At 59.8% G+C, this 56718-nt stretch carries 55 protein-coding genes (2 of these 55 cut by a window edge); 35 read left to right on the top strand and 20 right to left on the bottom strand.

The window, feature by feature from the left end; genetic code table 11:
• Positions 1-248, bottom strand: the 5' portion of a protein-coding gene (locus tag OKC42_RS07125) for a BPSS1780 family membrane protein (protein ID WP_042054576.1). Its footprint begins 532 nt before the window's first position; the window shows 248 of its 780 coding nt (coding positions 1-248); it begins with the start codon at positions 246-248; its stop codon lies off the left edge, out of view.
• A 302-nt stretch (positions 249-550) separates the two neighbouring features.
• On the opposite strand from OKC42_RS07125, the gene OKC42_RS07120 reads away from it, so the two are divergent.
• The gene (locus tag OKC42_RS07120) at positions 551-1372 is read left to right on the top strand and encodes a peptidoglycan DD-metalloendopeptidase family protein (protein ID WP_182963390.1); all 822 of its coding nucleotides are present in this window, start codon (positions 551-553) and stop codon (positions 1370-1372) included.
• An 88-nt stretch (positions 1373-1460) separates the two neighbouring features.
• Here the strand turns inward: OKC42_RS07120 and OKC42_RS07115 are convergent, their stop codons facing one another.
• On the bottom strand, positions 1461-2798 hold the full coding sequence (locus tag OKC42_RS07115; protein ID WP_216949096.1) for an MATE family efflux transporter: 1338 nt from the start codon (positions 2796-2798) through the stop codon (positions 1461-1463).
• 155 nt (positions 2799-2953) lie between these two features.
• On the opposite strand from OKC42_RS07115, the gene mscM reads away from it, so the two are divergent.
• From mscM to OKC42_RS07065, 10 genes are all read left to right on the top strand, one after another.
• A complete protein-coding gene (mscM, locus tag OKC42_RS07110) occupies positions 2954-6235 on the top strand; it encodes a miniconductance mechanosensitive channel MscM (RefSeq protein ID WP_270819332.1) in 3282 nt (1093 codons plus the stop codon).
• Positions 6236-6259: 24 nt separating this feature from the next.
• Positions 6260-6943 carry a glycerophosphodiester phosphodiesterase gene (locus OKC42_RS07105; RefSeq protein ID WP_270819330.1) on the top strand — a complete coding sequence of 228 codons (684 nt, stop codon included), beginning with the start codon at positions 6260-6262 and terminating at the stop codon, positions 6941-6943.
• A 155-nt stretch (positions 6944-7098) separates the two neighbouring features.
• Positions 7099-8976 (top strand): methyl-accepting chemotaxis protein, encoded by a 1878-nt coding sequence (locus OKC42_RS07100; protein WP_270819329.1) that lies wholly within the window; start codon positions 7099-7101, stop codon positions 8974-8976.
• Positions 8977-9485: 509 nt separating this feature from the next.
• Positions 9486-11270, top strand: coding sequence for a fumarate reductase (quinol) flavoprotein subunit (gene frdA, locus OKC42_RS07095; RefSeq protein ID WP_270819328.1), 1785 nt, complete (start codon positions 9486-9488; stop codon positions 11268-11270).
• Positions 11263-11997, top strand: coding sequence for a succinate dehydrogenase/fumarate reductase iron-sulfur subunit (locus OKC42_RS07090; protein WP_005335057.1), 735 nt, complete (start codon positions 11263-11265; stop codon positions 11995-11997). Before frdA ends, OKC42_RS07090 begins: the two co-directional genes overlap by 8 nt.
• A gap of 16 nt (positions 11998-12013) precedes the next feature.
• Positions 12014-12412, top strand: coding sequence for a hypothetical protein (locus tag OKC42_RS07085; RefSeq protein ID WP_005335058.1), 399 nt, complete (start codon positions 12014-12016; stop codon positions 12410-12412).
• A 10-nt stretch (positions 12413-12422) separates the two neighbouring features.
• On the top strand, positions 12423-12779 hold the full coding sequence (gene frdD, locus OKC42_RS07080; RefSeq protein ID WP_040066869.1) for a fumarate reductase subunit FrdD: 357 nt from the start codon (positions 12423-12425) through the stop codon (positions 12777-12779).
• Between the two features lie 252 nt (positions 12780-13031).
• Positions 13032-13760: a nucleoside recognition domain-containing protein gene (locus OKC42_RS07075; protein WP_139494132.1), complete on the top strand. Its 729-nt coding sequence runs from the start codon at positions 13032-13034 to the stop codon at positions 13758-13760.
• The gene (locus tag OKC42_RS07070; protein WP_005335063.1) at positions 13757-14224 is read left to right on the top strand and encodes a YjiG family protein; all 468 of its coding nucleotides are present in this window, start codon (positions 13757-13759) and stop codon (positions 14222-14224) included. The genes OKC42_RS07075 and OKC42_RS07070 overlap by 4 nt, the downstream gene beginning before the upstream one ends.
• Positions 14225-14249: 25 nt before the next feature.
• Positions 14250-15374: a M20 family metallopeptidase gene (locus OKC42_RS07065; RefSeq protein WP_270819326.1), complete on the top strand. Its 1125-nt coding sequence runs from the start codon at positions 14250-14252 to the stop codon at positions 15372-15374.
• Between the two features lie 89 nt (positions 15375-15463).
• On the opposite strand, the gene OKC42_RS07060 is transcribed toward OKC42_RS07065, so the two are convergent.
• From OKC42_RS07060 to OKC42_RS07050, 3 genes are all read right to left on the bottom strand, one after another.
• Positions 15464-16213, bottom strand: coding sequence for a substrate-binding periplasmic protein (locus tag OKC42_RS07060; protein ID WP_103250772.1), 750 nt, complete (start codon positions 16211-16213; stop codon positions 15464-15466).
• A 91-nt stretch (positions 16214-16304) separates the two neighbouring features.
• On the bottom strand, positions 16305-17531 hold the full coding sequence (locus OKC42_RS07055) for a winged helix-turn-helix domain-containing protein (RefSeq protein ID WP_270819325.1): 1227 nt from the start codon (positions 17529-17531) through the stop codon (positions 16305-16307).
• Positions 17532-17636: 105 nt separating this feature from the next.
• Positions 17637-18230, bottom strand: coding sequence for a TetR/AcrR family transcriptional regulator (locus OKC42_RS07050; RefSeq protein ID WP_236354447.1), 594 nt, complete (start codon positions 18228-18230; stop codon positions 17637-17639).
• Between the two features lie 107 nt (positions 18231-18337).
• On the opposite strand from OKC42_RS07050, the gene OKC42_RS07045 reads away from it, so the two are divergent.
• On the top strand, positions 18338-19261 hold the full coding sequence (locus OKC42_RS07045) for an ABC transporter six-transmembrane domain-containing protein (protein WP_270819324.1): 924 nt from the start codon (positions 18338-18340) through the stop codon (positions 19259-19261).
• Positions 19262-19289: 28 nt separating this feature from the next.
• Entirely contained in the window at positions 19290-20678 is a 1389-nt protein-coding gene (locus tag OKC42_RS07040; protein WP_270819323.1) for an NAD(P)/FAD-dependent oxidoreductase, read from the top strand.
• Between the two features lie 41 nt (positions 20679-20719).
• Here the strand turns inward: OKC42_RS07040 and OKC42_RS07035 are convergent, their stop codons facing one another.
• Positions 20720-21367 (bottom strand): class I SAM-dependent methyltransferase, encoded by a 648-nt coding sequence (locus OKC42_RS07035; RefSeq protein WP_270819322.1) that lies wholly within the window; start codon positions 21365-21367, stop codon positions 20720-20722.
• A 144-nt stretch (positions 21368-21511) separates the two neighbouring features.
• Between OKC42_RS07035 and OKC42_RS07030 the strand changes: the two genes are divergently transcribed.
• The 7 genes from OKC42_RS07030 to OKC42_RS07000 all read left to right on the top strand — a co-directional run bounded on the left by OKC42_RS07030 (position 21512) and on the right by OKC42_RS07000 (position 28095).
• On the top strand, positions 21512-22186 hold the full coding sequence (locus OKC42_RS07030; RefSeq protein ID WP_270819320.1) for a thermostable hemolysin: 675 nt from the start codon (positions 21512-21514) through the stop codon (positions 22184-22186).
• On the top strand, positions 22183-23649 hold the full coding sequence (locus OKC42_RS07025) for an AMP-dependent synthetase/ligase (protein ID WP_270819319.1): 1467 nt from the start codon (positions 22183-22185) through the stop codon (positions 23647-23649). Before OKC42_RS07030 ends, OKC42_RS07025 begins: the two co-directional genes overlap by 4 nt.
• Complete coding sequence (locus tag OKC42_RS07020) at positions 23646-24299, top strand: TenA family transcriptional regulator (protein ID WP_047437991.1); 654 nt, start codon at positions 23646-23648, stop codon at positions 24297-24299. The genes OKC42_RS07025 and OKC42_RS07020 overlap by 4 nt, the downstream gene beginning before the upstream one ends.
• Positions 24300-24341: 42 nt before the next feature.
• Positions 24342-25211 (top strand): SDR family oxidoreductase, encoded by an 870-nt coding sequence (locus tag OKC42_RS07015; RefSeq protein WP_270819318.1) that lies wholly within the window; start codon positions 24342-24344, stop codon positions 25209-25211.
• 1 nt (position 25212) lies between these two features.
• Positions 25213-25845: a tetratricopeptide repeat protein gene (locus tag OKC42_RS07010; RefSeq protein WP_404974311.1), complete on the top strand. Its 633-nt coding sequence runs from the start codon at positions 25213-25215 to the stop codon at positions 25843-25845.
• Between the two features lie 130 nt (positions 25846-25975).
• Entirely contained in the window at positions 25976-26662 is a 687-nt protein-coding gene (locus tag OKC42_RS07005; protein ID WP_005335091.1) for a response regulator, read from the top strand.
• Positions 26659-28095, top strand: coding sequence for an ATP-binding protein (locus OKC42_RS07000; RefSeq protein WP_270819316.1), 1437 nt, complete (start codon positions 26659-26661; stop codon positions 28093-28095). Before OKC42_RS07005 ends, OKC42_RS07000 begins: the two co-directional genes overlap by 4 nt.
• Before the next feature lie 38 nt (positions 28096-28133).
• On the opposite strand, the gene rloA3 is transcribed toward OKC42_RS07000, so the two are convergent.
• Positions 28134-28628 carry a retropepsin-like aspartic peptidase RloA3 gene (gene rloA3, locus OKC42_RS06995; protein WP_270819315.1) on the bottom strand — a complete coding sequence of 165 codons (495 nt, stop codon included), beginning with the start codon at positions 28626-28628 and terminating at the stop codon, positions 28134-28136.
• Between the two features lie 381 nt (positions 28629-29009).
• On the opposite strand from rloA3, the gene OKC42_RS06990 reads away from it, so the two are divergent.
• From OKC42_RS06990 to OKC42_RS06970, 5 genes are all read left to right on the top strand, one after another.
• Positions 29010-30053, top strand: a complete 1044-nt coding sequence (locus OKC42_RS06990; RefSeq protein ID WP_005348017.1) for a GMP reductase — start codon at positions 29010-29012, stop codon at positions 30051-30053.
• A 96-nt stretch (positions 30054-30149) separates the two neighbouring features.
• On the top strand, positions 30150-31358 hold the full coding sequence (gene earP / locus OKC42_RS06985; protein WP_270819314.1) for an elongation factor P maturation arginine rhamnosyltransferase EarP: 1209 nt from the start codon (positions 30150-30152) through the stop codon (positions 31356-31358).
• A gap of 45 nt (positions 31359-31403) precedes the next feature.
• Positions 31404-31970 (top strand): elongation factor P, encoded by a 567-nt coding sequence (efp, locus tag OKC42_RS06980; protein WP_005335100.1) that lies wholly within the window; start codon positions 31404-31406, stop codon positions 31968-31970.
• A 134-nt stretch (positions 31971-32104) separates the two neighbouring features.
• Entirely contained in the window at positions 32105-32869 is a 765-nt protein-coding gene (locus OKC42_RS06975; RefSeq protein WP_270819313.1) for a DUF3530 family protein, read from the top strand.
• A 146-nt stretch (positions 32870-33015) separates the two neighbouring features.
• Positions 33016-33972 carry a D-2-hydroxyacid dehydrogenase gene (locus OKC42_RS06970; protein ID WP_270819312.1) on the top strand — a complete coding sequence of 319 codons (957 nt, stop codon included), beginning with the start codon at positions 33016-33018 and terminating at the stop codon, positions 33970-33972.
• A gap of 96 nt (positions 33973-34068) precedes the next feature.
• On the opposite strand, the gene OKC42_RS06965 is transcribed toward OKC42_RS06970, so the two are convergent.
• On the bottom strand, positions 34069-34551 hold the full coding sequence (locus OKC42_RS06965; RefSeq protein ID WP_021229759.1) for a YMGG-like glycine zipper-containing protein: 483 nt from the start codon (positions 34549-34551) through the stop codon (positions 34069-34071).
• A 247-nt stretch (positions 34552-34798) separates the two neighbouring features.
• Positions 34799-36349 (bottom strand): sensor domain-containing diguanylate cyclase, encoded by a 1551-nt coding sequence (locus tag OKC42_RS06960; protein WP_270819311.1) that lies wholly within the window; start codon positions 36347-36349, stop codon positions 34799-34801.
• Positions 36350-36597: 248 nt separating this feature from the next.
• On the opposite strand from OKC42_RS06960, the gene OKC42_RS06955 reads away from it, so the two are divergent.
• Positions 36598-37200, top strand: a complete 603-nt coding sequence (locus tag OKC42_RS06955) for a nitroreductase family protein (protein WP_270819310.1) — start codon at positions 36598-36600, stop codon at positions 37198-37200.
• A 114-nt stretch (positions 37201-37314) separates the two neighbouring features.
• Here OKC42_RS06955 and OKC42_RS06950 read toward each other — a convergent pair whose 3' ends face one another.
• Together OKC42_RS06950 and OKC42_RS06945 are read right to left on the bottom strand one after the other, a co-directional pair.
• Entirely contained in the window at positions 37315-37974 is a 660-nt protein-coding gene (locus OKC42_RS06950; RefSeq protein WP_270819309.1) for an HAD-IA family hydrolase, read from the bottom strand.
• Positions 37971-38216: a hypothetical protein gene (locus tag OKC42_RS06945; protein WP_088868650.1), complete on the bottom strand. Its 246-nt coding sequence runs from the start codon at positions 38214-38216 to the stop codon at positions 37971-37973. Before OKC42_RS06945 ends, OKC42_RS06950 begins: the two co-directional genes overlap by 4 nt.
• A 116-nt stretch (positions 38217-38332) precedes the next feature.
• On the opposite strand from OKC42_RS06945, the gene OKC42_RS06940 reads away from it, so the two are divergent.
• Positions 38333-39241 carry a LysR family transcriptional regulator gene (locus OKC42_RS06940; RefSeq protein ID WP_270819308.1) on the top strand — a complete coding sequence of 303 codons (909 nt, stop codon included), beginning with the start codon at positions 38333-38335 and terminating at the stop codon, positions 39239-39241.
• A gap of 92 nt (positions 39242-39333) precedes the next feature.
• Here the strand turns inward: OKC42_RS06940 and OKC42_RS06935 are convergent, their stop codons facing one another.
• The 4 genes from OKC42_RS06935 to OKC42_RS06920 form a co-directional block, all read right to left on the bottom strand.
• Positions 39334-40272: a sensor domain-containing diguanylate cyclase gene (locus OKC42_RS06935; protein ID WP_005335125.1), complete on the bottom strand. Its 939-nt coding sequence runs from the start codon at positions 40270-40272 to the stop codon at positions 39334-39336.
• Positions 40273-40471: 199 nt separating this feature from the next.
• On the bottom strand, positions 40472-41128 hold the full coding sequence (locus OKC42_RS06930; protein WP_150390550.1) for an excalibur calcium-binding domain-containing protein: 657 nt from the start codon (positions 41126-41128) through the stop codon (positions 40472-40474).
• Between the two features lie 132 nt (positions 41129-41260).
• A complete protein-coding gene (locus tag OKC42_RS06925) occupies positions 41261-41827 on the bottom strand; it encodes a cysteine hydrolase family protein (protein WP_270819307.1) in 567 nt (188 codons plus the stop codon).
• Between the two features lie 49 nt (positions 41828-41876).
• On the bottom strand, positions 41877-43040 hold the full coding sequence (locus OKC42_RS06920) for an FAD-dependent oxidoreductase (RefSeq protein WP_270819306.1): 1164 nt from the start codon (positions 43038-43040) through the stop codon (positions 41877-41879).
• A 265-nt stretch (positions 43041-43305) separates the two neighbouring features.
• On the opposite strand from OKC42_RS06920, the gene miaB reads away from it, so the two are divergent.
• The 5 genes from miaB to lnt all read left to right on the top strand — a co-directional run bounded on the left by miaB (position 43306) and on the right by lnt (position 48977).
• The gene (gene miaB, locus OKC42_RS06915) at positions 43306-44739 is read left to right on the top strand and encodes a tRNA (N6-isopentenyl adenosine(37)-C2)-methylthiotransferase MiaB (protein ID WP_005335132.1); all 1434 of its coding nucleotides are present in this window, start codon (positions 43306-43308) and stop codon (positions 44737-44739) included.
• Positions 44740-44793: 54 nt separating this feature from the next.
• Positions 44794-45843 (top strand): PhoH family protein, encoded by a 1050-nt coding sequence (locus OKC42_RS06910; RefSeq protein WP_270819305.1) that lies wholly within the window; start codon positions 44794-44796, stop codon positions 45841-45843.
• Positions 45840-46304 (top strand): rRNA maturation RNase YbeY, encoded by a 465-nt coding sequence (ybeY, locus tag OKC42_RS06905; RefSeq protein WP_005354089.1) that lies wholly within the window; start codon positions 45840-45842, stop codon positions 46302-46304. The genes OKC42_RS06910 and ybeY overlap by 4 nt, the downstream gene beginning before the upstream one ends.
• A gap of 95 nt (positions 46305-46399) precedes the next feature.
• Positions 46400-47284, top strand: a complete 885-nt coding sequence (gene corC, locus OKC42_RS06900; protein ID WP_005354092.1) for a CNNM family magnesium/cobalt transport protein CorC — start codon at positions 46400-46402, stop codon at positions 47282-47284.
• Positions 47285-47432: 148 nt separating this feature from the next.
• Positions 47433-48977, top strand: coding sequence for an apolipoprotein N-acyltransferase (lnt, locus tag OKC42_RS06895; RefSeq protein ID WP_270819304.1), 1545 nt, complete (start codon positions 47433-47435; stop codon positions 48975-48977).
• Positions 48978-49042: 65 nt separating this feature from the next.
• Here lnt and nqrE read toward each other — a convergent pair whose 3' ends face one another.
• The 4 genes from nqrE to OKC42_RS06875 form a co-directional block, all read right to left on the bottom strand.
• Positions 49043-49642 carry an NADH:ubiquinone reductase (Na(+)-transporting) subunit E gene (gene nqrE, locus OKC42_RS06890; protein WP_257691309.1) on the bottom strand — a complete coding sequence of 200 codons (600 nt, stop codon included), beginning with the start codon at positions 49640-49642 and terminating at the stop codon, positions 49043-49045.
• Positions 49643-49840: 198 nt separating this feature from the next.
• Entirely contained in the window at positions 49841-50233 is a 393-nt protein-coding gene (locus tag OKC42_RS06885; protein ID WP_254204248.1) for a hypothetical protein, read from the bottom strand.
• Positions 50234-50511: 278 nt separating this feature from the next.
• Entirely contained in the window at positions 50512-52242 is a 1731-nt protein-coding gene (gene recJ / locus OKC42_RS06880) for a single-stranded-DNA-specific exonuclease RecJ (RefSeq protein ID WP_270819303.1), read from the bottom strand.
• The gene (locus OKC42_RS06875; RefSeq protein ID WP_270819302.1) at positions 52208-52855 is read right to left on the bottom strand and encodes a disulfide isomerase DsbC N-terminal domain-containing protein; all 648 of its coding nucleotides are present in this window, start codon (positions 52853-52855) and stop codon (positions 52208-52210) included. Before OKC42_RS06875 ends, recJ begins: the two co-directional genes overlap by 35 nt.
• A 316-nt stretch (positions 52856-53171) precedes the next feature.
• Here OKC42_RS06875 and mscL point away from each other — a divergent pair, with 316 nt between their 5' ends.
• Both mscL and OKC42_RS06865 read left to right on the top strand, forming a co-directional pair.
• On the top strand, positions 53172-53582 hold the full coding sequence (gene mscL / locus OKC42_RS06870; protein ID WP_005354103.1) for a large-conductance mechanosensitive channel protein MscL: 411 nt from the start codon (positions 53172-53174) through the stop codon (positions 53580-53582).
• A gap of 86 nt (positions 53583-53668) precedes the next feature.
• Positions 53669-55204, top strand: a complete 1536-nt coding sequence (locus OKC42_RS06865; protein WP_270819301.1) for a sensor domain-containing diguanylate cyclase — start codon at positions 53669-53671, stop codon at positions 55202-55204.
• Here OKC42_RS06865 and xerD read toward each other — a convergent pair.
• On the bottom strand, positions 55201-56100 hold the full coding sequence (gene xerD, locus OKC42_RS06860) for a site-specific tyrosine recombinase XerD (protein ID WP_069526490.1): 900 nt from the start codon (positions 56098-56100) through the stop codon (positions 55201-55203). The two genes, OKC42_RS06865 and xerD, sit on opposite strands and share 4 nt — an antisense overlap.
• 250 nt (positions 56101-56350) lie before the next feature.
• Here xerD and fldB point away from each other — a divergent pair, with 250 nt between their 5' ends.
• Positions 56351-56718, top strand: the 5' portion of a protein-coding gene (gene fldB, locus OKC42_RS06855) for a flavodoxin FldB (protein ID WP_005335151.1). Its footprint extends 151 nt past the window's final position; only the first 368 of its 519 coding nucleotides appear in the window; it begins with the start codon at positions 56351-56353; the stop codon falls past the right edge of the window.

Here is a 56718-nt window from a genome sequence, read left to right as displayed (position 1 = left end):
TCCCCCCGATAACCCCGAGCGGCGACCGCCACCCAACCCGCGCCCCACACCATGTAGAGCAGCTGGGAGATAAGGCCCCCTGCCGGCAGTTGCTCCAGCAGCATGCCCACCATAAACCAGACCAGCACCATGGCTACGCTGATCCCCATCCCCTTGTTGAAGATATCGAACCCGCTGCGAACCCAGAGCCAGCCACGACCTGTCGTGTACCGGGCCGGAGTGGTGCGCAAAGGGGGTAATCCGTTCATATCGTCTCCTCGGAGTGTCGGTGGCATCAGTGCCGGAAGCAGATTCTAGAGCCAGGGCGGGGGCGACTCAATGGCGAAGCAACCCGACCACGACATAAAACCTGACGCAGCGATGCACAAAAGGGGCGTCAGCCACGCCCCGCCACTGGCTGCCCCGACCATAACGAGGCACAATCTGTCCCCTCCTCCAGCCGCGCCTGTCGTGGCCAGCATGTCGTGATCACCCTTTAGTGATCGGCGAATGCCGGACAGGGGGTTGTCATCCCGCCATCCCGGGCGTTTTAACATCGAGTGGTATCGTCATGAGAGTTGTGTGTTGTCTGTTGTTGTTACTGGCCAGCCAGTCAGCCCTGGCCGAGGGTTTTATCAGTCGCCTGCTCAACCATCCGGTGCCGGGTGGCGTTGCGGTGATCCCTCTTGGCGCGTCACCCACTGCCCCCACGGCCCGCTATCACGACAAACCCGTGCTGGTAGTGCGCGAAGACAACCAGTGGATCGCCATCGTCGGCATTTCTCTGAAAAGCACGCCCGGCGCCCAGCAACTGACCACAGGTGATGGCCGTACTCTCGACTTCAGCGTCACCCCCAAGCACTACCGCGAGCAGCACATCAAGCTCAAGAACAGCCGTCAGGTCAATCCGCTCGCCGAGGATATGACCCGTATCAACCGCGAGCTGGCGGAGCAAACCCGAGCTTACCAGACCTTCAGCCCCAACCAGCCGAGCAACCTGCTGTTCGACAAGCCGGTCAACGGCCCCCTCTCCAGCCCGTTTGGCCTGCGTCGCTTTTTTAATGGCGAGGAGCGCAACCCCCACTCCGGCCTCGACTTCGCCGTGGGCGCCGGCACCCCGATCAAGTCCCCCGCCGCCGGCAAGGTGATCCTGATCGGCAACTACTTCTTCAATGGCAATACCGTCTTTGTCGACCACGGTCAGGGGCTCATCAGCATGTTCTGCCACATGTCGAAGATCGATGTGAAGCTCGGTCAGAGCCTGCCGCGTGGCGGCATCGTCGGGCGAGTCGGCTCAACCGGCCGCGCTACCGGCCCCCATATGCACTGGAACGTCAGCCTCAACGACACCCGGGTCGATCCCGCCATCTTTATCGGTGCCTTCAAGCCCTGAATCGGCAGAGCCCGTTAACAAAACATCCTCTAACAAAACAGGCAGCCCATGGCTGCCTGTCTGCTGTCTGCACGTCGAACCTGATTACCTATCCGGCCAGCGTGTGGGCGCCGGACTCCCGACGCATCGCCCGCCACATCACCAACACCAGCAATGAGCTGCACGTTGGCAATGCCAGCCAGACGCCGGGCACGCCCCACTGGGTCGAGAATCCCCACAAGAAACCGCCAATCAGCACCAGCTTGCCGCCGGTGAGCAGGGAGGCGATGCGGGCCCGATTGATGGCCTGGAAGTAGGTGGCCCCCACCAGCAGCAAGCCCTCCATCGGCAGCCCCCAGAAGTAGAGCCAGATCCCGAGACTCGCCACCGGCAGCAGGGTGGCGTTGTCGCCGGCAAACAGATAGACCGCCGCCTCCGGCCACAGATAGAGCGGGAACATGGCGCACAGGGCGATCCCCAACGTCACTCCGAGTGCCAGATTGCGGATCCGCAGCACCCGCCGCCAGTGACCGGCGCCCGCGTTGAAGCTGGCGATGGGCTGGATACCCATGGCGATCCCCTCAAACACCAGATAGAAGAAGGCCTCGGTGTAACTGATCACCCCGTAGGCCGCCACATGCAGCGAAGTACCCACCGCTAGCAACGCCTTGTTGTGCAGCGCCAGCACCACAGAGAGATAGAGGTACATTAGAAAACTGGAGACCCCGAGGCGCACCGTTTCGCCCATCAGCCGCAGATCAGGGCGCAAGGTGTCCCAGCTTATCCGCAGTTGGCTGCGCGGCGTGAAGAAGTGCCACAGGCAGGCGAGGCCCGTCACCGCCTGGGAGAGCATGGTGGCCGTCGCCACCCCAGCCAGTCCGAACGGAAACACCACCATCAGCAGATAGTCGAGCAGCACGTTGAGCAGCCCCCCGACTACCATGATGAGCGTGACAAACCCGGGGCGGCCATCGTTGCGCAGCAGCGAGCTGAACGCCATCGACAGCACCGCAAAGACGCCCAGCCAGGCGTAGGCCTGCAGGTAGGAGAGCCCGGCGGTGAAGATCTCCCCCTCCGCCCCCATCCAGGCCAGCATGGGCTCGCCATAACGGATCCCGATAAAACTGAGCAGTGCCGAGGCCAGCAACACCATCACCAGCGCATTGCCGACGATATGGCGGGCTTTGGCCGGGTTGCCCTGCCCCAGATAAAAGGAGACCAGCGACGAGGCCCCCATACCGATCAGCGCCCCTACCGCATAGAGCACGGCGCAGATGGGATAAGCCAGCATCAGACCGGCCATCCCATCTTGACCCAGCACATGGCCAACGAAGATGCCATCGATGGTGACATAGATGCCGGTGATCAGCATGGCCGCAACGGTCGGGGTTACGTAACGCCAGAAAAGGCGAGATAGCGGGGCTGTGCCCAGATCAACAGCTGACATATTCGACTCGGTGGAGAGAAAGCGGCCGGGATCATAGCGAAACGGCAGCACGACTTCCTGTTATTTGTGTTATGAATCATTAATATAGACTGCTTTACCCGCCTCCCTGCCCTGTTTTAGGCTAGGGCCACCTCTTCTGAACGGAAACGAGCCTCATGTTGCAACGCCTGCTCACCCTCTTGCTGCTCTCCCTTATCTTGTTGCCGCCAGCCGTGCGCGCCGACGATGCCATTGCCCAGGCCGAATCCCTGTTGCAGAGCGTGCCCAAGAGCGATACCCCGGAAAACCAGAAGCTGCGGGAGAGCTACCAGCAGGCACTGCAATTTGCCAGAGAGGCCGAGCGCTACCGGGAGCAGAGCAAAGCCTATCAGCAGATCCTTATCGATTACCCCAAGGAGTCGGCGCGCCTCAAGGAGAGCCTGCACAACTATCAGCCCGCTGCTCGCCCGCCGCTGGCGAGCCTCAAGGAGGAGGCGCTGCGCCAAGCCATTGGCCTGAGCAGCAACCGCCAGCTCAACCTGCGCAAGGAGCGGCAGGGGGTGATGGACAGCCTCAACCAGCTGGAAAGCACCGGGCAGGAGTATCACCTGCGGGTGGATGATCTGCGCAAACAGCTGCAACTGACCCGCAGCCAGCTGGAGCGACTGAGCTTCAGCAGCGAATCGGATCGCCAGCAGGAGGCACAACTGCTGCTGACCAGAATGAAAGAGCAAAGCCTCTCCGACCGGATCCAGATGCTGGAGCTGGAGCAGCTCTCGGCCCAGCAGCGCAACGATCTCGGCAAGCTGAAGCTGCAGGAGCTCAATCTGGCCATCGCCGACGAGGATGAGTGGCAAGCCAGCCTGCTGACCCAGCAGAACCAGCTGCGGCGGGAGAAGACCGAGCAGGCGCTGGAGGAGAGCGAGCGGCTGCGCAAACAGCTCACCACCGACATGCCGCTGCTGCTGGAGCAGCAACAGCAGAATCAGGCGCTCTCCATCCAGCTCGGCACGCTGGAGGATCAGATTGAGCGGGTGCAGGATGAGCAGCGTAGCGTCGACAAGAATCTGTTTGAACTGAATGAGCTGGTCAACTCGGTGCGCGAACAGCTGGAGTGGCTGCAGATCAGTAATGCCTACGGCGAGAACCTGCGCAGCAAACTCTCCGATCTGCCTCCCCAGTTTCCCCTCGACAAGCTGGAGTCCGCCATCGTCAGCGCCCGCATGGCCAAGTACCAGTACGAGAGCGAGCAGGATGGGCTCAAGGATACCCGCCAGCTGCGCGACAAGCTGATGGCCGAAGAGGAGGTGACGCTGGATCGGCCGCAGCAAGCTGTGCTCGACAACCTGCTCAAGGCACGGCGCCAGCTGCTGACCCGGCTCAACGACGCCTCAGATACCCTCATTCAGGAGCAGACCCGTCTCAAGCTGCTCTACAGCCGCCAGAACAGCAAGATCGACGAGATCCGTGAGATCAGCGCCAGCCACCTGTTCTGGATGCCGGATGTGCGCCCCTTTACCCCACAGGTGATGCTCGGTATTCCTGCCGCGCTGACCCTGGCCTTCAACCCGGATAACTGGCTGCAACTGCCCTATGCCATCGCCGAGAACAGCCCGCTGAGCCTCACGCTGGCCGGTATTGGTCTGCTGGTGCTGGCCTGGAGCTGGTTCAAACTGGCCCGTCACCTGAACCTCTATTGCGACCATATTGCGCCGCGGATCGGCAAGGTAACTCAGGACAAATTCAGCCTCACCAGCCGCTTGCTGCTGCGCTCCCTGCTTGCCGCTCTCCCCTTGCCCGCCATGGTGTTGATGGTGCGCGGCCTGCTCGAAGGGGCCTGGCAATACCCGTTTGCGGTGGCGGTGGCGCGTGGTCTTGGCGAGATCTGGTTTCTGCTGCTGGCGCTGGTGATGGCCCGCCATCTGACGCTGGAGCGGGGGATTTTGATCCACCACTTCCGCTGGCCCCGGGAACAGGTGCAAAAGGTATGGGGGCAGTTTCGCACCCTGCTGCTGGTGCTGATCCCGAGTTTCTTTGTGCAGGGGATGGCCAACAGCTATCAGGAGCACGCCTTCTACGACTCCCTCGGCCGGATGGCCTTCATGATCGGTGCACTCTGGCTGCTGCTCTTCTTTGCCCGCCTCAACCGGGAGCGATTGCCGCTCACCTGGGGCCAGACCGACATGACCAAGCCCCATCTGCTGCACCACTTCATCTGGAACAGCCTGATGCTGGCGCCGCTGCTGGCGGTGATCGGCGCCCTGTTTGGCTACTTCTATACCTCGCGCACCCTGCTACGCCAGCTGGAGCTGAGCCTGCTGATGGGGCTGGGTTGCCTGCTGATCTACTATCTGGCCAGACGCTGGATGCTGATCCAGCGCCGCCGCCTCGCCTTCGAGCGAGCCAAGAGCAAGCGGGCCGAGATCCTGGCCCAGCGCGGCCGGGAAGAGGGGCATGACGAGCTCAGCTCCGAGACCCCGGACGTGGTGGAAGAGACTGAGCTGGATCTCGATACCATCAGCGCACAGTCGCTGGGGCTGGTGCGCACCCTGCTGATGCTGGGCTTCACCATGCTGGTGGTGGTGCAATGGTCGGATCTCAACTCCGCCTTCAGCTTCCTCAGCAATATCGAGGTGTGGCAAGTGAGCAGCAAGATTGGCGGCATCGAGCAGCTCTCGGCCATCACCTTGCAGGATCTGATGCTGACCGCCTTCGTTTTCATTCTGACCGTGGTGACTGCCCGCAACCTGCCGGGGCTGATGGAGCTGACCCTGCTGCAACACCTCAGCCTCTCCCCGGGTACCGGCTTTGCCCTCACGACCACCAGCAAGTATCTGGTGATCCTGATCGGTGCCCTCACCGGCTTCTCCATGCTCGGCATCGACTGGTCGAAGACCCAGTGGCTGGTCGCCGCCCTCTCGGTGGGGCTGGGTTTCGGTCTGCAGGAGATCTTCGCCAACTTTGTCTCCGGCCTCATCATCCTGTTTGAGAAGCCAATCCGGCTCGGTGACACCGTCACCATCCGCGATCTCACTGGCACCGTCACCAAGATCAAAACCCGGGCGACGACTATCGTGGATTGGGATCGCAAGGAGATCATCGTGCCCAACAAGGCCTTCATCACCGAGCAGTTCATCAACTGGTCGCTCTCCGATGCCATCACCCGGGTCAAACTGCGGATCCGGATCGGCCTGACCCGGGATCCGAAACTGGTGCAGCGCATTCTGGAAGAGTCCATCCAGGCATCGACCCTGGTATTGGAGACGCCGACGCCAGAGGTCTTCCTGATCGAATTCACCGACTCGGCACTGATCTACGAGATCCGCCTCTACGTCAACAACATGGATCACCGGATGCCCATCACCCACGAGGTTCACTCGCTGGTGCTGGAGAAGATGCAGCAGCAGGGACTTACCCTGCCCCATCAACAGATCGACATTCACCTGAGCCGCGGCTGATCCGCGAGGTAAAAGGAGCAGAACATGCAGATTATTGCCCACCGTGGCGCCAGCGGTCTGGCACCGGAGAACACCCTAAAGGCGATGGCCAAAGCGCTGGAGCTGGGAGCATCAGCCATCGAGATCGACGTGCAGGCGGTCGATGGCGAGTTGTGGGTCTTCCACGACCGGCGGCTGGAGCGCTGCACCAATGGCAAGGGGGTGCTGACCGAGCAATCCCGCTCCTATCTGGAGCAGCTCGATGCCGGTGAGGGAGAGGTGATCCCGACCCTGTGGCAGGTGATGGAGATCATCACCGGACGCTGCGAGCTGCATATCGAGCTTAAGGGGGCTCATACCGCCGATGCGGTGGCAGCCCTGACCCGACGGGCAGAGGCCGAGCTGGGCTTTAGTCCCGGGCAGTGGGTGGTCTCCTCCTTCCATCACCCGGAGCTGGCCCGATTTGCCGCCTTGCGGCCCGATATCCGGCTCGGTGCCCTGACCGCCAACCTGCCGCTCAACCTGGCGCAGTTTGCCGACGAGCTGGGAGCCTGGTCCATCAATTGCGATGTTGATTTTATCGATGCCGCGCTGGTCGATGATGCACATCGCCGGGGGCTCAAAGTTCTGGTTTATACCGTTGATTATCCAGAAGATTATGAAACGCTCTCTAGCATGGGGGTCGATGGAATCTTCACCAATCGACCAGATCGTTTTCTGACGCAGTGAGGGGGGGATACGCGCATGGATAACCACTGATTTAGGCACTAACTTTAAATAGCTGACCGGGATACAAAGAGTTCAACTTCAGCCGATAAACAGAGGCTCATAACAATAACTAGATTCCACACACACTTCAGACTGACGCTCACAAGGATGTAACTATGAACTTATCCATTAAAAACAAGCTTGTTCTGGCTATCGGGATCATCATTTTGGTGATCACCTGCCTGCAGGTCTGGTACAACACCTCGCAACTGCGCAGCGAGACCCAGCGACTGGTCTGGAACATCATCGACGAAAGCTCCATGGCCAACGTCAAGGGGATCTCCCGCTGGGTCGACTCCCGGATCAGCATGGTTAGCACCACCAAGGAAGCATTCGCCAAAGAAGATGAGCCCATCAGTCATCTGGCCCAGTCCATGAATGCCGGTGGCTTCGACCTGGTCTATGCCGGTACCGCAGACGGCAAGATGATCCAGAGCAAACCAACCGACTTGCCCGCCGGTTATGACCCACGTCAACGCCCCTGGTACAAGGACGCGGCCGCCGCAGGCAAGCTGGTCATCACAGCCCCCTATGCCGATATCTCCACCGGCCAGCTGATTGTCACCATTGCCGAGCCGTTCCAGCGCGGCAATACCCAGGGGGTCATCGCCGGTGACGTCTCCATCAGCTCACTGATTTCGGACATTCTTGCGGTCACCACCGAGGGCACCTACGCCATGCTGGTGGACAGCAATGGCACCATCATCGCGCACCCCGATGCCTCCCTGAGCCTGAAATCCGCCACCGCTCTGGCACCGGAACTGACTGCGGCCTACATCAATCAGGTCGCCCATGACGGCATGATCAACGAGCTGGTGATCAGCGGCAAGAAAGAGGTCTATGACTTTAATGCCATTCCCAATACCAACTGGTATTACGGCATGATGGTGGATGAAGAGATCGCCTACCAGTCGGTACGCCGCATGGTTACCTCCTCCCTCATTCAGGGGCTTATCACCATACTGATCGTGGCAGGCTTCTCCTATGTCGCCATCAACAGCTCGCTGGCCCCTCTGAAAACCCTGGGCGAAGCGATTGCCGATCTCTCCCGTGGCAACGGCGACCTGACCCGCCGGATCAAGATTGAACGTGAGGATGAGGTGGGCGCGGTTGCCAAACACGTCAACACCTTCATCGAGCGGATCCATGTGATGGTGCAGGATATCTCCAACTCCTCCGGCCAGCTCAACCAGCAGGCCAAGTCCTCCCACAGCATGGCGGAGAAGGCCAATCAGGGGCTGGCACGCCAGCAAAACGAGATCTCCCAGATCGCCACTGCGGTACACGAGATGTCGGCCACCGCGGTCGAGGTCGCCAGCAACGCGGAGCAGACCGCCGAAGCGGCCCGCAGCTCCTCCAGCAGCTGCGAGCATGGCAAGCAGGTGATCGCCCGCAACCAGCGCTCCATCACCGATCTGGCCACCCAGGTGGAACAGGCCTCCAACATCATTCAGGAACTGGAGAAAAACGCCCAGGAGATCAACACCATCCTATCCACCATTCAGGGCATCGCCGAGCAGACCAACCTGCTGGCACTGAACGCCGCCATCGAAGCGGCCCGTGCCGGTGAACAGGGCCGCGGCTTTGCGGTGGTAGCCGACGAGGTGCGCGTCCTGTCACAGCGTACCCACAGCTCCACCGTCGAGATCCGCAATATGATCGAAACCCTGCAACGCAATACCCAGGGGGCGGTCAGCACCATGCACGAAGGCCAGCTGCTGGCCCAGAACAGCGTGGATGACGCCAACAACGCCACCCATGCGCTGGAGCAGATCACCACCTCGATCAACCAGATCTCCGACATGGCGACCCAGATCTCCAGCGCGGCTGAAGAGCAGCGGGCCGTCACCGATGAGGTAAGCCGCAACATTCAGGCGGTGAAAGATGTCTCGGACGAACTGGCAGTGGATGCAGACAGCTCACGCCATCTCTCTGAACAACTTAAAAATATTTCGGGTGAACTGAGCAATCAGGTCGGTATGTTCCGCATTTGAGGATGAGCAAAAGGGGCCGTACAGGCCCCTTTTATTTTTCTAAATAGCGCTTAATTTTCAGTGAGTAATCTCACATTACCCGCCAAATACCCCGCCTTGAAATCCTTGTGATTCGTCTGGAATTATCAGATCACCGCTGTGGCCACCGCAGCATTTCGGATTACCTATTTCTATCCGAATAGATAAATGCCAATAATTCTCATTAAAAAATTACAATAAAAAACTTAAAATTTTTTTCGCGAGTACCTAAAAAGAGAGGTGATTCGCATTTTATTGAAAGAAAACTACGTACAATCCAGAAGTTAAAGTGCTCGTAGCTAGGTGTTCAACTGCTCAGTAACACCAGAAAATGACGATAATAACGACATTTTCATCCAGGGATTTGGGTGTTTTATAGAAAAATAACCAATAAAAAGGGAATAAAACCTAGCAGTTTGACTTGCATCAAGCCTGAATTTTTTTCATAGAGCAAAATCGTGCCCAGCAAATCTATCCCTAAGGAGGCAGATGTGGATATTATCAAGACCGATGTGGCCATCATCGGTGCTGGCGGTACCGGCTTACGCGCCGCTATCGCTATAGCCGAATCACAGCCAGACCTGGACATCGCCCTGATTTCCAAGGTTTACCCGATGCGCAGCCACACGGTTGCTGCCGAAGGCGGCGCCGCCGGTGTCGTCCGTGATGACGACTCCCTCGAAAACCACTTCAACGACACCGTCTCCGGTGGTGACTGGCTGTGCGAGCAGGACGTAGTGGAATACTTCGTCAACAACGCAACCAAAGAGATGATCCAGCTGGAGCACTGGGGTTGCCCCTGGAGCCGCAAGCCGGATGGTAAAGCCAACGTGCGTCCGTTTGGTGGCATGAAGGTTCCCCGTACCTGGTTCGCCGCAGACAAGTCCGGTTTCCATATTCTGCACACCCTGTTCCAGACCTCCGTCAAATACCCGAGCATCAAGCGCTTCGACGAGCATTTCTGTCTTGATCTGATCGTGGACGATGGCCGCGTTCAGGGCGTACTGACCTTCGATATCCAGAACGGTATCACCCGCTTCATCCAGGCCAAATCCGTGATCGTGGCAACCGGCGGCGCTGGCCGTGTCTATCGCTACAACACCAACGGTGGCATCGTCACCGGCGACGGCATGGCACTGGCCTACCGTCACGGCGTACCGCTGCGTGATATGGAATTCGTCCAGTATCACCCGACCGGTCTGCCGGGCACCGGCATCCTGATGACCGAAGGTTGTCGTGGTGAGGGTGGCGTCCTGCTGAACAAGGATGGCTACCGCTACCTGCAAGACTACGGCTTGGGCCCGGAAACCCCGATCGGCCAGCCGAAGAGCAAATACATGGAGCTGGGTCCGCGCGACCGCGTTTCCCAGGCATTCTGGCAAGAGCAGCAGAAAGGCCGCGTCATTCAGGGCCCGATGGGCGATGTGGTTCACCTCGACCTGCGTCACCTTGGCGAGAAGTACCTGAAAGAGCGTCTGCCGTTCATCTGCGAACTGGCCAAAGCCTACGTCAACGTGGATCCGGCCAAAGAGCCTATCCCGGTACGTCCGACTGCCCACTACACCATGGGTGGTATCGAGACTGACAACAAGTGTGCCACCCGTCTGCCCGGCCTCTACGCCGCGGGCGAATGTGCCTCCGTCGGTCTGCACGGTGCCAACCGTCTGGGTTCCAACTCCCTGTCCGAGATCGTGGTATTCGGCAAGCTGGCCGGTGAGCAGGCAGGTGAATTTGCCAAGACTCTGAAGCATGGCAACACCGAAGCGCTGGCCGCCAAGGCCGAGGCGCTCATCAAGCAACACCTCTCCCTGATGGACATAGACGGTACCGAAAACCCGGCCGATATCCGCAACGAGCTGGGCATGTCCATGGAAGCCGGTGTCGGTATCTACCGTACCGAAGAGCTGATGCAGGGCACCATCGACAAGATCAACGAGCTGAAAGCCCGTTACAAGAAGGTCAAGATCAACGACAAGTCCTCTGTCTTCAACACCGATCTGCTGTACGCCATCGAACTGGGTTACATGCTGGACGTGGCTGAAGCCATGGCGCACTCCGCCATCAATCGTAAAGAGTCCCGCGGTTCCCACCAGCGTCTGGATGGTTACGAAGAGCGCGATGACGTGAACTTCCTCAAGCACACGCTCTCGTTCTACCAAAATGGCGAAACGCCCTCCATCGATTACTCCGATGTGAAGATCACTAAGTCCCAGCCGGCAAAACGCGTGTACGGCTCCGAGGGTGAGAAACAAGACGAGGCTAAGAAGAATGGCTGAGATGATTGAAATTGAGATCCTGCGCTACCGTCCGGAACAGGATAACGAGCCCTGGATGCAAACCTTCCAGGTGCCATACCAGAGAGAGATGTCTCTGCTGGACGCCCTGCAGTACATCAAGGATCACCTGGACTCTACCCTGAGCTTCCGCTGGTCCTGCCGGATGGCGATCTGCGGCTCCTGCGGCATGATGGTCAACGGTGTGCCCAAGCTGGGTTGCAAGGCGTTCCTGCGCGACTATCTGCCGGGCAAGATGACCGTCGAGCCGCTCAACAACTTCCCGATCGAGCGCGATCTGGTGGTCGACATGTCCGACTTCATCGAGAAGCTGGAGAGCATCAAGCCGTACATCATCCCGAGCGAGCCGCGCAGCCTGTGTGATGGCGAGTACATCCAGACGCCGGCCCAGATGGCGCAGTACAAGCAGTTCTCCCAGTGCATAAACTGTGGTCTCTGCTACGCAGCCTGCCCGCAGTACGGCATCAACAAGAAGTTCACCGGTCCGGCGGCACTGGCTCTGGCCTATCGCTACAACGTCGACAACCGTGATGCTGGTGCCAAAGAGCGTATGCGCATCATCAGCCAGGACGAAGGCGTCTGGGGCTGTACCTTCGTGGGCTACTGCTCCGAAGTGTGCCCGAAGGGCGTCGATCCGGCGGCGGCCATCCAGCTTGGCAAGGTCGAAAGCGCCAAGGACTACATGATCGCCATGTTCAAGCCAGATTGAGAGCAGGATTGAGACCATGAACAACACTGATAGCAAACGTAAACCTTACGTCCGCGAAATGAAGAAAGACTGGTGGCTGAAGAACGCCTTCTACACCGGTTACATGATCCGTGAAGGCACCAGTATCTTCGTCTCCATCTACGCCGTTGTGCTGATGTGGGGCCTGATGCGCCTGGTTCAGGGTCAGGAAGCGTTCAACGGCTGGCTGGAATCCCTGCAAAGCCCGATCGCCATCCTGTTCCATGTCGTCGCTCTGGCGGCTTGCCTGTTCCATGCCAAAACCTGGTTCGCCCTGGCGCCGAAAGCCATGCGTATCTTCCGTGGTGAAGACCTGGTACCGGAGAAGCCGATCGTTCTCGCCCAGTATGTGGCGCTGGCGGTGGTGTCCCTGCTTGTCCTGATCATCGTGGCCTGAGGAGAAAACAATGAGACGTTCTGACGAACCAATTTACTGGGGTCTGTTTGGTGCGGGTGGCATGGTCGTTGCCATGCTGCTGCCGGTCATTGTCCTCATCACCGGTCTGCTGGTGCCCATGGGCATCATGGACGTGGAAACCATGAGCTATGACCGCGTACACGCGTTCGCCAGCTCCTGGTGGGGTGCCTGTATCCTGCTGGTGATCATCGCCCTGCCAGTCTGGCACGGCATGCACCGTATCTACCACGGTCTGCACGATCTGGGGATCCACACCACCAAGCTGCACCACTATGTGTTCTATGGCTTTGCCTTCCTGGTATCTGCCATTACCGTCGGCCTGCTGATGGTGCTGGTACTCCAGTAATCACATCTGACTGATTGACCAAACCGGGCCTCGTGCCCGGTTTTTTTTTGCCCCGCTATCCCGCCCCTGCTTTTTATTCACTCAAACAATTCGATAAAAACCAGATTATCGTCCAATCATATGGCGATCACAGTCACATAACCCCCATACATTCGTCATTTGTAGCAAACCATTTTGACCACCATCAATTTAGTGACATCCATATCAATTATAATTATTCAGATTAAATAATTATTCATATGGAGCTAGCTAATGACAGACAAAACACGCTCGGTGAGCATAGGCAGTTACCTGGCACTGGCCTTCGCCGTGGTCTTCTTCTCCGGACTGTTGCAATCCGGCGAGTGGTACGGGGTATTCGATTTCACCACGCTGAACGGTTCGTTCGGTACCATGGTCCAGAGCGTCAGCGAGAATGGTGACGGCATCAAGACCGCCATGACCGACATGCGCGGCAAAGGGGGCAACGGGGCGAGAGACGGCTTTCTGTTCGCCCTGACCCTGATCCCCACCGTGATGTTTGCTCTCGGTATGATCAATGTGCTGGAGCACTACGGCGCGCTGGAAGCGGCCCGCAAGTTGCTGACCCCGCTGCTGCGTCCGCTGATGGGGATCCCGGGCAACACCGGCCTCGCCCTTATCGCCTCCCTGCAGAGTACCGATGCCGGTGCAGCCATGACCCGTCAGCTCAAGGATGAAGGGCTCATCACCAAGCGTGAAACCGATGTGTTCACCATGTTCCAGTTCTCCGCTGGTGCCACCATCGTCAACTTCTTCTCCTCCGGCGCCGTGCTGTTCACCCTGACGCTGGCGGATGGCAGCCCGGCGGTCAGCTCCTCCATCGGTCTGGCTGTCATCGTGATGTTCGCCTTCAAATTTGTCGGGGCCAACCTGTTCCGGGTCTACCTCAATATGAGCGAAGGCAAGCAGACCGATAACAACGCCCAGCAGACCCTCAACACTCAGGAGCAAGCCAAATGAGCCAGGCCAACATCAAGAAACCCATCGTCACCGATATCTTCGTCGAAGGGGCCAAGAAGGGCTGGGTCATCGCCACCACCTCCACCGTACCCAACGTACTGATGGCCTTCGTCATCATCAAGGCGCTGCAGATCACCGGCGCGCTGGATGCCATGGGCGCCATCTTCTCCCCCGTCATGGCCATCTTCGGTCTGCCCGGTGAGGCGGCAGCCGTGCTGATCGGCGCCTGGATGTCGATGGGCGGTGCAGTCGGTGTGGTCATCACCCTGTTCGATCAGGGGATCCTCAACGGCACCCACATCGCCATTCTGGCGCCAGCCATCTACCTGATGGGCTCCCAGGTGCAGTACATGGGCCGCATCCTCGGCTGCATCGGCACCGAAGGGCGTTATATCCCCATCATGGTCGCCATCTCGGTACTCAACGCCTTCGGCGCCATGCTGGTGATGAACATCCTTCTCTGACCCGAACCTGATAGTGGAGCAAGCAATGACTTTTTCTCTGGATCAATACCTGACCGAACTGGCCCCGCTGATCAATCTGGATTGCGGATCCCTGCACCAGCCGGGCATTGCGGCAGTGGCAGACCTGATGGCCGCCAAATATGAGGCGATGGGCGGCTGGCAGATCAAGCGGGTCGACTGCGGCGCAGCCGGGGTGGGACTGGAGATCCGCAACCAGCCTGATGCGGCGCAGATCGATGTAATGCTGATCGGCCATATGGATACCGTCTTCCCCCTCGGCACCGCCGCCGCCCGCCCGATGAGCATCGATGGCGAGCGCGCTTACGGTCCCGGTGTCTCCGACATGAAATCCGGCCTGCTCAACATCGTCTATGCCCTGCGTGAACTGCCACGCGAGGTGCGCGATCGCCTGAGCATCTGCGTCTGCATGAACCCGGATGAGGAGATCGGCTCCCTCCACTCCAGCGACTGGCTGGCCACGGTGGCCAAACAGGCAAAGCAGGTGCTGGTGGCCGAAGCGGCCCGCGCCGATGGCTCGCTGGTCAAGGCGCGCAAGGGGATGGCCCGTTATCGCATCGACTTCACTGGCAAGGCGGCTCACGCGGGCAACGAACCGCAGAAGGGGCGCAGCGCCATCACCGAGCTGGGCCACTGGATCCTGGCCATCAACGCCCTGACCAACTTCGAGAGCGGCACCACCCTCAACATCGGCATTGTCGAGGGGGGCAATGGCGCCAACATAGTGCCGGCCCATGCCAGCGCCGTGGTAGACGTCCGCTTCTGGGACAATCAGGAGTACCACCAGATCAACGATCATCTGCTGACCATGGCCGAGCGGCCCCATCTGGACGGCGTCACCATCCAGCTGACCCGCGAGGCCCACAAACCGGCCATGGTGCCATCAGAAGGCACTTTGGCGCTGATGCAACTGGTGGAGGAGTGTGGCGCCGAACTGGGACTGCCGATCAGCTGGCAGGAGGTGGGTGGCGGCTCCGATGCTAACCTGACCGCCGCTCTCGGTATCCCCACTCTGGATGGATTGGGCCCCATCGGCGCCGGTTTCCACAGTGACGAGGAGTATCTGGATCTGGCCAGCATAGCCCCGCGCATCGAGCTGCTGGTGAAGGTACTGACCCGTCTGGCGGCCTGACAGCCTCTAACGTAAAAAAGGGCCAGCCGGTTTGCACCGGCTGGCCCTCTGTTTATCTGCTCCCCCTGAATGACAGCAACCCTTCGCTATTACTCCATCGGCGGCAAGAAGCGGCGCATCACCTCATCCGTATGCCCCCCTTCCTGAAACGCCACCAGCGACTGATTGAGGATGTTCACCAGCTGGTGACCGCGGGGGGAGCCCTTGCTCACCAGCAGATAGAATCCCTTGCGGCTGGGCAGGGCGAGATTGAGCAACCCGCTCTCGCTGCGGTAGATGCCAAGGCTGATGCCTGCCACCAGAGGTTCGATTTCGCTTGGCAGAAAGTCGCAGCGATCCCGCTCCAGCATATCGAGCGCCTGCTGCAACTGCTTGACCCGGCGTGGCTCCTGCGCAAGCCCGTAGGGTGTGTAGTTGTAGCCAATCACCCCGCACACCCGGGAACGATTGACCGTCTGCAGATCCGGCGGTTCGGGGTAGCGGCGCTTGAGATAGAAGAAACCGAGGTGGGTGTAATAGAGGGGAACGCTGTAGAAGGCAAACTCGGCCCGCTCCGGCTTGTAGCTGGCATCCCAGGTCAGCTCGCACAGACCATTCTGGCGATAATCCGCCAGCTCCTGCTGCACCCGCGCCCAGGGCAGATAGCGGATCTGGTGCGAGAGCCCGCTCTGTTGCAGGGCATCGAGCACCAGCGTTGTCGCCGAACCGGTCAGGCGGCTGGTATCGGGCACCCCGTCCTTGCGCTCCCAGTAGGTAAAGGGGGCCCACTCGTTGCCCTCCCCCAGACAGATCTTCACTGGTGGCTCTTGCCCCCATAGCGCGGGGGACAAGATGGCCATCGCCAATCCCGCCCACCATGTTGCCACTCGTTTCATCTCCCGCTCCCGAACTGTTTATCCCTCTTGCAGCTTAGCCCAGAAGGGATAGAGCTCACTTTGCAGGGGCGCTTTCATGCCACAACGCCAGCAAATTGGCCGGAATGGCACCATAACGAAGCTGCGGCGTCTGGTGCCAGTCAGCCAGCTTTTGCAGGGCTTTCGCCAGATCCTGTGCAAGCGTGCGGGTCACTCTCACCCCGGCTTCAAGATAGAGGCTCTTGATCTCGAAGATCCCCTGCTGGCGATGGGCCTTGGCATCCATCCTGCCCACCAGCTTGCCACGATGCAGCAAGGGCAACACGAAGTAGCCATACTGGCGCTTGGGGGCCGGGGTATAGCACTCGATGCGATAGTCGAAGTTGAACAGTTCACTGGCCCGTTTGCGATCCCACACCAGCGGATCGAACGGCGACAAGGCTGTGGTATGGGTTGCCTTGAGACGGCCCTCCTTGGCTTGCACCAGCTCATCGGCCAGCGAGGCGTGCACAAAAGCGCCGTGCTGCCACCCCTCCACTCGTACCGGCAACAGCTCCCCCTCGTCCGCCAGTTGATGGAGCAAGGCGTCGTATTTGCCGCGCCGCAGCCGATAGTAGTCAGCGACCCAACCGGTTTTGACCAGCCCCAGCGCCCGGCAACTGGCGCGCACCATATCCCGCTGCGCCTGCTCAACGCTCGGCAGATCCCGCTGGTCGCTCCACTCGGGGATGACCCGCTCGGCGAGATCATAGACCCGCTGAAAGTTGCGCCGCTCCCGCACCATCAGCTGACCGGTGGTAAACAATACCTCCAGATGACGTTTCTCCGGCTTCCAGTCCCACCAGCCGTTCCCCTTGCCGGTTGTGCGTTCAAAGTCAGCCGCCCGCACCGGGCCATGGTGGCGAATGCGCTCGATCAGCTGGCCAATCTCCTGCTGATGGGTGGCGAGCCAGTTGGCCGAAAACTTCCAGCCCATGGCGGCAGGGTCAAGCATCCGGTGGCGCAACAGCCGGTAATCCTCGCGGGGCACAAAGCAGGCCTCGTGGGCCCAATATTCGAAGATCTCGCCGTCGGCCAGCAGTTGCTCCAGCCAACGCGATTCATACTGGCCAAGCCGGCTAAAGAGCACCAGATAGGGGCTGCGCGCCACCACCGAGATGGTATCGATCTGCAGCAGCGCCATGCGGCGAATGGTGGCCAGCAGATCGGCCGGGGTCGCCTTGCAGCGACGGGGGGCAAGCAGCCCTTGCGCCGCCAGTTGCAGATGACGGGCATCTTGCAGTGACAAATGGGTAATCGACATCAACAACCGCTCCCTGGAATATGACCATCGCGCGCCCGGCGGATAGCCAACAAAACCGGGGGAGGCACCACGCTGGCACGCCTCCCCCCTTGTGTACCTGCGCCGCTATGAGTGGGCCGGGGGCAAGACCAGCAGATTCACCACCAGCATGATCTCTTGATAAGTGGCCTCTACCGTCTCGGGGGTCGGCTCCAGAATAAGGTCATCGGCATAGCCGTTGATGAGGGAGGTGATCTGACGCGCCAGTCGCCGGGCATCGCCCGCCACAAACTCGCCGCTGTCGATCCCCTTTTGCAGGATCTGCTCCAGCACCTCCCGCCACGCCAGAATGATTTTGCGGTAGCTCTCGGCAAACACAGGATCGCGCAGTGACTCGTTCCAGGCATCCAGATAGATGGCCCAGGAGGCATCCTGACTGGTCGGCAGGTTGTCCCGCACAAAGAGCGGCAACGCTTCGCGGGCTGGCAGCGGCAACAACCACTCCCGCTGTTCGGCGATCTCCTGACTGGTGAAGCGCTCCACGGCGCAGAGGCAGAGCTCCTTCCAATCCTTGAAGTAGTGGTAGACGTGACTGCGCGCCAGACCGGTGCGCTCGGCAATATCACGGGTTGACGATGCCGCCATTCCCTTCTCTCGAAACAGGGCCAGTACGGCCTCGATGATCATCTCTTTGCGCTGTTCTGCTGATGGGCGTGCCATCTGACCTCCTACGATATCAATCGATCTGCTTGACTTTGAGCAGTCGCTCAAACAAACTTTGAGCACTCGCTCAAACTTGGCGTTTCCGACATCTTAGGAGATAACCCATGACAACACCAACCACTTCGGCAGCCAGTTGCGACGAGCAGGCCACGCCGTTGCCACACTCGGCCGGTCGTTCGCTGGGGGCGATTGCGCGGGCCAATCCCCTCAAGCTGGCGGGCACCTTCTCGCTGGTGGCCCTCGAAAACATCCTGCTGGTGGTCTATCCCCTGTTCGCCGGCTTTGCCATCGACGCCATCGTCAAGGGCCAGTGGTGGCAGGCTTCAAGCTACGCCCTGATCGTGCTGCTGTTCTGGCTCATCGGTGCCCTGCGCCGGGCGGTCGATACCCGCACCTTTACCCATATCTATGCGGCACTGGCGGTGCCGGTGATCCTGACCCAGCGCCAGCAGCAGGAGGGGCAATCCACCATAGTGGCGCGGGTCACTCTGGCGCGGGAGTTTGTCGACTTCTTCGAGAAACATATCCCGATCCTGGCCACCAGCCTGATCTCCATCGTCGGTGCGGCCGTGATGCTGATGGTGATCGAGTTCTGGGTCGGCATCGCCTGCATGGGGATATTGCTGCTGTTCGGCCTGCTGCTGCCCGGCTTTTCGCGCAAGAACCAGCTGCTGCACGAGCGGCTCAACGATCGGCTGGAACGCGAGGTCAAACTGGTCACTCATGCCCAGTCAACCAGCCTCGCCCGCCACTACCGCGCGCTGGCCTGGCTGCGCATCAGGATTTCGGATCGGGAGGCGCTCGCCTTTCTGGCGGTCGGCATCAGCGCCTCCCTGCTGTTCCTGCTGGCCATCACCATGCTGATGGCCCAGCCCCAGGTCTCGGCAGGCCATGTCTATGCTGTGATGACCTACCTCTGGAACTTTGTCACCAGCCTGGATGAGGGGCCCGGTCTTGCCGATCAGCTGGCCCGGCTGCGAGACATAGGTCGCCGGGTCAATACCGCCCAACCCGATGAAATGATTTGATATTTTTTATCTGTAACCGGAGTAGAAGATGAATCCGACCACCCTTTACCAACGAGCGTTGACCATGTGCATCAGCTGTTTTTTCCTCGCCGCCTGCGGCCCCAAGATGAGCGACTTTGAGCCCAACACCAGCTACTGGTTCAAGGAGAAACCGGCAGAGGAGAGCGCCCCGCTGGCGCAAGACATGACGGTGGATATCGCCATCATAGGTGGCGGCTACAGCGGCCTCTCCAGTGCATGGCATCTGGCCAAGGCCAATCCGTCGCTCAAGATCGCTATCTTCGAGGCCAAACAGGTGGGCAGCGGTGCCTCGGGCCGCAACGGCGGCATGGTATTGCCGGGCTCCGAGGTGATGGACCTCTACGAAGAGGGGGAAGCGAGCAAGCGCCACTACGATCTCACCGTCGCCAGCATGCGCAAGCTGCAGGCGCTGGTCGCCTCAACCGGCGTCGAGGCCGACCTCAAGCTCGATGGCTATGTGGAGGCGATCCTCGATGAGGAGGATATCGCCGAGTACCGCGACTATGTGAAAACCGCCAATCGCCTCGGCATCCCGCTGCAGTACTGGAACGCCGATACCACAGAGGCAAAACTCGGCACCGATCGCTATGTGGGGGCGGTCTACGACCCCAATGGCGGTCAGGTACACGCCATGAAACTGGTCAATGCCCTGCGCAAGGCGGTGGAACGAGCGGGCGTTACCATCTACGAGCAGAGCCCGGTAATGGGGATCAAGGAGGGCAAGCAGATCGTGCTCAATGTAGCCGACAAGTACAAGGTGACCGCCGACAGCATAGTGCTGGCGACCAACGGCTATACCTCAAAACTTGGCTACTTCAGCGGGCGGGTCTTTCCGGTACACGCCCAGAGCGCCATCACCGAGCAGCTCACCAAAAAGCAGCTGGCCGCCATCCAGTGGCAGAGTCGGGTGCCCTACTACGACACCCGCAACATCCTGTTCCATCTGGTATTGACCCCGGATAACCGCATCGTCATCGGTGGCGGCAATGCCGAGTACGTCTTCAACGACGGCCTCAACTACAAGGGCGATCTTAACCGGGTCAGCGAGATGATGATGACCGAGCTGGTGACCCTCTATCCGGCCCTCAAGGGGATCAAATTTGAGCAGGTGTGGGACGGGGTGCTCGGCATGACTGGCGACAGCACTGAAGCGGTGGGGGTAATGGGGGAGCACAAGAACATCTACTACGCCCTCGGCTACAACGGCCACGGCATCAACCTCTCCTTCCTGTTTGGCGACATCGTGGCCAGCCTCTATCAAGGCAAGGAGCATCCCTGGTTCAACCACGCCGAGCAGAGTCTGCCGATGTGGCTGCCACCAGAGCCGTTCAAGTCAATCGGCGTCAAATCTGCCCTGATGTACTACCAGTGGCAGGACAAGGGCTACAAGGAGTAGCGCCGGGCAAGAATCCGACGAGTAACAGACGAAGGCACGCCTCAGGGCGTGCCTTTGTGCAATACCGCCACATCGGCGTGGGGGAAACTGAGTTCGGCCTGCCAGCGGGCGGCCAACACCTGAAACGATGCCTCGGCAAAGAAGACGATGTGGGTCGGGTCGTGGCGATAGCGCCAGTTTTTGAACCGCTCGTCACCGAGCACTCGCTGGGTCTGCAGCACCAGCAGGCCACCGGGCTTGAGGCAATCCCACAACTGCGCCAGCACCGTGCGCGGCTCGGCGATATGCTCGATCACCTCGGTACTGGTGATGAAGTCATACTGACGCGTCAGCAACTCGGGAAAATCGGCGTAGAACTTGTCATACCCCGCCATCTGGTAACCCGCCTCACGCCCCATCGCCACCAGCGCTGGGCCAGGACCGCAGCCAAAATCGAGGCCACTGGCTGGGGTTGGCACCCGACTCAGTACCTCGCCAAATGCCCGCATCAGAAAGGTGCGATAACGGGGATCATCAACCTGGTTGTCGTGACCGTCATAGACCGCCTTCTCCGCCGCCTCATCCAGATGATCCGCCTCATCCAGCCAGACCAGCTCGCACGCGAGGCAGCGATGATAGCGCTTGCCCGCCACCGGCAGAGGATAACTGCGATGGCTGGCACACAGGGGACAGCTGACGGTGGATGACATAGCGGTTCCTCTTGGGGGCTTCCTGTTGGATAACAGCGGCGCAGATTGCCTGCCCGCTGCCTCGCTGACAACTTTTTTTGCTCCTTAAGGGTTTCTTAAGTTTGCCCTTTTACTCTCAAACCATCGCAAGAGAAGGAGTCACCCATGACCATCGAGATCCAGGCCCCCTACCGATTGCTGCTAGCCACGTCCCCGCAGCAGGTCATGGCGCTGCAAACCTATATCCAGGCCGCCTACACCCTCGAATTCAACGCCCGCATCCCCCATTTTCTCCCCTGTCTGCTGGGGCTCTATCGGGCGGATGGGACGCTGGTCGGTGCCTGTGGTCTCAATCATGCCAGTGAGGGGCCTCTCTATCTGGAACAGTATCTGGAGCACCCCATCGAGGCCGCCATCAATACCCGCCTCGGGGTCTATCCGGTACGCAACCGCATTATCGAAGTGGGCAATCTGGCCTGCAGCGAACCGGGCAATGCCCGCCTGATGTTCGCGGCCCTGTGTCGCCTGCTGTGTGAAAACGCCCTCGACTACGTGGTCTTTACCGGCACCGCCAAGCTGCGCAACAGCTTTGCCCGCCTGCAACTCAACCCGGTGGAGCTGGCGCCTGCACAGGCTCATCAGGTGGGGGCCGACGCCGACGCCTGGGGTGAGTACTACCGTTGCCAACCAAAGGTGATGGTGGGCGACATCAATCAGGGGCGCGAGGTGCTGGCCCAGAGCAGCCTGCTGCTCAATCTGCTGGCCCCCATGCCGACCCTGTTTGACGATACTGGCGAGAGCAGTGATAACCAGACCCATCAAAAAAGGTGCGCCCAATGAGCCTGTTCGACGCCATCGCCAAACATGCCCACGAGGCTCCGCAATCCCCTGCGCTGCTGAGCAGCCAGCAGCGTCTCGATTACCAGACCCTGTGGCAACAGATCCAGCGTCTGGCCAGCCAGCTGCAACAGCTCGACATCAGCCGTCTGGCGCTGCAACTGGACAACGGCCTGCCCTGGGCGCTGCTGGATCTCGCCTGCACCCGAGCCGGTATCGTGGTCATTCCGGTGCCCCACTTCTTCAGTCAGGCCCAGCAGGCCTGGTTGCTGGAGAGCAGCGGTGCCGATGCGCTGGTGGGCCCACATCATCAGGGGTGGCATGCCGCCGAACCGCTCTCGCTGATCACCGGCGAGCTGCCGCTGTGGCGCCATATCCCGGCCAATCGACCAGCGCTGCCCAAGGGCACCGCCAAGATCACCTACACCTCCGGTACCACGGGCCAGCCCAAGGGCGTCTGCCTGTCACTGACCCAGATGATGGCGGTGAGCCATGCGCTGGCCGAGCGAGTCGCGTCAGCCAAGGTGGAAAAACACCTGACCCTGCTGCCGCTGGCGACCCTGCTTGAGAACATCACCGGCCTTTATGTGCCGCTGCTGACCGGCGCCTGCAGCCGCATTCCGTCCCTCGGTGAGCTCGGTTTCACCGGATCCAGTTCGCTCAATCCAGCCATGCTGGGGGAGGCGCTGCTGCGCTGGCCGACCCACAGTCTGGTGCTGGTGCCCGAACTGCTGCGCCTGCTGCTAGCGCTCTGCACCAGCACCCCAACGCTGGCCCAGCAGCTCAAGAGCTTGCGCTTTATTGCCGTAGGTGGCGGCAAGGTGGCCCCCGACCTGATCAAACATGCCCGTCAGCTCGGCCTGCCGGTATACGAAGGGTATGGCCTCTCGGAGTGTGGCTCCGTGGTGGCGCTGAACAGCCCGGATGCTGACAAGCCCGGCAGCGTCGGCCATCCCCTGCCCCACTGTCAGGTCACCATCGCCAGCGACGGCGAAATTATGGTGAGCGGCAGCGCCATGCTGGGCTATCTCGGCAGCAGCGAACCGACTCCCGAACAGATCGCCACAGGCGATCTGGGTCATCTCGATGATGAGGGCTACCTCCATATCACCGGGCGCAAGAAGAATGTCCAGATCACCGCCTTTGGCCGCAACTTCTCCCCCGAGTGGGTGGAGGCTGAGGCCCAGCTCTGCCCCGCCATCGCCCGCATCGTGGTGTTTGGCGACGGTCAGCCCGCCAACGTGGCGCTGATCCAGCCCCTGCCGGGGAAAGAGGCGGATCTGCCCCGCCAGATCGCCGGTCTGAACCAAAGGCTGCCCGATTATGCCCGCCTGCACCACTGGTTGCCGGTGGCGCTGGATCAACACCCCGGGCTGCTGACCGCCAACGGGCGCCCCCGTCGCAACGAGATTTACCAACACTTTTCCCGGCAAATCAGCCAATGCCTTACAGGAGAATCGTCATGAGCTTCTATCAGACTCTGCAACAAGCCACAGCCCAGGAGCGTGAGCATCTGTTCAACGCCCCCATCATCGAAGCCTGCCGCCGTGGTGATATCAGCCGTGACACCTATCTCGCCTTTCTGGCGCAGGCTTACTACCACGTGCGCCACACAGTTCCGCTCCTGATGGCCACCGGCGGCAAGCTGGGTCAGGAGTACGAGTGGGTGCGTGGCGCCATTGCCGAGTACATCGACGAGGAGTATGGCCATCAGGAGTGGATCCTCAACGATATCCGCGCCTGTGGCGGTGATGCCGAGACGGTGCGCCACGGCCAGCCCGGGCTGCCCATCGAGCTGATGGTCGCCTTCCTCTATGACCAGATCCAGCGCGGCAACCCCATGGGCTTCTTCGGCATGGTGCAGGTACTGGAAGGCACCAGTGTGGCCATCGCCCTCACCGTCGCCGACCAGCTGAAAAAGGGCCTCGGCCTGCCACCCCAGGCGATGAGTTACCTGAGCTCCCATGGCGCCCTGGATCAGGAACACCTCAAGTTCTTTGAATCCCTGATGGATCGGGTCGAGAGTCCGGCGGATCAGGCCGCCATCATCCACGGGGCCAAGGTGGTCTACCGCCTCTATGGCGAGATGCTCTACAACCTCACCGCCACACCGTAAGTCGGCAGCGGATCAGCAGACAGCAAAAAGGGAATCCATACCATGAACCTTGAAGGGAAACTCGTGCTGCTCACCGGCGCCAGCGGTGGCATAGGTGAAGAGCTGGCGCAGGAGCTGGCGGCCCAGGGGGCACACCTGCTGCTGCACGGTCGTCGCGGCCCGGCACTGGAGCGGCTGTGCAAGTCACTGCCTCATCCCGAGCGCCATCAGGTGGTGCTCGCCGACCTCGGCTCTGCGCAGGAGCGGGCCAAGCTGTTGCAACACCCGGCGCTGGAGGACGGGATCGACATCCTAATCAACAACGCTGGTTGCAACCAGTTTGCCTGGCTGGAAGATCAGAGCTTCGAGCAGGTGGAGCGCCAACTGCTGCTCAATATCGAGGCGCCCATCCAGCTCACCCGTGCCCTGCTGCCAACCATGCGCAAGCCGGGGATCATCATGAACATGGGGTCGAGCCTGGGCAGCATCGGCTACCCCGGTTACAGCGTCTACTGCGCCAGCAAATTTGCCCTGCGGGGCTTTAGCGAAGCGCTGGGACGGGAGCTGGAGGGGAGCGGCATCAAGGTGCTGCACTTTGCCCCCCGCGCCACCCGCACCAAACTCAATTCCGAAGCGGCTTACGAGATGAATGCAGCGCTCGGCACCCAGACCGACAGCCCGCAGCAAGTCGCCGAAGAGGCGGTCATCGCCCTGTGCAACGAAACCCGTCGCAGCTGGCTCGGCTGGCCGGAAAAACTCTTCGTGCGGCTCAATGCCCTGCTGCCCGGCATCGTCGACAAGGCGCTGGCCAGACAGCTGCCGATCATCAAACGTTATGCCCGTCATCTTCAGCCAGGGACGACTGATACCGGCGCCAACAGTGCGCCACAACCAGACTTGTCCCGCCCGATCCCGACCAAGAAGGAGCATTAATATGAACTTTTTCCGTCAATCAGTGACCTCTTGTGCCATCGCCATCCTGCTGGGGTCCACCTCGGTCATGGCCGCGGGTGATGCCCTCATCCCCATCCAACAACAGTGGGCCGTCTGCCAGTATCAACAGAGCGGCAAGGCGAAAGAGAGCTGCCTTGAAACCCTGAGCACCCAGGCCGAAGCGGCCAGCGCCAAGGAGCCTTTTCGCGCCGATCTGCTGATCTGGTCGGCCATCGTCAAGAGCACCTGGGCGGGGGCCAAAGGGGGGCTGGGGGCACTGGGTCTGGTGAAAGAGGCCAAGGCCAAGCTGGAGCTTGCGCTAAAACAGGATCCCAAGGCGCTGGACGGCTCCGCCTATACCAGCCTGGGCTCCCTCTACTATCAGGTGCCCGGCTGGCCGGTCGGCTTTGGCGATGACGAAAAGGCAGAACAACTGCTCAAGCAAGCGCTGGCCATCAATCCTGATGGCATCGATCCCAACTTCTTCTATGGCGACTTCCTGCTGGATCAGGGTCGCAAGGCCGAGGCAAAAACCTACCTCGACAAGGCGCTGGCCGCCCCGGCCCGCCCGGGTCGCGAAGTGGCCGATGAAGGGCGCAGAATGGAGATCCGCGATCGGCTGGCCAAGCTATAAAACCCTGATGGATCAAAGAACTATTTAAACTCTGCCCACCAGCTTGCATACTGGTGGGCAGGGTTGTTTATGCCACGGCACGCCCTGGCGCTGAGCCAGATCGCCACACCCAACAAACAGGGAGAAAAGAATGCGGATCCTGCTGGTGGAAGATGATGTGATGCTGGGGGATGGTATGCAGGATGCACTGCGCCATAGCGGCTACACGGTGGACTGGCTGCAACAGGGGTTGCCCGCTCTGGCAGCCCTCAAGAGCGACGAATTCGCCGCCCTGATCCTCGATCTCAATCTGCCCGACATCGATGGCCTCAGTCTGCTGCGCAAGTTGCGGCGTGAAGGACACCAGCTGCCGGTGCTGATCCTCACCGCCCGCGATGCGCTGGACGATCGGGTGGTCGGCCTCGATGCCGGCTCCGACGACTACATGGTCAAGCCCTTCGCCCTGCAGGAGCTCAACGCCCGCCTGCGCGCCCTGGTTCGCCGCAGCAAGGGGCAGGCTCAGGCTGTACTGGAGTATGGCGATATTCTTATCTATCCCGAATCCCAGCAGGTCACCTATCAGGGGGAGGCGGTCAAACTCACCCCCCACGAATACAAGTTGCTGCAGGAGCTGATCAGCCAGAGCGGCCGGGTGCTGAGCAAGGATCAGCTGCAACAGAGCCTCTACGGCTGGGATGAAGGGGCCGAGAGCAACGCGGTAGAGGTGCATATCCACCATCTGCGCAAGAAGTTCTACAGCGACCTCATCCGCAATATTCGCGGGGTCGGCTACATCATTCCCCAGCTCGAACAGCCAAGCCGGACACCCGCACGATGAAACGTCCCCGCTCCATTCGCCGCTTTCTGCTCACCGGTATCCTGACGCTGGTGAGCCTGAGTCTCACCATCAGCGCCTTTATCGGCTACATGGAGGCGAGCCACGAGATGGAGGAGCTGTTTGATGCCCGCCTCGCCCAGTCGGCCCGCATCACCAACCAGCTGCTGGCTCGCTATATGGCCCAGCAGGGGCAGCTGCCCGCCAACGGCACCGTCTATCAGGAGTGGGAGGCGCAGAACCCCGATGAGTGGCAAAAAGACCCCAGCCTCAACCTGACCGGCGAAGATCGGGAGATCACCCCCTACGGCCACGAGTTCGAACGCAATCTCTACTTCCAGCTGCTCGATGAAAAGGGCGGCTTGCTGCTGCGCGCCCCCAGCGCCCCGGATCAGCCGCTGGTCACCCTGGCCATCGGCTTCGACACGGTCGAAAAAGATAATCACCAGTGGCGCACCTTCACCCTCTACAACCAGCAGGAGCAGACCTGGCTGGTGGTAGCCGAGCGGGACGACGAGCGCAGCGAACTGGCCAGCAAGATGGCCACCCTCACCATGCTGCCGCTGCTGATCACCCTGCCCTTCCTGCTGGCCCTGCTCTGGTGGCTCATCACCCGCGGGCTGGCCCCCCTGCGCCAGCTGGCCCAGGCCATCAGCGAGCGTCACCCCGCCAACCTGAGCCCCCTCAGCCTCAAGATAAGCGCTCAGGAGCTGACCCCCCTCACCAACGAGATCAACCGGCTGATGCTGGCGCTGGCGGAGACCATAGAGCGGGAGAAACAGTTCACCAACGAGGCGGCCCACGAGCTGCGCACCCCGTTGGCAGTGCTGCGCATTCATAGTGAAAATGCCCTTGCGGCCATTGATGACGCCAGTCGCCAACACTCCTTGCACAAGATGTTGCAGGCCCTAGACCGCAGCGATCGGCTGATCCGCCAACTGCTGACCCAGGCCCGTATCGACAACCAGCAGGGACTGGTATTGACCGAGCTGGAGATAGGCCACCTGCTGCAAGGCACCCTCGCGACCCTGGCACCCATCGCGCTCAAGAAGGATCAGCAGCTGTCGCTGGAGTGTGAATTGCCGCAGCTGGTGATGGGGCAGGCCACCCTGCTCGACCTGCTGTTCAGTAATCTCATCGACAATGCGCTGCGCTACACCCAGCCAGAGGGCGAGATCAGGGTGCGGGTACTGCGAGAGGGCAACCGGGTGAGGGTGGATGTGAGCGACAACGGCCCCGGCATTCCCGCCAGTGCCTTGCCCCGGCTGTATGAACGCTTCTTTCGGGTCAATCCCCAGCAGGGGGATGGCGTGGGGCTCGGCATGGCCATTGTTTCGCGCATCGCCCAACTGCACGGCGCCGACCTCGATGTCCACAACCGGCCGGAAGGGGGGCTGGAGGTGAGCGTGTTACTCCCGCTGCCGCCGGCAAGATAAGCGATAAGTAAAGAGCCCGCGATGCGGGCTCTTTACTTTCAATGACAATCTGGCTGCACGGTAAAGGTTCGACTGGAGTCCACTGGGCCTAGCTCCGCCAGCAGGCGGCGGCCAAGCAGCACCGGATAGATCATCTTGCTGCGATCCCGCAGGGTGAACCACTCCTCATACACCTTGTTCCCCAGACAGATGGACATGGTCACCGTTGGCCGCTGCTCCATGCCGCCCGCCCCGCGCACCGTCACGCTGCGCTCGACCCGCCGCTCGAACTGCTGCTTGACCAGCTTGCCGCTGTCGGCATCGGTCACCACCAGCATGAAGCGCACCCAGGGCTTGCCATCCCGTTTGAATCTGGTTATGGAGCGTGCATCGAGGGAAGAGGTGAGCGCCCCGGTGTCGAGTTTCATCTTCACCGCCACGCCGGTGGGCAAAATAAGTCCCTTCTCGATCCAGCCATAGCTGGTCGGGGTCTCTGCCAGCGCACTGCCACACAGTGCCAGCATCAGGGTGATCCCCACCATCATCTTGCCCATTTTACTATCCTGCCTTGTCAATCCTGCGCCCAGATCTACCACAGTCCCATTGTGGGTCAATCCGATTTATTTCAGCTACTTGGATAATATCTGGCGGGTCAGGAGAGAGACGACAAAGAGTGGCCGAACGGCGGCCCAAGCGGGCGGGAATATCGAAGGAGAGCAAGGCACCGAACGGTGCTGGATGAAACTGGTGGTTAACCTCAGGTTGTGACGCCAAAGGCTACCACAAGGATTTACAAATTATCAGTCTTGTTCTGAAGGGATTTTTGCCTACACTGTTGTAAACCGGAGGGCCTGAAAACCACCGGTTTTTTTGCGCCTGCCGAAAATTTGCCACTGCAAAAGTGACTTTCAACAAGGCTCAATAAGGAATTTGTAATGCGTATCGAAGAAGACTTGAAGCTCGGTTTCAAGGATGTCCTGTTCCGCCCCAAGCGCTCTACTCTCAAGAGCCGTTCCCAAGTAAGCCTGACCCGTCAGTTCACCTTCAAACACACTCAGACCCAATGGCAAGGCGTACCCGTCATCGCCGCCAACATGGATACCGTCGGCAGCTTCGCCATGGCGCGCACGCTGGCCGGTTTCGAGATGATGACCGCGGTACACAAGCACTACAGCCTTGAGCAGTGGCAAGCTTTCGTCAACGAGACCGATCCGGCGCTGCTGGGCCATGTGATGGTCTCCACCGGCACCTCGGCTGAAGATTTCGCCAAGACCCGCCAAATCCTCGCCATGTCCGAAGCGCTGCGCTTCATCTGTGTCGATGTGGCCAACGGCTACTCCGAACACTTCGTCGAGTTCGTGCGCAAAATTCGTGAAGCCTGCCCCAACCACGTCATTCTGGCGGGCAACGTGGTGACCGGCGAGATGGTCGAAGAGCTGATCCTCTCCGGCGCCGACATCGTCAAGGTCGGCATCGGCCCGGGCTCGGTCTGCACCACTCGCGTCAAGACCGGCGTCGGCTACCCGCAGCTCTCTGCCATCATCGAGTGTGCCGATGCAGCCCACGGCCTCGGCGGCCAGATCGTCGGTGACGGCGGCTGCACCTGCCCGGGCGACGTCGCCAAAGCCTTCGGCGGCGGCGCCGACTTCGTGATGCTGGGCGGCATGCTGGCAGCCCACGAGGAGTGCGGTGGCGAGATCGTCGATGTAGACGGTGAGCCTTTCATGAAGTTCTACGGCATGAGCTCCTCCAGCGCCATGGACAAGCACGCTGGCGGCGTCGCCGAGTACCGTGCCTCCGAGGGTAAAACCGTACTGCTGCCCTACCGCGGCCCGGTCGAAAACGCGGTGCGCGACATTCTGGGCGGCGTGCGCTCCACCTGTACCTACGTGGGTGCCAGCCAGCTGAAAGAGCTGACCAAACGCACCACCTTTATTCGGGTTCGCGAGCAAGAGAACAACGTCTACGGCAAGGAGTAACCTGCCACAGACCGCCGTCACACGCTGACGGTTAGAAGCCAGTCAACCGGTGTGCTACCCTGCGCACCGGTTTTTTTGCATCTGGAACCCCGAGCAATGACAACTCCCCTACCCCCGTTTGACTGGGACATCTTCTGCTGCGTCGTCGACAACTTCGGTGACATCGGCGTCACCTGGCGACTCGCCCGCCAGCTAAAACGGGAGGGGAATATTGCGGCACCTAGTAATGAGGTTCAGGTGCGGCTCTGGGTGGACGATCTGGCAAGCTTTGCCCGCATCTGTCCGGGGCTCGACCCGGCGCAGGATGGCCAGTGGGTCGATGGGATCTATATCCAGCACTGGCATGAGACCCTGCCGACCGACATGACCCCGGCCAAGGTGGTGATCGAGGCCTTTGCCTGCGAACTGCCCGCCCCCTTCGTTGAACGAATGGCCGAACTGATGGCGAGCCAACCCAGCCCCCCATGCTGGATCAATCTGGAGTACCTCTCGGCAGAGAGCTGGGTAGAGGATTGCCACGGCCTCGCCTCGCCCCAGCGGGTTGGCAATAAAAGCCTCAATAAATACTTCTTCTTCCCGGGCTTTACCGCTAAAACCGGCGGTCTCCTGTGCGAACACAACCTCATCACCGAACGGGAGCAGTGGCAACAAGATGAAGCGGGACTTACCGCCTACTGGGCCAGCCTCGGTTTGCCGCCCAAGCAAGAGCACGAGCTGCGGGTCAGCCTCTTTACCTACGAGAGCGATGCGCTGAAGAGTCTGGTCGAGAGCTGGTGCCAGAGCGCCACGCCCGTCACCCTGCTGCTGCCGCTGGGGCGCTCTCTCAACGATGTGCTCACCGGTGCCGGTCTGGCAGATGCCATCACCACCGCCCAAGCGGGGGATCTGCTCCACGCGGGCAACCTCACCATCAAGCTGCTGCCGATGACCGATCAGGCCGGTTACGATCGACTGCTGTGGAGCTGCGATCTCAATCTGGTGCGTGGGGAGGACTCCTTCGTGCGGGCCCAGTGGGCCGCTCGCCCTTTCCTCTGGCATATCTACCAACAGGAGGAGGAGGCCCATCTGGTCAAGCTGGAGCAGTTCCTCGACCACTATCTTGCTGATCTGCCTGTCGATTGCGCTCAATGGCTGCGCCGGTTCAATCTTGCCCTCAACCGTGGTGAAGATTGCGGCGAACTTTGGGCCCAATGGCCCCGATATAGCGCCATTTGGCAGCAACATGGGCGAAGCTGGTCACAGAAGTTGCTCCGGGATGGGGATCTCGTCACACGGTTGGTGAAATTTTTAGAAAGCCGTATATAATCTGGCAGTTTTTATCCGTCCGTTTCACGAACAGGAATTTTTTACATGAAAACCGCACAGGAAATCCGCGCTGGTAACGTAGTCATGATCGGCACCGAGCCGATGGTGGTTCAGAAGGCTGAATTCAACAAATCCGGCCGTAACTCCGCCGTGGTCAAAATGAAGCTGAAGGGCCTGCTGAACGGCAGCGCTACCGAGACCGTCTTCAAGGCCGACGACAAGCTGGACGTTGTTCAGCTGGAACGTAAAGAGTGCACCTACTCCTACTTCTCCGATCCCCTGTATGTCTTTATGGACACCGAGTACAACCAGTACGACGTAGAGAAAGACAACCTGGGTGACGTGCTGAACTACCTGGTAGACGGCATGGAAGATCTGTGTGAAGTGACTTTCTACAACGAGAAAGCCATCTCCGTAGAACTGCCGACCACCATCGTGCGCGAAGTTGAGTACACCGAACCGGCTGCCCGTGGCGACACCTCCGGTAAAGTGACCAAGCCTGCCCGTCTGAAAGGCACTACCTACGAGCTGGCTGTTGCCGCTTTCGTAGAGATCGGTGACAAGATCGAAATCGATACCCGCACCGGCGAATTCAAGCGTCGCGTCAACTAATTGACCACGTTGAATTGATTGCAAAAAAGCGAGCCAACGGCTCGCTTTTTTATTGCCTCCGGGTTGCCATCACAGCGCCCGCCTTCAGAAAATCCCGCAGCCGCCGCTAACCCAGATAACCGGGGGAGCACACTATGGCCAGATTATCCTTATCACTGCTGTTATTGACCTTGCTGGCTGGCCATGGGGCAGAGGCGAGCGAGGTTGCGCCCCCCGTTGCCGAACCTATGCCCCTCGACCACTGGCAAGCGAGCGACTGGAAAGGGTTGCCCGATGCTACCCAAATCGACAAACAGACGGTGCTGTTTGCCAAACACGACAGTGAAAACTATCTGGGGCTCGCCATTTTACTGCCCGACTGGCAGCGCAGCGGCCAGCTGTGGCAACTGACTCGCGCCCTCGGTCGACTGGGTTTTGATACCCTGCTGCTGCTGCCCTCCCCCCAACAGACCGAACTGGACCCAGCCGCCGAGAAAAAAGCGAAAAACAGCGATACATTTCGCAAACAGTTTGCCGAGCGGATCAGCAAGCTGGCCGATGCCAAGCTGCAGGAGGGGGGCTTCAAGCTGATCCTGGCGCAAGGTACTGGCGCCGCCTGGACTGCCAACCTCATCGCCAGCGAACAGTTGCCCGCCCCCGACGCGCTGGTGCTGCTCGATGGCTTCTTCCCCAATCAGCAGAGCAACCAGACCCTGGCCAAACAGGTGGCTCAGGCGGCAATCCCGACCCTAGACCTCTATCAGGAGGATGGCGGTCGCTGGCCCCTGCTGGCCGCCGAGGCCCGCAAAAGCGAGAGCCGGCGCAGCCACAAGCTCAACTATCGCCCCTACGCCCTGATGGAGCTGGAGGAGACCCCCACCCGCATTCAGGGCTGGCTCAACCATCTGGGCTGGCTCTAAACCGGCCGCCACCGTGGCGCAATAAAGCGCGCGCCAGCTCACATCTGCCGGATAAAGCCCAACCCAGCCACGGCGACGATCTGGCCCTGACCGCATCCTCTTTGGCATCATGGCCCCTAGACACCGGAAAAATGGCAGGAAGGTCCATGCAGCAAATCGTATTTCTCGACAGCGATACCCTGGATGCGGGCATCACCCTGCATCATCCCGACTTCCCCCACCACTGGCAGAGTTATCCCTGCACGGCCCCGGAACAGGTGGTGGAACGGCTCAAAGATGCCAGCATCGCTATCATCAACAAGGTACGGATCGGCGCCGCCGAACTGGCCCAGCTGCCGGAGCTCAAACTCATCGCCCTGGCCGCCACCGGCAGCGACAACGTGGATCTGGAGGCGTGCCGCGCCGCCAACGTCGGGGTGTGCAATATCCGCAACTACTCGGGCCCCTCGGTGCCGGAGCACGCCATGGCGCTGATGCTGGCCCTGTCGCGCAACCTCTTCTGCTGGCGCCAGTCGCTGCTGGAGGGGCGCTGGCAACAGAGCGGCCAGTTCTGCTTCTTCGACCACAACATCATGGATCTGCACGGCAAGCAGCTTGGCATCATCGGTAAGGGAACTCTGGGACAGGCGCTTGGAGAGCGGGCCAAAGGCATGGGAATGACGGTGCGCTACGCCCAGAGCCAGGTCGGCGCCAGCCACGACGAGGATCGCTTGCCCCTCGACGAGTTGCTGCAAAGCTCGGATGTGATCAGCCTGCACTGCCCGCTCACCCCCTACACCCGCAACCTGATTGGCGAGCGGGAGCTGGAGCTGATGAAACCGGGCGCCCTGCTGATCAACGTCGGCCGCGGTGGGTTGGTGGATGAGGAGGCGCTGCTGCAAGCGCTGGCCAACGGTCGCCTCGGTGGTGCCGGTTTCGATGTGGCGAGCGTCGAACCGCCGCCTCCCGACCATCCCTTGATGAAGGCGCTGCAATACCCCCACTTCATTCTGACCCCTCATGTGGCCTGGGCCAGCGAAGAATCGATGCAGCGTCTCGCCGATCAGCTGATCGACAACATCAACGCCTTTGCAGCCGGTCGCCGCCAGCACCGGTTGGTGTAACCGCACGAGCGAGTCACCGCAAAATCGAGTGACCACACCATGCAAAACGGGACCAACAGGCCCCGTTTTGCATCTTCCGCACTCACTGCACACGCATCAATCGTCGTCGTGCCATCTGTGCTTTTTATGCTTTTTGTACTTCTTGTGGTGCTTGTGATGGTGATGATCGTCGTCATCATCGTAATAGCGATCCTGGCTCTTGTGGCCATCGCCGGTCTTGGCACCGATGGCCGAACCGCTCGCCCCGCCGACCCCGGCGCCGATCAGCTGGCCGGTATCGCCACCGACACTTTTGCCGATGGCGGCACCGCCCAGCGCCCCCACCGCGCCGCCAAGGGCCGCTTCATTCTTGTTGCCCTTGTTGGCCGTCGCAGCGCCACCGGCAGCACCGCCCAATGCCGCCCCCACCAGCGCACCGGTATCGCCACCCAGCTCCTTGCCGATCATGGTGCCCGCTACACCGCCTGCGCCGCCACCCAAAATGGTATTGAGGGTCTCGGAGGCGTACACGGTCGTGCTGCCAGCCAGCAAGGCGCCCAGCAGTGCCAGTGCGCGAAGAGCACGCGAATTCATCTCCATGGGTACTCCTGTCAAACCTGATTAATATTCAGCGGCACTATACAAAGCGCCACGGGGTTCGCCAGCTAGCAGAAATGAGGGATGCGACAGTCAATGGCCGCACGGCCACCGCCCAGAATGGAAGAGTAAGATCAAGCAATTGAATTTAAAGATTAAAATTACCAAAAAGCCAAACTATTACGGCTGGGCGCCCCACAATCTGGTTGTCGTGTCCCGGCACAGACCCGCCGCGCTGGGACAAAAGCTGTCAGTCAGCAGCCTCATCCGCCAGATGCCAGCAGTCCCGACCAGCCTCCTTGCTACGATAAAGGGCTGCATCAGCACGCTCGAAGATGGGGTTGGCGACGGGTGAATGGCAGGCGCCGCCGATACTCAAGGTGACCTGTCCCTTGTGCTCACGCCACTGTTGATGTCGCACCACGTCCAGCAGACAATTGAGCTTCTCCGCCAGCTCATCCTGTGGCTGTTGCAGCAGAGCGGCAAACTCATCGCCACCAATCCGGTAAACCGTGCTCACCCCCAGCACATCAGCAAGGCAATTGGCCACCCGACACAGCACCTGATCGCCGAAGGCATGACCCCGACTGTCATTGAGTCCTTTGAAGTGATCAATATCAAACAGCAGCAGCCAGAAGCGCTCCCCCCTCAGCTCCAGCGCGCTCTTGTGCTGTTCGAAGGCTCGCCGGTTCATGATACCGGTCAGAGGGTCCCGCAACAGCGCATCCTGCCCCTTGAGGAAGCTGGCCCTGACCTGATCAATCTCGTTCAGGCTGCGTCGCACAAACCAGGTATTGGCCTTGGTGATGGGGGGAGAACTCTCCAGATTGCGCACGATACCGGTCAGTGAACCCGACACCAGCGCCTGCTCCTGGCGGAAGATCCGCACCAGCAGACTCAGCGTGCAACACCAGATGGCAAACAGGGAGATCAATGGTAAAACCACCATCTGCAGCGCCTCATAGAGGCTGTTGCGAAACAGCACGGGCGGCAGATAGATATTGAGATCCCAGCCAATATCCGCCAGCTCGCGCTTCAGGAAAGTACCATGACACAACACATCCAGACCGAGCCACTGCTGGCCCTGATGCTGCTCGATGGGGTGATCTGCCAGCAGATCCATATTGCTGCCCACCACCAGCTGGCCGCTGTCGCGCAAGGTAAGATAGAGTGCGGCCTGATTGCCGCCAACAGTCCGCTGTAGCGCCTGCTGCAGCGAGTCGAACGACATGTCGACCATCAGCAGCCCCAGCAGTTGCCCCTGATCGTCCCGCACCCGTTTAATCAGGCTGAGTATCAGTTCATTGGTATTGTATTCAGGGTAGGGGCCAAACCAGACGAGCTCGTCGCCCGGCATGGTGGTCACCTGATACCAGGGTCGCAGCTCCGCCTGATAACCGGGGGGCGGTAGCCAGTCCGGGTAGCTGTCGATACGATCCGCGTTCAGGTTGTAAAAGTAGATGTAGTGGTTGCCTGGTTTGATCTTGTGCGCAATGGCCCAGATGGGGGAGTCGGCCAGCCCGCCGCGAGCGATCTTCTCCTTGTCGAGCGAGGCCTCCAGCACTGCCAGTTGCCGCTCATTGACCTTCACCATCTCGTGGATCAGGGACGCTTCAACGGAGGATGCCATGTGGCCAAAGCCGGATACCGTCATGTCGATATCCCTCAGATAGCTGGCAATAGCCATGATGATCGTCACTATCAGGATCATCAAACCAATCAATGCAGAGAGGGGGACCAGCACATAGTAGCGTTTATTGAGATACGAACGGCTCACATCACATCCGAACCAAGAAAACATACGGGGATTGTGGGAGAGAAAGGAGAGTGAATCATTGATTAATATCACTTTCGCGCCCCTTAAATGACATTTCAAACATTAACGAAACGTCAGGGTTCGCAAACGAATATCAACTGACAGGAAAAACGCTAGTTACCCCGGGTTAACCCCGCTCTGCATTGCGGGTGTTATAGTCTATACCTGATTCGGCAGGCGCTGGACAAACCGTCCATCACCGGCTGCAACGCCAAGCAGAACAAGGAGATGTTATGAGCAGTCCGTTTATCGAACAGATCAAAGCACGTCGTACCATCTATGCCCTGGGCGACCAGGTGTCCCACACGCCGGAGCAGCTGACGGCCCTGATCCAGGATGCCATCAGACACAGCCCCTCCTCCTTCAACTCCCAGAGCTCCCGTGCCGTCATCCTGTTTGGCGCCCAGCACCACAAGCTGTGGAATATCGTCAAAGCCGAGCTGAAAAAGATTGTGCCGCCGGAAGCCTACGCCCAGAGTGAGGCCAAGGTAGATGGCAGCTTCCGCGCAGGCTTTGGTACCGTGCTGTTCTTCGAAGACACCGACGTCATCAAGGATCTGCAGCAAAAATTTGCCCTCTATGCCGACAACTTCCCCATCTGGTCGGAACATGCCACCGGCATCGCCCAGTTTGCGGTCTGGACGACGCTGGCGCAGGAGAAAGTCGGTGCCTCCCTGCAGCACTACAACCCGCTGATCGACGAGGCGGTACGCAAGGAGTGGAACCTGCCCGCCAGCTGGCTGTTGCGCGCCCAGATGCCCTTTGGCAGCATCAAGCAACCAGCCGGCGACAAGACCTTTATCGACGACGCTACCCGTTTCCGCGTTTTCAAATAACCGTTGAGAAAGCAAAACGCCCCCGCATCTCGGGGGCGTTTTTATTGCGGCATACAGTGTTGAGGGCGATGGTTCATACCGCAATCTGCGGTCGTAATACGCTCTATCCACCGCTCAGGTGAGCAGCGTCACCAGCAGGGATGTCTCTCCAATCTCCACCTTCACCTCGCGCCAATCGCGGATCACCGCCACCACCGCCGGATTGAGCGGCGCATCGCCCCCTACCTGCACCACAGTGCAACCTGCACGCAGGGCACTCTTGATACCGGCCGGGGCATCCTCGAACACTAGACAACGAGCGGGCGAGATGCCAAGCCGTTCAGCCCCCAGCAAATAGGGCTCTGGATCGGGCTTGCCATTGACCACCTCTTCGGCCCCCACCAGCACGCTGGGCAGCGGCAAACCGGCACAACTCAGGCGATGGCGGGCAACCCGCTGGCTGGCGGAGGTCACGATGGCCCAATGCTCTGGCGGCAAGCGGCGCAGCAACTCGCCAGCCCCAAAGATGGCGTCGCCACCGGTATGCAGCATCTCCAGCTCGTCGAGGCGCGCGGCCTCCCGCTCCACATCCAGCTGCGGGGCCAACGCCCGGATTACCTCACGTGAGCGCATACCGTGGCACATAGCCAACACCGGCTCTGGGGCAAGCTGATGATACTGGCACCAGAGCCGCCACACCTTCTCCACATCGCCGGTCGAGCAGACCAGAGTGCCATCCATATCGAGCAGCAGGGCGGATACCGACAGGGTGATCGTGTTGATGCCAGCACTCATACAGGCACCCCGGCCAGCTCGGGCAGAGAGCCAGAGAGTGCATCGGCAAAGGCCTGCTGCTGGGCGGCACGCTCATAACAAGCGAGCGCCTGCTCGGTACTGCCAGCCCACACCTGCAAGGGGCCGACCACAAAACCCTGTTGCAGCAGGCTGGCGAGCAGCTCCCCAGTCTCCGGGGCCGCCAATGGCTGGGCCAGCACCAGCTTGCCCTTGATCAAAAAAAGATAACGTTGAGTGGACATGATATGGCTCCTTGTTCCGGTTCAGAGGAGGGCGATTTCCCCCTTGCCGAGCCATTAGAACAAGGCGATTAGATAATTTATAATCAATAAATCGCCACTTTAGATAACCAATTGGAATGAAATTCGACTTGAGGCAACTGCAGGCGTTTGTGACGCTGGCCGACACCGCCAACTACCGGGAAGCGGCCAGCCGCCTCTTTATCACCCAGCCGGCCCTCACCAAGCAGATCCAGGGGCTGGAGCAGACGCTGGGCTGCACCCTGTTCAAACGGGGCCGCCACGGCGCCGAGCTGACGGCGCTCGGCGCCCAGCTGCTCACTCAGGCGAGTGCGCTGGTCGAGCACGGTCGGGAGTTCGAAAGCCATGCGCTGGCGGTGGCTAGCGGGGTAGCCGGTCGGCTCAAGATTGGCTTCGGTCTGTCGAGTTTCGCGCTGGCCCCTGCGCTGGTGGCCCGCTTCAAACAACAGGTCACGGACGTGATGGTCCATCTGCAGGATATGCCCTCCGCGATCCAGCAGGAGCAGCTGCTCTCCGGCCAGTTGCAGCTTGGCTTTATGCGCAGACCTCAGGTGCCGCAGTTGCAGGAACACATACTGCTGATCGACCGGCTGGTGCTGGCGGTGCCGACACGAATGACCGAGCCAGACCCGGCCGCATTCGACGTCCAGCAGGCACTGACCAGTCAACCCCTGTTGCAGATGGTGGGCCACCGCTGCCCCGGGCTCAGCCAGCAGATCGCCGGTTTTCTCGGCGCCAATCGGCTGACCGGCATGGTCCAGGAGGCCGAGGATATCCAGACACTGGTGGCGCTGGTCGCGGCGGGCATAGGCAACGCCATCCTGCCGCGCAGCGTCAGCTTTATCGCAGGGCCCGATGTCACCCTCTATCCTCTCTCTGGTCCCAGCTCCGAATGGGAGGTCAGCATGGTATGGAATCCGGACTTTGCCGACCCCATCCGGGATCACTTCGTCAGGCAGGTGATCGCCAGCCATCCCCTGCCGGTGTCAGCCACACCCGAGCGCTGAAACCAACGCTCGCTGGTAGCTAACATCGTGCCACGTCAAAACAGTGCGACCCCATCAAGGGGGCGCATGCAGGACAAAAGCGGTAATGCGGCTCAACAGCTGGCGCAGTGACTACGGTTTTTACCCGCCCCCTTGGCGCAATAAAGCGCCGCATCGGCCGCAGCCAGCAACGCCCCTTCCCCCTCCAGCAGTTGCTCTGCCGTGTAGGTGGCAATGCCAATGCTGGCGCTAAGCTGAATATTATTTGCCACCACGATGTCGAGATCGTTGATGGCCTGGCGGATCTCCTCTCCAATCCGCTGAGCCGCATCTCGATCTGTATTGCCGAGGATCAGGGCAAACTCGTCACCACCAAAACGGCAGGGCAGATCCGCCGGACGCTGGCAGAAGGATTGCAGAAGATGGCCCACCAGCTGGAGGGAGCCATCCCCCATCTGATGACCAAGATGGTCATTACACGCCTTGAAGTTATCCAGATCCAGCATGATGAGGGAGAGCGGGGTATGTTCACGCATGCTGCGCCGCCACTCGTTATGCAAAAAGCTGTTGAACAGCCGCCGATTGGCCAGTCCGGTCAGGGGATCATGTTGGGAGAGGCTGGCAACTTCCAGCTCCAGCAGCTTGCGCTCGGTGATATTGATATGGGCGATGGAAAAATACTCGGCATCAAGCCCGGGTACCGGCGCGACTCGCATCATAAACCAGCGCTGGGTGTCGGGGCTGTGGCAGGGGTATTCCAGATAGAACTTCTCCTGCTGATGACGGATAACCCGAAGGATCCCCTCCACGGCAGCCAATCCAGAGGGCTCGGATTCAGCATCACAAGCCCCCATATAATTGACCCCAATCCAGTTATATCCCTTGGGCATGCCGTTTTGCTCGGCAAACAGATCCCAGGCGAGATTGGTGTAATGGATCACGCCATCCCGATCTATCACCGATATCTGGTCTTCCAGCGAATCCAGCAGCGCAGCCAGATGATGGGCTCGCTCGGCGAAGTGACTCTGCCGCGTCTGTATATCATCCGCCATGGTGGCCATCCTGTGGCAAAAGTGGCATACCGCCATCTATTAACAATTAAGTCAGCAGATAGAGTAAAGCACCCCATTCCCACTTAGCCAACTGAGACCAAATTTCACCATCGCACACCATCCGGCAAGGTTTCAGGCCAGTTTCCCTGTTCCGGATAACAAGAGCACATCATGAGCATATGTATCTGATAAGTCACATTTAATGGCCACACCACTGATTTTCGCAGGGGATGCCATCGCCCTCTCCGTCCATTTTGGTGTTCGGGCAATGTTGCAAAAACCAGGTTGCCTCCTCGCAGGAGGTCATCTGGGAGCAATGCTGCCGACCATCACACTGGCGAATAAAGGTCGTTGCCTGTGGCGTGCTGACCTCCTCCTGATTGAAAGAGGAGACCGGCAATGGCGCCATCGACTCGGCCGAGAAACGGGAATAGATGGAAAAGAGGCCGACGAGCACCAGCAGAGGGATCAATTTGCCACTCCAGCTGCTCTTGCGACGTCGATAGGGGTTACTTCTCTCTCTGGTCGAGGTGGGTCGTGGCGGCTGACTTGCCGCCCGAAACGATGGCGCCGCCGATGATGCGGACGAAGGCACTGCATCCGCCAACGTGAGCGGGCGATCGGGGAAAAAGACCTGTAAAGCCCTCGGTTTGCCATCCTGGCCACTGCCGATCAGATAGGTGACACGCTCCCCCGGCTCTGGCACGCGGCCATCTGATTGCAGCGCCGTAACATGCACAAACAGCCCTGCACTGCGTGCTCCATTGATTGCCTGCTCGGCGCCATTTTGCTCCGGCGTAATAAATCCAAAGCCGCGCGCCTCGTTCCAGCTCGCGATCCGTCCCTGATAACGCATCTGTCCATCCTTGTTGTTATCCATGTGAGCACTATCTTGCCCGACAATCATGTTGCCGAAAAGCGCTGCGGCCCGACAAGGGGCCGCTGAGTCAATCTCAACACGGTGCTCGGGTTCTGCCTGCGTTAAGGATCAAGCCAGCCGGGACACCTTGATGATCTCGGCGATGCGACCCAGCATCCGCAGCGAGGTGTGATGCTCGGTGGCATCAGCGGCGGCGCAGGCATCCTCCAGAATGGTGATGGCGTAGTCGCGATCGTGACCATCCCGCGCTGCCGCCTGAATGGCCCAGCTAGTGCTCACCCCGCACAGATAGAGGTGGTCGATGTGGTTGGCCCGCAGCGCAGGCTCCAGCGCCGTGCCATAGAAGGGGCTGACCCTGGGCTTGGCCAACACCAGATCACCGGGTTGCACATCCAGATCCGGGTGAAAGTCGGTGCCTGGGTCGGTAAGCGAGAGCGCTCCCAACTGGTGAGCGCGACCAAACATGGGAGACCCCTTGGGCTGCAGCTGATAGCCGCCGTCAAAGCCCACCTTGATCAGCAGCACCAGCCAGCCGTGGGCGCGGGCATGGGCCAGCGCCTGATTGGCATGCGTAATGGCATCCTGCTCCAGCACATGGGCTGCGGAGGCGGCAATGCGCCCGTCGGGATGGGCAATATCGTTGATAAAATCGATCACCAGCAGCGCCTTGTTCATCACCTTTGCTCCTTCGCGCATTCTGCCCGTGTTATCTGGTTCCGACCTGTCAAACCAGCCCCAGTGCATAGCGCAGCGCCATCTCCTTGAGCGGGCCCGCCTTGTCCGCCAGATTGAGAGCAAGATTGCGGGCCAGCTTGAGGGGGCCAATCTCGTTGCTGAATACCCCGTAGAAGAGATCCATTCCCGACTGCATCAGCAGGTTGTCGGGGCGACGGCGTCGCTCGTAACGCTCGGCCAACGCCGGCTGATGCCAGTCGGCGCCAGCTCCTTGCAGCAGATCAGCCCAGCAGGCCACATCCTTGAAGCCGAGGTTGACCCCCTGCCCCGCTAGCGGGTTGATGGTGTGGGCAGCATCGCCAAGCAGCACCACCCGACCGACGTGATAGTCGTTGGCGTGGCGACGCACCAGCGGGAAACTCCCCTTGCCGGTGACGGTGAACCCGCCGAGCCGACTCGGGAAGTGGCGGCGCACTTCGGCGGCAAGCCCTTCGTTGCTCATGGCTGCCAGCGCCCGGATCCGGGCCGGGCTGTCATACCACACCAGAGAGCCGTGCTGACCGGGCAGCGGCAGGAAGGCGCGCGGACCGCTCGGGGTGAACTGCTGCCAGGTGATATCTTCTTGCGCAAAGTCGGTGTCGATATTGATCAGCATGCAGTGCTGGCGGTACTCGAAGCGCGATACCCCGATGCCGGCCAGCTTGCGGGTGTGGGATTCGGCGCCGTCGCAAGCCAGCACCCAGCGGGCCGCCAGCTCGGTGCCGTCGTCCAGAGTCAGCACAGCTTCATCTGCACTCTGGCGCAGGCTGGTCACCGCCGCCGGGGTGTGGGTCTGGATGGTGGGAAAATCCTCCATCCGCTTGAGCAGGGCGAGCTGCACCAACCGGTTTTCGATGATGTAGCCGAGCTGGGGCAGACCGAGATCGGCGGAATTGAAGCGGGTGGCAAAACCGTCCAGCTCCCAGGTCTCCAGCCGGCGGTAGGGGCAGAGCCGCATCTGCTGCAGATGGTGCCAGGCACCGGCCTGCTCCAGCAGCGCCACCGAGGCCTGACTGATGGCGGAGACCCGCAGATCCAGCGGCTGCTCCGGCGCGTAATGCTCCGGCAGTTGGGTCTCGATGACCCGCACCGAGAGGCCCTGAGCTGCCAGCAGACAGGCGGTGGCGGCGCCCACCATGCCGGCGCCGACGATGGCGATATCACACTGTTCCATACATTTATTCCTGAAAGGGTGCGTCCGGCGACAGCGCCCGGACGTGAACCGGATGGCTGCATGATAGCGCAAGGACGGCTGATAAACAGTGAGGCAAACGGGGAATTGCTGCGTCAAATCAAGGAGAAAGCTTATTGAGCTTGCTGGCAACAGGTATCGGGTGAGCACCATTGCCAGCTGGATATTAGCTAGGCAGTATCCAGATTGCGGAGTAAAATGCGCGGTCCTTTGACCATGCCGATTTCAAAACAAGTCAAGAGAAGCAATGAGCAAGAAACTTCACATTAAAACCTGGGGTTGCCAGATGAACGAGTATGACTCGTCCAAAATGGCCGACCTGTTGGATGCCAGCAATGGCTACACCCTTACCGAAGAGCCCGAAGAGGCAGATGTCTTGCTGCTGAATACCTGCTCCATCCGCGAAAAGGCGCAGGAGAAGGTGTTCCACCAGCTGGGACGCTGGAAAAAGCTCAAGGCCAACAAGCCCGGTCTGGTGATCGGCGTGGGTGGCTGCGTTGCCTCTCAGGAGGGCGATGCGATTCGCCAGCGCGCTCCCTATGTGGATATCGTGTTCGGCCCGCAGACCCTGCATCGCCTGCCCGCCATGATCAAGGAAGTGCAAGAGGGCCGTGGTGCTCAGGTTGATATCGCCTTCCCCGAGATCGAAAAATTCGACAGCCTGCCCGAACCGCGCGCCGAAGGGGCTACCGCGTTCGTCTCCATCATGGAAGGCTGCTCCAAATACTGTACTTACTGCGTGGTGCCCTACACCCGCGGTGAAGAGGTGAGCCGACCGCTGGACGACGTGCTCTACGAAATCGCCCAGCTCGCCCAGCAGGGCGTGCGCGAAGTGAACCTGCTAGGCCAGAACGTCAACGCCTACCGCGGCCCGACCTTTGATGGCGGCATCTGCACCTTCGCCGAGCTGCTGCGTCTGGTGGCCGCCATCGACGGTATCGATCGCATTCGCTACACCACCAGCCACCCGATCGAGTTCACCGACGACATCATCGAAGTCTACAAAGACACCCCGGAAGTGGTCAGCTTCCTGCACCTGCCGGTGCAGAGCGGCTCCGACCGCATCCTGACCATGATGAAACGCCCGCACACCATCCTGGAGTACAAATCCAAGATCCGTCGCCTGCGTGCCGCCCGTCCCGACATCACCATCAGCTCCGACTTCATCGTTGGCTTCCCGAACGAGACGGACGAAGACTTTGAAGCGACCATGAAGCTGATCGAGGATGTGGGTTTCGACATGAGCTTCAGCTTCATCTTCAGCCCGCGCCCGGGCACCCCGGCCGCCGACATGCCCGACGATGTCGACATGGAAGTGAAGAAAGCCCGTCTGGCCCGCCTGCAGCACGTCATCAACAACCAGGCGATGCAGATTGGCCGTGCCATGCTGGGCACCACCCAGCGCATCCTAGTGGAAGGGCCCTCCAAGCTCGACCCGATGCAGCTGTGTGGCCGCACCGAGAACAACCGGGTGGTCAACTTCGAAGGCCAGCACACCCTGATCGGCGGATTCGCCGACGTGGAGATCACCGAGGTGCGTCCCAACTCCCTGCGCGGCAAGTTCATCCGCGGCGAGAGCGAGATGAACCTGCGGATCGCCACGGCACCGAGCGAAATCCTGGCCCGTCGCCCGGATAACGTACCGGACGAACTGGGCGTTGCCGCCTTCACTCCCCATTAATCCCCTCCTCCCCATTCGCCCGGCGGATGGGGAGCGCCTTGAGACGAGGATATTTTGAGCCGACACATCTCGACCCTGAATCTGCATCTGGAGCCCGCCGACAACCAGCGCCTTGCCAGCCTGTGCGGCCCCTTCGATGACAACATCAAGCAGCTGGAGCGCCGCCTCGGCATCGAGATCAGCTACCGTGACAGCCACTTCCAGTTGGTGGGCAAACCGGCCCAGCTGGATGCAGCCGCCGTCATCCTCAAGCACCTTTATGTGGAAACCCAGCCTCTCAAGGGTGGCAAGGTGACCGACATCACCCCCGACATGGTCCATCTGGCCATTCAGGAGTCGCGAGTGCTGGAGCAGGATGACGAACCGGCGCCGAGCATCCCCTATGGCAAGGAGGTGACGGTCAAGACCAAGCGCGGTCTCATCAAACCGCGCAGCCCAAATCAGGCCCAGTACATTGCCAATATCGTGCGCCACGACATCTGCTTCGGCATAGGCCCGGCCGGTACCGGCAAGACCTATCTGGCGGTCGCGGCGGCGGTGGATGCGCTGGAGCGTCAGGAAATTCGCCGCATTCTGCTGACCCGTCCGGCGGTGGAAGCGGGTGAGAAGCTGGGCTTCCTGCCCGGGGATCTCTCCCAGAAGGTGGATCCTTACCTGCGCCCGCTCTACGACGCCCTGTTCGAGATGCTGGGCTTTGAGCGGGTCGAGAAGCTGATGGAGCGCAACATCATCGAGGTGGCGCCGCTTGCCTATATGCGCGGAAGAACCCTCAATGACGCCTTTATCATTCTCGATGAGGCCCAGAACACCACCACCGAGCAGATGAAGATGTTCCTGACCCGCATCGGCTTCAACTCCAAGGCAGTGGTCACCGGCGACATCACCCAGGTAGACCTGCCGCGCAACGCCAAATCCGGCCTGCGCCATGCTCTGGAAGTGCTGCCAGGGGTCGATGGTCTGTCGTTCAACTTCTTCGAGTCCAAAGACGTGGTGCGCCACCCTGTGGTGGCCCGTATCGTGCAGGCCTATGAGGCGTTCGACGCCAAACAGGCCGCCGAGAAGGTGGCCGGCCAAACAAACGCCAGCAAAGAGAGTGAGCAATGAGCGTAACCCTGGATCTGCAACTGGCCAGTGCCAGCACCGACGGCCTGCCCACCGAAGCCCAGCTGCAAGGCTGGCTCGATGGCACCATTCTCGGCTTCCAGCAGGAGGCTGAAGTGACGGTGCGCATCGTCGACGAGGCGGAGAGCAACGAGCTCAACCTCACCTATCGCGGCAAGGACAAGCCCACCAACGTGCTCTCCTTCCCGTTCGAGGCGCCACCCGGTCTGGAGCTGCCGCTGCTCGGCGATCTGGTGATCTGCCGTCAGGTGGTAGAGCGCGAGGCCGAGGAGCAGGGCAAGCCCCTGATGGCCCACTGGGCCCACATGGTTGTGCACGGCAGTCTGCATCTGCTAGGTTATGACCATATCGAGGATGAGGAAGCCGAAGAAATGGAAGCGCTTGAGCGCGACATCATGCAGGAGCTCGGTTTTGCCGATCCTTATCTGAACGACGAAGAGTAAAGAACCGGATGGTCATCGTCTTGAAACAGCAGATGGCCATCCTTATATAACCCGAACTATTTCAAGTGTGTTCATACGAGTAACCAAGAGAGAAAATGACCGACGATCACCCTAGTACCGGCTCGCCGAAGAAAACCTGGCTCGACAAACTCAGCCAACTCTTCCAGGGCGAGCCAAAAGACCGCAATGATTTGGTAGACGTGATAGCCGATGCCGAAGAGCGCGACCTCATCGATCAGGACACCAAGGACATGATCGAGGGGGTGCTGGAGATCGCCGATCTTCGCGTGCGCGATATCATGATCCCCCGCTCCCAGATGGTGACCATCGAGAAGTCCCAACCGGTGGATGCAATCCTGCCGGTGATCATCGAGTCCGGTCACTCCCGCTTCCCGGTGATCAACGAGGACAAGGATCATGTGGAGGGCATTCTGCTCGCCAAGGATCTGCTCCCCTTCGGGTTTGGCGGCCATCACGCCAGCGAGCCGCTACAGCTCGAGAAAATCTTGCGCCCCACGGTGATCGTGCCGGAAAGTAAACGGGTTGACCGTCTGCTCAAGGAGTTCCGTGAAGAGCGCTACCACATGGCCATCGTGGTCGACGAATTTGGTGGCGTCTCCGGTCTGGTGACAATCGAAGACATACTGGAACTGATCGTTGGCGAGATCGACGACGAGTTTGACGACATCGAGGATGAACCGGACGAAATCCGCCGCCTCAGCAAGCGGGTCTTCTCCATCAGCGCCCTGACCGAGATCGAGGATTTCAACGACTTCTTCGGCACCAAATTCAGCGATGAAGAGGTGGATACGGTCGGTGGTCTGGTGATGCACGCCTTCAGCCACCTGCCCAAGAAGGGCGAGGAGATCGAGCTGGATGGCTACCTGTTCAAGGTGATGCATGCCGACCGGCGCCGTCTGCAGCAGCTGCAGGTGAAGATCCCCGAGCACCACGCGGCGGCGCAATCCGAGCCGCAATAAGCAGATCCGCTCGATGTGTGAAACAACGCCCCGACCTCGGGGCGTTGTGCTCTCTGCCACCGGCATCGAGGCTCGCCGTTGCCCCGCTTACAGGTTAAGATACCGGCCATTCGACCCCAGTTGCACACCAAGACGAGCACCATCGCCCGTGAGATTATCCCCTGTTACTTCCAAAATTCTGTTAAGCCTCAGTGCATTGGCCTCTGGTGCCATCGCCGTGCTGGCCTTCTCCCCCTTCGGCTACTGGCCGCTGGTGATCCCCTCCCTGCTTGGCCTCTACGCCCTGCTGGACAAAGCCACGCCGAAACAGGCTGCCTTGCGCGGTTTTGGCTACGCCATGGGACTCTTTTTGCCAGGCCTGTGGTGGATCCATGTCAGCATGACCGAGTTTGGCGGCATCCCGCTGCCGGTCGCCTTTGTGCTGCTGGCCGGGCTCTCCGCCTATCTGGCCCTCTACCCGACGCTCGCCAGCTGGGTTTTTGCCCGCTTCTTTGGCGGCCGTCACTGGAGCCGCTGGCTGCTCGCCTTCCCGGCCCTGTGGTTAGTGGCTGACTGGCTACGCGGCTGGGTGATGACCGGCTTCCCCTGGCTCTGGTTTGGTTACAGCCAGATCGACGGCCCCCTCAAGGGATTTGCCCCCATTCTTGGGGTGCAGGGCATCACCCTCGCCCTGTTGCTGTCCGCCTCCGCCATCTGGCTGGTGTGGAAATCCCGCTCCCCGCTCTGGCTGGCGGTGCCTGCCCTGCTGGTTGCCGGTGCTCACGGCCTGATGCAGCTCAACTGGGTGACCCGTGGCGAACCGGTCAAGGTGGCACTGGTGCAGGGCAATATCGCCCAATCCCTCAAATGGGATCCGGAGGCGCTGGCCCCCACGGTGCGCACCTATCAGGACTTGAGCCGCGAGAATCAGGATGCTGACATCATCATCTGGCCGGAGTCGGCGATCCCAGCCATCGAGAAGGCGATGGGCCCCTATCTGGAGAATCTGGACAAGGCGATGAAGGTGAACGATACCGGCCTGCTGGCGGGGATCATCCACTACGACGAGCAGCAACAGCGCTTCTACAATACCGTGCTCGGCATGGGGGTGCAGGATGCGGATGGCAAGGAGTCCTACTTCTACAACCACTCCAACCGCTACAACAAGTACCACCTGCTGCCCATCGGCGAGTTCGTGCCGTTTGAAGATCTGTTGCGCCCCATCGCCCCCTTCTTCAACCTGCCGATGTCCTCTTTCAGCCGGGGTGACGAAGTACAGACAAACCTGATCGCCAAGGGGCTCAAGTTTGCCGCCGCCATCTGCTACGAGATCATCTTCCCGGAAGAGGTGCGCCGCAACGTCAATACCGATACCGACTTCCTGCTGACCGTCTCCAACGACGCCTGGTTCGGCACCAGCATCGGCCCTTGGCAACATATGGAGATCGCCCGGATGCGCGCGCTGGAGCTAGCTCGTCCGCTGCTGCGGGACACCAACACCGGTATCACTATCGTGACCGAGATCGATGGCAGCATCATCGGCCAGATCCCGCAGTTTGAAGCGGGCGTGCTGCGCAGCGAGGTGCGTCCCGCCCACGGCGAGACCCCCTACATGCGCTTTGGTAGCTGGCCCCTCTACGGCCTGACCGTGCTGCTGCTGGGTCTGGCGCTGGCACTGCGCCCCAAGGCTCACCCCTGGGCCCGCGAGCTGTAATGCCAACCCGTCATCCCCGATAGACAACGAGGCGCCCGCAGGCGCCTCGTTTTTTTCATCTCCAATCAAAGTGATATGCCGGAGAAGGACATGAAACCAAGGGACATCAGCCCTGCCACGATAAAGGTGATGCCGATGCCCCGCAGCCCATCGGGGACATCGGCGTATTTTAGCTTCTGGCGCAAACCGGCCATGGCGACAATGGCCAGCAGCCAACCAAGCCCGGAGCCTGCGCTGTAGACCAGCGACTCGACAAAATCGTAATCCCGCTGCGCCATAAACATCACCCCGCCAAAGATGGCGCAGTGCACCGTCAACAGAGGCAGATAGATGCCGAGCGCCTGATAGAGCGCCGGAACGTACTTGTCGAGCAGCATCTCCATCACCTGCACCAACGCCGCCAACACCCCGATGTAGATGATGTAATCGAGAAATCCCAGATCGAATTCCCCGAAAAAGGTACTGCCTGCCCGCAAGATATGGCGGTAAATCAAGTTGTTGAGGGGAATGGCGATAACCATCACCACCAGGATTGTCATGCCAAGGCCAAAGGCAGTGTTGATGTTCTTCGAAACGGCCAGAAAGGTACACATCCCCAGAAAGAAGGCCAGGGCGAGGTTCTCGACAAAGATCGAGTGAATAAACAGGTTGAAGTAGTAGTCCATAGGGTGTGCTCACCAGATGTTTGCGCAAAGAAAAGTCTGCCTCTGGCCGATGGCCAGCAGCATGGACGACACAACAGAAAGCGCGGACGCAGCACCAGACGATAGAGCGCAGGCAGCAGGTATCAGCCTGCCCGTCAGTCAATCAGGAGCGTTACAAACCGAGTGAAAAGGTGGATGGGCGCCCGCCAGCAGGGTGGGCTAGTCGCCGTGACAGAAACGATATTGCAGGTGGCGACAGCGCAGCAGCCGTCGGTGCAAATAACCGAAGTAGACCGGGAGCTGCCTGACATAGAGAAGAGGGAGAACCAGTAGCAGACCGCAGAGCAGGCCGAGGATATCGTGCTGGAACCAGGCCAGCACCATCTGATAGCGCTCGGAATGAGTGGCCCCTTCGAGTCGCCGCCCCGGCTCGAAGCCGAGTCGCCACTGGGAGGCAGGAGGAAGGCCGACACTGTTGACCAATCCCGGATCGGATTGCTCATGCAACTGCATCGAGACCTTCTGCCTGACCGACGCCTGATGAGGTGTTGCAGTGACCCCTACCGCAGCGAAAGCGGCAAACCACAGCAGGCTGGCGATAGCGAGGACCATCGCCCAGGTCGATAGTCGGCCAAAAGGCAGCAAAGAGTCAGTCCCGTTCAAACAACAAAATGATGCGGGGATGAATGTATCACAACGCCTCTTTTTCTTGAATTTGAAACCGTACTAACTGACGTAAAACGATACTAAAAACCCTCTTTCTAAGAAAGCCAGCAATTAAATACCAACATAACAAGGCGGTAGAGTCACCCCCGGGCCCACAGTAAAACGGCCACCCGAGGGTGGCCGTTGTCAGCGATGTCAACGATCAGAGCAGCAATGCTACCTGCTCAGAGACCGGCCGCCTCCAGATGCTCCACCAGCAGCTGCACGCTGCGGTTGCCGCGCCACTCGTTGACATCGAGCCGGTAGACAAGCCGCACCCGCTTCACCGAGGCATCGGGCCAGCGCTTGAGATCGACGCCGAAGGCGATGGCATCCACCGCGTGACCAGAATCGGTTGTCAGCATCATCTTGAGGTGCTTCTCCCCCACCAGCCGCTGCTGCACCAGCACGAATTCGCCGTCAAACAGCGGCTCGGGGAAGGCCTGACCCCAGGGGCCGGAGGCGCGAATCAGCTCTGCCAGCTCGAGAGTGAGCTCGTCCGGCAGCAGCTCGCCATCGGTGAGCAGCACCCCGGTCAAGAGCTCCGGTGTCACCAGCTCGCTGATGACTGCCTCAAAGGCCCGACCGAACGCCTCGATGTTGGCCTTGGGCAGGGTCAGCCCCGCCGCCATGGCGTGGCCGCCAAACTTGCCCATCAGCCCCGGATGGCGGGTATCGAGCAGTTCCAGTGCATCGCGCAGGTGCACGCCGGGGATGGAGCGGCCGGAGCCCTTGAGCTCGGTCTCGCTGCTCTCGGCAAAGGCAATGACCGGGCGGTAGTACTTCTCCTTCACCTTGGAGGCCACCAGCCCCACCACCCCCTGATGCCACTCGTTGCGGTGCAGCACTATGCCCGACGGCACCTCGCCATCGCGAAAACGGATCTGCTCCAGAGTGGCGAGGGCCTCCTGTTGCATCCCCTGCTCGATCTCCTTGCGCTCCTGATTGAGGCTGTCCATCTCGGCCGCAAGCTGGCGCGCCAGATTGAGCTCATCGCAGAGCAGACAGGCGACCCCGAGGGACATGTCATCGAGACGGCCCACCGCATTGAGGCGTGGCCCCAGTGCAAAACCGAGGTCGGCGGCGGTGAGGCGACGACCATCGCGGCCCGACACATCCACCAGCGCCTGAATGCCGGGGCGACAGCGCCCGGCCCGGATCCGCTGCAAGCCCTGATGGACCAGAATGCGGTTGTTGCCATCGAGCGCCACCACGTCGGCGACCGTGCCGAGGGCCACCAGGTCGAGGTAATCCGCCACATTGGGGGCGCGTAACCCTTGCCGTTCGTACCAGCCGAGCTGACGCAGATGGGTATTGAGGGCCGCCATCAGGTAGAAGGCCACCCCCACCCCGGCCAGCGATTTGGAGGGGAAATCGCAACCGCGCTGGTTCGGGTTGACGATGGCATCGGCATCAGGCAGCTCCTGACCCGGCAAATGGTGATCGGTAACCAGTACCTGCATGCCCGCCGCCTTGGCTGCCGCCACCCCGGCGATGCTGGAGATACCGTTATCCACCGTGATCAGAAACTCGGCGCCACGGGCCACAGCCAGCTCGACAATTTCGGGGGTAAGGCCGTAGCCAAACTCGAAGCGGTTGGGCACCAGAAAATCGATGTGGCGACCCCCCATGGCGCGCAGGGCCAGCACACACAGGGCCGAACTGGTGGCGCCGTCGCAGTCGAAGTCACCGACAATCAGGATCCGTTTCTGGGCGGTCAGGGCATCCGCCAGCAGCGGCACCGCCTGCTCCATCCCATAAAGGCGCTGGGGCGGCAACAGCTGGCTGGCGCTGCGCTCCAGCAGGGCGGGATCCTCTACGCCACGGCTGGCGAAGATTTGGCGAAGCAGGGGATGCAGGGCGGCAGGCAGATGGGAATCATCAACTCGCGGACGACGACGGATTTGCAGGGACATCAATATGATCCAGTATCTTGAGCAGCTGTTCGGGGCTCTGATACCCGCGCACCAGATCCCCTTCGGAGGAGACCCAGGCCGGCAGTACCTTGACCCCCAACCATTGGCTCAGGCCAATATTTTGGATAAGGGTCTCACTACATGCCGTTTGAGGCAAATAGGCTTTTAACGGATCATTTTGCAGCAGGGGATCGCTGCACCAGTCGGCGGCCCGTTCGGCGTGATCAATCACCGGATAGAGAGCCACGCTCACCCCGGATGCCTGCAGGTGTTGCAAGGTGCCGGAGAGCTGACGGCGCTTTGCGTCCTGCTCGCCGAGAAACAGCGCAACCCGGTGACGCTCATCCCGAGCCTTGAGCACGATGGGGGCATGGGCCACCTGTGCCAAGCCAAGTCGGCGCTGCTCGCGCATACCCGAGATGGTCAGGTTCTTCATGTCGCGGGTCATATCCAGCATGACCCCCTGCACCACATAATCCCCTTTGGCATCGCTGTAGAGCACCCCCTGTGAGGTGCCCAGCATATACAACCCCGCGATCGGGGTCGGTTCAACCAGATAGACGGGAACCCCCAGCCGGGCCGTGATGGTCTGTTTCAAGGATTGGGTATCCATCCCCGCTCTGGCAGCAAATGTGCACAAAAGCATCATTCCCAGTAGTAAATACTTCACTTGTTTACTCACGTGGTATGAATGAATCGACCCAGCAAACTACAGCAGCGCAGCTCATCATTCAACCAGCTACTTACCAAAAAATTAATATCACTTTGTACCAAAAAAATGGCTCCCCCCGATTGCCAAGGACTCATAACGCCCGCAAGCTAGTCAGGACGACAGGAATAACGCGGCTTAGCCTCTGTTTTTCCTGACAAGAGTTCGCCCTTTGGCAAGGGTAATCAACGCGCTATCTTGTTTAATTTCGGAGGAAATAATGAGTCTGATTCAAGAGTTCAAAGCCTTTGCCGCCCGCGGCAACGTCATCGATATGGCGGTCGGTATCATCATTGGTGCCGCCTTCGGCAAAATTGTCTCCTCTTTTGTCGGTGACGTGATCATGCCGCCTATCGGCCTGATCCTGGGCGGCGTGGACTTCAGCGACCTGGCGGTTACCCTGAAGGCCGCAGAAGGTACAACACCCGCCGTGGTCATCGCCTATGGCAAGTTCATCCAGACCATCATCGACTTTCTGATCATCTCTTTTGCCATCTTCATGGGACTGAAGGCCATCAACACCCTGAAGAAGAAGCAGGAAGAGGAAGCCGCCGCCCCGGCAGGCCCGACCAAAGATCAGGAGCTGCTGACCGAGATCCGTGATCTGCTGAAATCTCAACAGGAGCGTTGAGCCGACTCCCCAGACTGGTGTGTATGTGTGTCACGATGCCCATGGGCTATGGTTAGATGGCGTAAAGTTATATAGGCGTCGTGACTATGCAAACCTCCACTGCTGCAAACTCCAATCACAGCTTTATTCTCCGTTTTCTTTTGCTGCTTGCGCTGCCACTTGTTTTGACCACATTGGGTAGTGCGTACCTTTTTTCTGTTATGCAGAAAAACACCTTGCTAAGCACCGCCAGATTTTTTAACGATAGTACTGCGCAGCAATGGGATAACTCACTCTCTTCGGTTGAGAGGCAAATAAATATCATCATTGCCGACATTACCGAGAATAATGGAGATCTTCCCCCGGAATTAAAACAACGTTATCGCGACATTTGGCAATACCTTCTTTACCCTGATGGCCCAATAAAAACCGTGTACTACATGCTTCAGGATAACAAGCATATCAATTTCTCTCTTCACCCTACCCCGATTGAGTTCAAAGAGTCGGAACGTCCATGGTACCGCAATGCTATCGAGCATCCCGGCATCAATATCTGGAGTTCCCCTTACATTGACGCGATTGAAAAAATGCCGGTCGTCACCCTTTCCCATGCTGTTTTTAATAACCAGGGGGAATTTCTTGGCGTGATTGGCATCGACCTGAACTTGAAAGTATTTTCAGCACGTATAGGGCGGATTCTGGAGAGTAGTAACAATGTTGTATATATGCTCTTTGACCGAGGCAGTAAGATGATTGTGGCTCACAGCGACCCTCAGGAAAACGGCAGTCGACTTGACCAACCATGGATTTCTGAATTGAAAGGCAGGAATGGTACCTTAATGAGTAAAAATGGTGATCTCATTTCATATCACGCCCTTCACAACAACCCATCGTGGCTGGTTATTACTGTATTTCCATTCAAGAGCGATATTTTGATTGGTGAGATACTGCCTACTATATTTATCACTCTGGTATTATCATTATCGATATTCACACTGGTTGCCATTATTTTCAGGCAACGTCTGGAGCATACAATCAGCACATTGGTACAAGTTGTTAGACAATTGCGTATCACCCCTCCAGGGCAACAAATTATTATCCCCAAGCTGGCAGGTATAGAGGAACTGGAAGATGAAATTGTAATGATTTCAGACAAAATGCAGGCCGAAACAGAAAAATCGCTGCGTGATGCATTAACCGGCTTGTACAACCGCCGTTATTTGGAAGAGGCGCTCGCCACTCTACATAAAGAAAATAGCCAATACATATTGGCAATTATCGACATTGATAACTTCAAAAAAATAAATGATACCTATGGTCATCCCATCGGGGATGCCGTTTTGAAACGCACCGCTCAGCTAGGTAGCCAATTGCTGGAGGAACAGGCAACCCTGTGCCGCTTTGGGGGGGAAGAGCTGGTCGCCATTTTTGAACAGACGGATATTGCCAACGCGCAGAAGTTGATGGAGCATTGGCGTATCAGCATGGGGCAACAGGATTGGCGTGAAAAGGGCTTAAGCGTCTCCTTTAGCGGTGGCATTGCCGAATCCCTGAATGATGCGCCAGACAGTGTGATGGCCCGCGCCGATGCAGCCCTGTATCAGGCTAAACAAGCAGGCAAAAATCGGCTGCAACGGGCTTAAGCGCGGGGGTGGTGCTCACCGTGCAGCGCCTTGAGTCGCTCGTTGGCCACATGGGTGTAGATCTGGGTGGTGGAGAGATCCGCGTGACCCAGCAGCATCTGCACAACCCGCAGGTCAGCGCCATGATTGAGCAGATGGGTGGCGAAGGCGTGGCGCAAGGTATGGGGGGATAGCTCACCGTTGATCCCGGCCCGCAGGGCATAGAGCTTGATGCGATGCCAGAAGGTCTGGCGGGTCATCATACGGGCCTGCTTGGAGGGAAACACCACATCCGAGCTGGTGCCCCCCAGCTGCAGGGTACGGGCCTCGCGGTAGTAACGCTCCAGCCAGTGCATCGCCTCCTCGCCCATCGGCACCAACCGCTCCTTGTTGCCCTTGCCCACTACGCGCACCAAGCCCTGACGCAAACTGACATGCTCGGCGGTGAGCCCCACCAGCTCGGAAACCCGCAAGCCGGTAGCGTAGAGCAGCTCCAGCATTGCCTTGTCCCGCAACTCCAGCGGGTCATCCACCAGCGGCGCACTCAAGAGTGCCTCCACTTCCGCTTCGCTTAAATCGGAGGGGAGTTTTTTCGGCAGCTTGGGCCCCTCCAGCAGCACGGTCGGATCATCGCTGCGCAGCTTCTCGCGGTTAAGATACTGGTAAAAGCGGCGCAGGGCCGAGAGAAAACGGGCGGTGCTGCTGGCCGCAAACTGGTGATCGACCCGCCAGGCAAGGTAGTGCTGGATCTCGTCCATCCCCGCCAGCAGCAGCGAGCTCCCCTGCTCGTCGAGCCAGAGGGAGAACTTCTCCAGATCGCTGCGATAGGAGCTGACCGTGTTGTCAGACAATCCCCGCTCCAGCCAGAGGGCGTCGAGAAAGGGTTCAATCAGGGGATGGGGGTCGGGTTTGCTCATGGTGCGCTGCAATCATGGGATCGATGGCCCATTGTAACGCGCCAACTCCTTGGAAAGACAAGGCACTTTCATTGGAAAGATAAGGCACGTTTGCCACGCCCCTTGCCGGGCGGTGAAGGTCGAATGGCAATCTGCTAGACTGGCGCCCTCCCCTTACGTTACCCATCGTGTTGCCAACATGGCGCAGCCCACACGAGCATGCGAGAACGCGCCAAAAGCAAGCGAGAAAGCGCCAACAGAGAGTAGAGCGATGAAGATTGGTCTGTTTTACGGTTCCACCACCTGCTACACCGAGATGGCTGCCGAGAAGATCCGCGCCCTCATCGGCCCCGAGCTGGTGGATATTCACAATATCAAGGATGTCTCCCTGCGCCGGATGGAGGATTACGAGATCCTGATCCTCGGCATCTCCACCTGGGATTTTGGCGAACTGCAGGAGGACTGGGAGTCCCGCTGGGAAGATATCGCCGATCTCCATCTGGAGGGACGCATCGTGGCCCTGTTTGGCCTCGGCGATCAGCTCGGTTATGGCGAATGGTTCCAGGACGCCCTCGGCATGCTGCACGATCAGCTGGTGCCAAAAGGGGTCAAGCTGGTGGGCTACTGGCCCAACGAAGG

Source organism: Aeromonas sp. Y311-2 (assembly GCF_027706025.1).
GTDB classification, from domain to species: domain Bacteria; phylum Pseudomonadota; class Gammaproteobacteria; order Enterobacterales; family Aeromonadaceae; genus Aeromonas; species Aeromonas veronii.
This window is presented reverse-complemented; position numbering and strand designations above follow the sequence as displayed.

Bases quoted from the DNA above. Each gene is read 5' to 3' on its own strand.
- OKC42_RS06940 (WP_270819308.1), top strand. From the start codon at position 38,333: ATGAAATTCGACTTGAGGCAACTGCAGGCGTTTGTGACGCTGGCCGAC.
- OKC42_RS07085 (WP_005335058.1), top strand. From the start codon at position 12,014: ATGAACAACACTGATAGCAAACGTAAACCTTACGTCCGCGAAATGAAG.
- OKC42_RS07040 (WP_270819323.1), top strand. From the start codon at position 19,290: ATGAATCCGACCACCCTTTACCAACGAGCGTTGACCATGTGCATCAGC.
- OKC42_RS06965 (WP_021229759.1), bottom strand. From the start codon at position 34,551: ATGGAGATGAATTCGCGTGCTCTTCGCGCACTGGCACTGCTGGGCGCC.
- OKC42_RS07020 (WP_047437991.1), top strand. From the start codon at position 23,646: ATGAGCTTCTATCAGACTCTGCAACAAGCCACAGCCCAGGAGCGTGAG.
- miaB (WP_005335132.1), top strand. From the start codon at position 43,306: ATGAGCAAGAAACTTCACATTAAAACCTGGGGTTGCCAGATGAACGAG.
- OKC42_RS07055 (WP_270819325.1), bottom strand. From the start codon at position 17,531: ATGTCGATTACCCATTTGTCACTGCAAGATGCCCGTCATCTGCAACTG.
- OKC42_RS07065 (WP_270819326.1), top strand. From the start codon at position 14,250: ATGACTTTTTCTCTGGATCAATACCTGACCGAACTGGCCCCGCTGATC.
- OKC42_RS07100 (WP_270819329.1), top strand. From the start codon at position 7,099: ATGAACTTATCCATTAAAAACAAGCTTGTTCTGGCTATCGGGATCATC.
- OKC42_RS07115 (WP_216949096.1), bottom strand. From the start codon at position 2,798: ATGTCAGCTGTTGATCTGGGCACAGCCCCGCTATCTCGCCTTTTCTGG.
- OKC42_RS06970 (WP_270819312.1), top strand. From the start codon at position 33,016: ATGCAGCAAATCGTATTTCTCGACAGCGATACCCTGGATGCGGGCATC.
- OKC42_RS07120 (WP_182963390.1), top strand. From the start codon at position 551: ATGAGAGTTGTGTGTTGTCTGTTGTTGTTACTGGCCAGCCAGTCAGCC.
- OKC42_RS06955 (WP_270819310.1), top strand. From the start codon at position 36,598: ATGAGCAGTCCGTTTATCGAACAGATCAAAGCACGTCGTACCATCTAT.
- OKC42_RS07070 (WP_005335063.1), top strand. From the start codon at position 13,757: ATGAGCCAGGCCAACATCAAGAAACCCATCGTCACCGATATCTTCGTC.
- earP (WP_270819314.1), top strand. From the start codon at position 30,150: ATGACAACTCCCCTACCCCCGTTTGACTGGGACATCTTCTGCTGCGTC.
- rloA3 (WP_270819315.1), bottom strand. From the start codon at position 28,628: ATGGGCAAGATGATGGTGGGGATCACCCTGATGCTGGCACTGTGTGGC.
- OKC42_RS07000 (WP_270819316.1), top strand. From the start codon at position 26,659: ATGAAACGTCCCCGCTCCATTCGCCGCTTTCTGCTCACCGGTATCCTG.
- OKC42_RS06950 (WP_270819309.1), bottom strand. From the start codon at position 37,974: ATGAGTGCTGGCATCAACACGATCACCCTGTCGGTATCCGCCCTGCTG.
- corC (WP_005354092.1), top strand. From the start codon at position 46,400: ATGACCGACGATCACCCTAGTACCGGCTCGCCGAAGAAAACCTGGCTC.
- OKC42_RS07035 (WP_270819322.1), bottom strand. From the start codon at position 21,367: ATGTCATCCACCGTCAGCTGTCCCCTGTGTGCCAGCCATCGCAGTTAT.
- OKC42_RS06975 (WP_270819313.1), top strand. From the start codon at position 32,105: ATGGCCAGATTATCCTTATCACTGCTGTTATTGACCTTGCTGGCTGGC.
- recJ (WP_270819303.1), bottom strand. From the start codon at position 52,242: ATGTCCCTGCAAATCCGTCGTCGTCCGCGAGTTGATGATTCCCATCTG.
- efp (WP_005335100.1), top strand. From the start codon at position 31,404: ATGAAAACCGCACAGGAAATCCGCGCTGGTAACGTAGTCATGATCGGC.
- nqrE (WP_257691309.1), bottom strand. From the start codon at position 49,642: ATGGACTACTACTTCAACCTGTTTATTCACTCGATCTTTGTCGAGAAC.
- OKC42_RS07010 (WP_404974311.1), top strand. From the start codon at position 25,213: ATGAACTTTTTCCGTCAATCAGTGACCTCTTGTGCCATCGCCATCCTG.
- OKC42_RS07030 (WP_270819320.1), top strand. From the start codon at position 21,512: ATGACCATCGAGATCCAGGCCCCCTACCGATTGCTGCTAGCCACGTCC.
- OKC42_RS07005 (WP_005335091.1), top strand. From the start codon at position 25,976: ATGCGGATCCTGCTGGTGGAAGATGATGTGATGCTGGGGGATGGTATG.
- OKC42_RS07090 (WP_005335057.1), top strand. From the start codon at position 11,263: ATGGCTGAGATGATTGAAATTGAGATCCTGCGCTACCGTCCGGAACAG.
- OKC42_RS06935 (WP_005335125.1), bottom strand. From the start codon at position 40,272: ATGGCGGATGATATACAGACGCGGCAGAGTCACTTCGCCGAGCGAGCC.
- OKC42_RS06865 (WP_270819301.1), top strand. From the start codon at position 53,669: ATGCAAACCTCCACTGCTGCAAACTCCAATCACAGCTTTATTCTCCGT.
- mscL (WP_005354103.1), top strand. From the start codon at position 53,172: ATGAGTCTGATTCAAGAGTTCAAAGCCTTTGCCGCCCGCGGCAACGTC.
- OKC42_RS06885 (WP_254204248.1), bottom strand. From the start codon at position 50,233: ATGGTCCTCGCTATCGCCAGCCTGCTGTGGTTTGCCGCTTTCGCTGCG.
- OKC42_RS06875 (WP_270819302.1), bottom strand. From the start codon at position 52,855: ATGGATACCCAATCCTTGAAACAGACCATCACGGCCCGGCTGGGGGTT.
- xerD (WP_069526490.1), bottom strand. From the start codon at position 56,100: ATGAGCAAACCCGACCCCCATCCCCTGATTGAACCCTTTCTCGACGCC.
- OKC42_RS06960 (WP_270819311.1), bottom strand. From the start codon at position 36,349: ATGTTTTCTTGGTTCGGATGTGATGTGAGCCGTTCGTATCTCAATAAA.
- OKC42_RS06920 (WP_270819306.1), bottom strand. From the start codon at position 43,040: ATGGAACAGTGTGATATCGCCATCGTCGGCGCCGGCATGGTGGGCGCC.
- OKC42_RS06990 (WP_005348017.1), top strand. From the start codon at position 29,010: ATGCGTATCGAAGAAGACTTGAAGCTCGGTTTCAAGGATGTCCTGTTC.
- frdD (WP_040066869.1), top strand. From the start codon at position 12,423: ATGAGACGTTCTGACGAACCAATTTACTGGGGTCTGTTTGGTGCGGGT.
- OKC42_RS07060 (WP_103250772.1), bottom strand. From the start codon at position 16,213: ATGGCCATCTTGTCCCCCGCGCTATGGGGGCAAGAGCCACCAGTGAAG.
- OKC42_RS07045 (WP_270819324.1), top strand. From the start codon at position 18,338: ATGACAACACCAACCACTTCGGCAGCCAGTTGCGACGAGCAGGCCACG.
- OKC42_RS07075 (WP_139494132.1), top strand. From the start codon at position 13,032: ATGACAGACAAAACACGCTCGGTGAGCATAGGCAGTTACCTGGCACTG.
- OKC42_RS07105 (WP_270819330.1), top strand. From the start codon at position 6,260: ATGCAGATTATTGCCCACCGTGGCGCCAGCGGTCTGGCACCGGAGAAC.
- OKC42_RS07050 (WP_236354447.1), bottom strand. From the start codon at position 18,230: ATGGCACGCCCATCAGCAGAACAGCGCAAAGAGATGATCATCGAGGCC.
- mscM (WP_270819332.1), top strand. From the start codon at position 2,954: ATGTTGCAACGCCTGCTCACCCTCTTGCTGCTCTCCCTTATCTTGTTG.
- OKC42_RS06945 (WP_088868650.1), bottom strand. From the start codon at position 38,216: ATGTCCACTCAACGTTATCTTTTTTTGATCAAGGGCAAGCTGGTGCTG.
- OKC42_RS07015 (WP_270819318.1), top strand. From the start codon at position 24,342: ATGAACCTTGAAGGGAAACTCGTGCTGCTCACCGGCGCCAGCGGTGGC.
- OKC42_RS06930 (WP_150390550.1), bottom strand. From the start codon at position 41,128: ATGCGTTATCAGGGACGGATCGCGAGCTGGAACGAGGCGCGCGGCTTT.
- OKC42_RS06925 (WP_270819307.1), bottom strand. From the start codon at position 41,827: ATGAACAAGGCGCTGCTGGTGATCGATTTTATCAACGATATTGCCCAT.
- OKC42_RS07025 (WP_270819319.1), top strand. From the start codon at position 22,183: ATGAGCCTGTTCGACGCCATCGCCAAACATGCCCACGAGGCTCCGCAA.
- ybeY (WP_005354089.1), top strand. From the start codon at position 45,840: ATGAGCGTAACCCTGGATCTGCAACTGGCCAGTGCCAGCACCGACGGC.